The organism is Acidicapsa ligni (assembly GCF_025685655.1).
GTDB classification, from domain to species: Bacteria; Acidobacteriota; Terriglobia; order Terriglobales; family Acidobacteriaceae; genus Acidicapsa; species Acidicapsa ligni.
In genome coordinates this window covers 230,687-288,357 of record NZ_JAGSYG010000007.1, presented here as the reverse complement: position 1 = coordinate 288,357, position 57,671 = coordinate 230,687, and the positions used below count along the sequence as shown (strand labels likewise).

Here is a 57,671-nt window from a genome sequence, read left to right as displayed (position 1 = left end):
GCACAAACCGTCACAATAGAAGATGCGACTGCTGGGGCCGCGATCTACTACACCACCAACGGATCCACGCCAACCACAGCATCGACTAAATACTCTGCCGCGATCAAGGTAGCAACCACTGAAACAATTCATGCGATTGCTATCTTGGGAGGCTTTGCCAACAGTGTAGTAGCGACGTCGAGTTACACCTTAGAGGCTGCTACACCGGCCTTCAGCATAAAAGCAGGAACCTATACCGGCGCGCAGAGCGTGACATTGAGTGATGCAACTGCTGGCGCAACCATCTACTACACCACCAATGGCAGTACACCGACCACGTCCTCTACGAAGTACACTGCTGCGATCAAGGTCTCTGCAACCGGGACAATACACGCTGTTGCTGTTTTGACGAACTATAAAAATAGCGTCGTTGCAACAGCGGCCTATATCATCAGCTCGGTAACGACTACACCGGTCTTCAGCCTTGCAAGCGGCACCTATTATGGAGCCCAGACTGTGGCCATTGCGGATGCTGCAGCCGGTTCGACAATTTACTACACCACCAACGGCGCCACACCAACCACGGCATCGACTAAATATACCGGTGCATTCAAAATAAGCGCCTCTGAAACAATTCACGCAATTGCTGTCGCGGCAGGGGACAAAAGCAGCGCAGTCGCCATAGCCAGCTACAGCCTTGTAATGGTAGTAGCTGCTCCCACACTCAGCCATGCAACCGGAACATTCTCCGGCGCGATTGCCGTTACAATCTCGGACTCAACTCCCGACGCGATAATTTACTACACCACCAACGGCACAACACCGACCACTTCATCCGCCCGATACACGGCACCAATTACCGTGAATGCAAGCGAGACAGTGCAGGCAATTGCCACCCGCAGCGGAATGACAAACAGTGCGCTTGCTCCCGCTACTTACACGATCACCACGGTAACACCGGCATTCGCCACAGGTGTAGCTGGAACAGAAATCATTCTAAGAGGGAATGCGGCTTTTGCAGGGAACGCGCTTCGTCTCACCGATGGTGCATCAGGACAAATCTCAGCTGCCTGGTTTTCGAAGAAGGTATCCGTTAGCAACTTCACCACGGACTTTACCTTCCAGCTTCCTACCTCTTCCGGAGACGGCTTTACCTTTGTGATCCAGAACGCACCGGCGGGCAACTGGGCCTCTGGCGGCAATGGCGCATCTCTTGGCTACGGTGGCATCACCAAGAGCGTGGCCATTAAATTCGACCTCTACAACAACGCAGGCGAGGGTTCCAACTCAACCGGAATTTACACCAATGGAGCTGTACCGACGCTTCCTTCGGTATCCATGCCGACAAGCCAGATCAACCTGCATGGTGGACACACGATCCAGGTTCATCTCGTATATAACGGAACAACTCTCACACAGACCATGACCGACCTCACGACAAAAGAAGTATTCACTCACGCATACACGGTGAACATTCCTTCCGTTGTCGGCGCCACCACGGCGTTTGTTGGATTCACTGGCAGCACCGGAGCCTACACATCCACGCAGGACATCCTGACTTGGACTTACACAGAATAATGACCTATACCGAATAATTTTGATCAAATGCAAAGGGCCGGCTTCTACATAAAGAAGTCGGCCCTTTGTCTTGCATTCATCTTCGCGTCTTGAATGTCTGCATCACTACGCGGTCCCTTTCGGCGTAGACTTCAATTCGTGATAAAGCCAGCTTCTTGAAAATTTCAGATCGCGTTCCGCAGTAGCCAATGAAATCGAGAGCACCTCGGCAGTCTCCTCCATCGTCAGTGCGAGAAAGAAACGTAGCTCAACCAGGTGAGCCTTTCGCTGATCAAGCTGTTCCAGGCGATCAAGCGCGCGATTCAAATCCAGAATGTCCGCAGACGACGTGCCTACCCACGCCAACTCATCCGAGAGTGGCAGTCGAATAGCTCCCGGTCCGCCGCGCCGTTCCGCCAGATGGGCTCGCGCATGGTCTTTCAATATGTTGCGCATCATCCGCGCTGCGAAAGTATAAAAATGTACGCGGTCATACCAGGTGATCTTGTGCTGATTCAGCAGCCGCAGATACACCTCATTCACCAGCGCTGTTGGCTGTAGCGTGTGATCGTCGCGCTCCTGACGCATGTAGCCTTTGGCGATCCGATGCAATTGCTCATACACCAGCGGGATAAGGTTTTCCAAAACTTCAGGATCACCTTTCCGCCAGCGTTCCAGCAATCGCGTCACTTCACCATTTGCGTCGGACATACTCCACCATCGTCAAAATCATAGGATTCTGAAGATCAGGAATATCACAATCACGATCCATTACGCAGTCCACAAAAGCATCACTATCGGGTTTTACTTACGAGGTATGGACACATCCACGACAGATGCTAATGAAGTCAGACTGTCGCTATGCGTCTAGTGGATGCGCGCAACTACATTTCGGTCAGGATGAGCTGGGTCCTTGATAATCTTTCCACCCTTCATCACAAACTTCACGTCATACATCACCTTGATGTCTGCCAGAGGATCGCCGGAAACAGCAATGATGTCTGCGTAATGTCCAGGTTCAATGGATCCAAATTCCTTATCCTTGCCCAGCAGAGTCGCCGCATTGATCGTCGCTGCCTGCAGTGCTCCCAGGGTTGTCATGCCACCTGCCACCAGCGCGCCAAACTCCCGCGAAACAGACTCATCCACATCGCTGTCATCCACGCCATAAGCAATCTTGAGGTGGTGCGCCAATGCTAGTTTGAATGCCGGTCCCTGCGCCGCCAGAATCTCCTGCCCCTTGGCAAATGACTCCGGCTCGCGTCCCTTTGACAATCCCGTTTCCATATCGTGCTGGAAGCAATAAAGCGTCGGTACCAGCCATGTTCCGTGCTCTTCCATCAGCTTCGCGCCTTCTTCATCCAGCATCGTTCCATGCTCAATGGAGTCCACACCGGCCCGCACCGCAGCCTTGATGCCTGTCGTACCCTCAGCGTGCGCCATCACCTTCTTGCCTGCGCGATGCGCCACCTCGACAGCCATCGCCATCTGCGCCTCACTCAGCTCCTCCACGTGATAATCCGAGATAGGATCCATCACGCCACCGGTAGCCATCAACTTGATCCAGTCCGCGCCATACTTGATGTCCCGTCGAACCACGCGCGCAATTTCATCCGGCGTATCCGCGATATTTGCGCCCCTTGGCAACCCAAGATCAGGCGAGAATGGGAATCCATCGCCATGGCCGCCCGTCAGTGAAATGCAGCTTCCTGCAGCGGAGATACGTGGCCCCTGGATCATCCCTCGTGTCACCGAATCCCGTAGCGCAAATTGCGGATAATCAGTCGGCCCTTCGCAGGCATCGCGAACAGCGGTGAACCCATGGTCCAGCCAGAGCCTCAGGTTGTAGACACCCCACAACGTCGCCTGCGCGTAAGTCTCCCGCAATTCAGTGGCAGCAGATTGGCTTGTAGGGTCAGAGAGAATATGCCCATGAGCATCGATCAGTCCTGGCAATACCGTATAGGCAGAGAGATCCGTTACCGGCACGCCGCCAGGAGCCTTATCTGAAATGGAAAGTACTCTGTCACCGGTAAGCAGGATGTAGGCATGGCTTTTCACATCGCCAGTGCGCACATCAATCAATTTTCCAGCGAGGATTGCAGCGGTAGGTTTAGAGTTCTGAGCTTGAACGTACGAAGCACACACAAGGTAACAGCATAGGAGCAAAACAGCGCGTTGAAGATTCATGGTTGATCGGAAGTTAACATGCCGAGCAACCATGAGCAAGCATTCTGTGAATGTTTCATCCCACATTCAACCTGTAAAGCAATGCCAATCAGCGGTGCCAATCGGCATCTCAATCGCATTACCAATCATAGCCACTGCTCAGCCCAGATGCGTAACCGCTGCCTTCTTCGGCAGGATTGAATCAAGCAGTAGCAAACATGCCCCCACCACAATTGCAGAGTCAGCCACATTGAAATCGGGCCAGTGGTAGTGAATGATATGCACCTCGAGAAAATCCACGACCGAAGCAAAACGGATGCGGTCATAAACATTGCCCGCCGCTCCGCCCAGCACCAGCGCCAACGCCAACGTGGTCGTGCTGAAACGCGTGCCTATCCGAATCAGCGCAATCAAAACAGCAAACGACGCCACGACCGAAAATGCGATCAACCCCCACCGCACATGCTCCGGCGAAGCCGAATCTGCGAACAACGAAAAAGCCGCGCCGTCATTGAGCACATGCGTGATTCGAAACACCCGTGGAATCACCGTGATCGCCTGGCCAATCTCCAGATGACGCACAATCCACTCCTTGCTCCAGCGATCCAACGCAACGACAATCACCGAGATCAGCAGCAGCCAGGGAAGTCGCGATCCTCTCGTTTGACTCACGCGTTCACCTCAGCCGCAGGCGGCTCAACACCCATCGCAGTCAGAGCTTCGGAGCAGCGCGTGCAGACGCTCTCCCACACTCCATAGTTATCCACGACCGGCATGAAATTCCAGCACCGGCTGCACTTCGTGCCAGAAGCAGGCAGAGCAGCAACCGATAGCGCCGGGCCCTCAAGCACTCTTACCCCCGAGACATTCAAAATCTCTTTTAATCCCCCGGCATGTCGTTGCAGCAGGCCCAGCAAATCGCCCGTAGCCTGAATCTCGACATCCGCCTCCAGGCCCTTGCCAATGCGCTTCTCCTGCCGTGCCTCTTCAAGCACCAGCATGGCCGCGTCGCGCACCGCAAAAATATGTTTCCACTCCGCCAGCAAAGCAGCAGAGTCTTCCGGATAAATCGAGTCAAGGGCAGGGAAGAGTGCCAAATGCACACTCGCCTCACGGCCATCGACCTTAGGCAGATAACCCCAGACCTCATCCGCCGTAAAGCTCAGGATCGGAGCCAGCAACCGCACCAATGCCTCTGTAATCTTCCACAACACGGTCTGCGCCGATCTACGCGCCTGCGAAGAAGGAGCAAACGTGTACATCCGGTCCTTCAAAACATCCAGATAAAACGCGCTCAAATCCGCAATCGCAAACTCATTCACCGCGTGATAAATCCGGTGAAATTCAAACCGCTCGTACCAGTCCAGAACTTTCGCCGCGAGGTCACGAGTCTTGGCCAGCATGTATCGATCCAGGGGCTCCAGATCATCGAACGCAACCCCATGCTCCAGGGGCTCAAACCCATTCAAATTCCCCAGCAAAAAGCGAAACGTATTGCGGAGTTTGCGATAAATCTCCGCGCACCGCTTCATCAGGTTGTCGCTCGCCGCCATGTCTTCGCGAAAATCGATCGAAGCCACCCACAGCCGCACGATCTCGCCGCCCATCTGCCCTGCCACGGCCACCGGATCGACTCCGTTGCCCAGCGACTTCGACATCGCCCGGCCCAACTCATCCAGCGTCCATCCAGCAGTCGCCACATTCGTATAAGGAGCGCGCCCTCGCAGCGCCACCGAAGTCAGCAGCGAAGAGTGGAACCATCCACGATGCTGATCCCCGCCTTCGAGATACAACACCGTTCTATCTGGACGATCATAAGCAGCCTTCAACTCGCGATCCGACTCGGCCACAGCAAACCAGCTCGTTCCCGAGTCGAACCACACGTCCAAAATGTCCATTTCCTTCTGAAATTCAGTGCATCCGCACTTCGCGCAAGCTCGCCCAGCCCCCAGCAGATCCTCGACCGAAGTCGTATGCCAGGCCTCCGCGCCGTGATCCTCAAACAGGGTCACAATTCGCTTGTTCAGCGCCGCATCCCGAATCGGCTCATGGCACTTCGTACACAGAAAGACCGCAATCGGCACGCCCCAGATTCTCTGCCGCGAAATGCACCAGTCCGGCCGAGTGGCGATCATGTTGGTGATCCGCTCCTGACCCCACGCCGGATCCCACTTCACCTCGCCGATCTTCTCAATCGTCAACTGCCGAAACGTCGTGTCCGAACCATCCTCGCGCAGCACCGGCGTTTCCAGCCCGATAAACCACTGCTCCGTAGCCCTGAAAATCACCGGATTATGGCAACGCCAGCAATGCGGATAGGAGTGATGAATATCCTCACGCCCCATCAAGGCTCCGCGCTCCTTCAGCAATTCGATGATCAGAGGATTCGCCGCAAAGACTTTCTTCCCGTCAAAGGCAGGCAATTCCGCCCCGGACCAAACCGAGGTATCCAGATGGATAACCCCCGCCGCATCCACTCGTGTCGTCGCATCCAGCCCATATCGCACGCCGGTATAAAAGTCATCCACACCATGCGAAGGAGCCGTATGCACCGCGCCTGTACCCTGGTCCGCCGTCACATAATCGGCATTGACACCCAGGATTGTGCGCTCAAGAAACGGATGCTGAAATGTAGCCCGATCCAACCGCGCACCCGGAAAACGGGCCAGTACCGTCGGCTCCGCCAGCTTGCAGGCCGTAGCCACACTCGCAGCCAACTCCGCTGCAACAATGTAAACCGGAGCATCCGCATCCTGCCCGGCTGCTAAGGCCACGTATTCAAAATTTGGATGAAAAGCCACTGCCAGCGACGCCGGCAGCGTCCACGGAGTCGTCGTCCAGATGATCGTGTAGACCTCGCGGCCTTTCAGGGCGGCCTCAGCCTCGTGCCCAAACGCCGCAACATCTGAGGTCAGCCGATACCGCACATACACCGAGGGACTCGTATGCTGCTCGTACTCGATCTCCGCATCCGCCAACGCCGTCCGGTCATGGATGCACCAGTAAACCGGCTTTAAACCCCTGTAAACAAAGTCTTTCTCTAAAAAGCCATAGAACGCCTCAAGCGTCCGCGCCTCGTAACTGCGGGACATCGTCTTGTAGGGATCGTTCCACCGTCCAAACACGCCTAGCCGCTCAAACTGCGAAGTTTGCAGATCGACATACTTCTGCGCATACGCACGGCAGGCCTCCAACACGGCGGGAGCAGGCATCTCCAGCTTTTTGCGGCCAAGCTGCTCATCCACCTTGATTTCAATCGGCAACCCGTGGCAATCGTAACCCGGCACATACGGCGAATCGAAGCCCGCCATCGTCTTCGACTTCACCACAAAATCCTTCAAGCCCTTGTTCAGAGCATGTCCCAGGTGCAGTGGTCCGTTCGCATAAGGAGGCCCGTCATGCAGCAGATAGCTGGGCCGCCCCGCCGCAGCCTTGCGCAATTGTCCGTAAATATCCATCTCTGCCCAGCGCGCCAGTCGCAGCGGCTCGTTCTGGGGCAGATTCGCCTTCATGGGAAAATCCGTTTTCGGCAATGTCAGTGTTGACTTTAGCTCTGGTACTGCAGACATTCGTGCTCCCGTTGTTGATTCTGTAATGACCACTATCCAGTGTAAACGGCCTATTGAAGAAAAATCCGGTAACTACCTCACGTGCGTACCGTCTATTGTGAAAGAGAAGTCATTGTCGAAGTCTCGCTTCGGGCCAGGAATCATGAAATGACGCTAAAATCACAGGAACCATACCAGATACCTCGAAATACAAAACAGCTTCGCGATGCGGGAGAGACAGTAACGCCACCGCTCACGCATAATATCTGGATGGGTTCTTTTCGGTGGGTGGAAACATCCTATTGCCCACAAACGTCATCGGAAATGAGAACCGTTTAGAACAAACCGGGGAGATGGGAACCGGGAGCATCTATGGCAAATGATCTACTCAACCCGCCCGAAGCAGAAACCGGAGCCAATCCGGGCGCGAACGCTGCCTTCAGGAGCGGCTCGCAAACCAGTGCAGCTTCATCCGAAACAGGCCACGAGCTGGACTCATTTCTCGGCAAAGCCTTTGAAGAAAAATCCATCTGGGCCGATCTGTTTGAAAATGTCCACGATGTCTTTTTTCCGACCAAACTGCCGCCTCTTGAACTAACCAGCAAGCCGATTCCTGTCGCAGACCCAATGGCGGTCAAGCGCAGCCCGCTGTCCATCGCCATCTCCGCTGGCATCAATATCGGAGTTTTGCTCCTCGTGCTCTTTGCCTTCCGCCACCAGATCGCGAAAGTCATCCCTCCCAGCCTGAAAATGTCGAATGTCGACATCGCGCCCTGGAAACCCCTGACCCCCAAGGCCGGTAACATCGGCGGCGGTGGTGGCGGCGGTAGCCATGACATCCTGAGCGCCTCCAAGGGGCACCTGCCTAAAATTGAGCCCAAACCGCTTCTTCAGCCTCAGGTTCTACAAGTTGAGAAGCCCAAAATTGCACTTGACGCCGCAATTGACGTTCAAAAGAACATCAAGCTTCCCGACAACCCCAACCTGCCCAACATCGGTGTACTCAACTCAAGCAACAACGTAGTCCTCTCCAACGGTCAGGGCTCCGGTGGCGGCATCGGCAATGGGAAAAACGGCGGCCTCGGAAATGGAAACGGTAATGGCTACGGCCCCGGCACAGGCGGCAATGTTGGCGGAGGCATTCGTCAGGTCGGCAACGGAGTAACCGCTCCCAAGGTTATCTACTCAGTCGAAGCCGAGTTCTCTGACGAAGCCCGTCGCGCCAAATACGAGGGTGAAGTAACGATTTCGCTGATTGTCGATGCCCAGGGCAATCCCCAGAATGTCCGCGTAGCTCACGCACTGGGTATGGGACTGGATGAAAAGGCAATTGAAGCCGTCAAGCAGTACCGCTTCAAGCCATCCATTGACCAGAAAACCGGCAAGCCAGTTCCGGTTCAGATCAACTTTCTAGTCAACTTCCGGCTGTATTAACAACCAGTAGCTTAATAGATTAGCGCCTCGGGTCAGGGTGAAGACACCCTGACCCGAGGCGCCCTTAACCCATCACCACAATCGGTTGAAACAGTGTCCCGGCAACCCTTTTTCCAATTGCCACCAGCTCCCGCTGTCCCTCAAACACCTTTACCATCCCGGCATCTGAAAACTCTGCAAGATTCACCTGCGCCCCGTTCCTCAGCCGCCCCAGCGCAATCCCATCCACCGACACGCAAGGCATCTCCGCCAGCAGATTCCGCGGATGCAGCAAAGCCGTCTCGACGCCCGTCCCAAGCCCGCCAAGCGCATCCAGCGTCCACGCCTGGTCTAGCCCAAACACGCCTGCTCTCGTGCGCCGCAGACTGGTCAGATGGGCTCCACAACCCAAAACCTGCCCCAGTTCATGAGCCACCGAACGCACATATCCTCCAGCGCTTACCGTCATCTGAAAGCTGGCGCTGTTGCCCTCCAGCGTATCGATGCTGAACTGATGAATGCAGATCTTCACTGCCTTAAGCTCGACCGGTTTTCCCTCGCGAGCCAGCTTGTAGGCAGGCACACCGCCAACCTTCTTGGCAGAGAACGCAGGCGGCATCTGCTCTATTTCGCCATGAAACCGCGATGCAGCAGACCGCACCTGCTCCAGCTCTAACGAGGGCAGAGAATCCTCTCCCGCCGGGATACCCTCGGCATCGTAAGTATCCGTAGCAAAGCCAAATCGTATCGTGCCGGTATATGTCTTTTCAGCAGTAGAAAAGAACTGTGCCAGCCGCGTATATTTCCCGAGCAGCAACGGCAAAACCCCAGTTGCCATGGGGTCAAGCGTTCCCAGATGTCCAACAGATTTTTCCCCGGTAAGCCGGCGAACCCGGCTCACCACATCATGCGAAGTCATTCCACCCGACTTATCAACAACCAATAATCCGTTCACATATCTACTCTATCTGCTTGGAAGAAAAGCAGGTGCCGTATGCTATATGCCGCTGCCGCCCGGATGCCGTACAAGCGATAAAAACTCTCCACGTGTCTGCGGCTCGTGGAAGCATCCCACCATCGCCGATGTGACCGTGGTCGATTGTTGCTTTTCCACTCCGCGCATCATCATGCACATGTGCCGCGCTTCGATCACCACGCCCACGCCACGAGGCTCAATCGCCTCCTGTATCGAATCGGCAATCTGCCGCGTAAGCCGCTCCTGCACCTGCAGCCTGCGCGCAAACACATCGATCAATCGCGGAATCTTGCTCAGTCCAATTACCTTGCCATTCGGAATATAGCCCACATGCACCCGGCCCCAAAAGGGCAGCATGTGATGTTCGCAAAGGGAGTACATCTCGATGTCCTTCACCATGACCATCTCGTCATAGTCCACATCAAACAAAGCCCCGCGCAAAATCTGCGTGGGATTTTGCTCATAGCCCTTCGTCAGAAAAGCCATCGACTTTTCCACGCGGCCAGGGGTGGCCAATAGCCCATCGCGATTCGGGTCTTCGTGAAAGCGAGAGAGTAGTTCGCGATATAACTCCTGCGTAGAAAAATCTCCAAGCCCAGCCTCGGCCACCGTGCTAACTTCCTGCGATGCCTTCGCTGACTTCGAAGATTTCGTTACCACCATGGGGTGCGCCATTGACTTATCCTTCTCTGACCTGTCTTTTGTCTGACTTATCCTTCGCCCGACTTATTCTTCCCGTCTGACTTATCTTCCGTCCGCCGCCTTCATGCGGACGCTTACTTTGAGTAATGATGCTCAAACCCTCGCCAAAGGCACACTTTTATTTGCCCGAATATTCGAAGAAGTTATTCTCTGTCTCCTCAATCCGAACATTCTTCAGTATCGCCGGTAGCAGTTGCTTCTGCAGCAGTTCATACACCGCAATGCAAAAGTTCTCTGTCGTCGAAACCTGTTCTGCAAACAGCGGATCATCATTGAGATTCTTATGGTCGAACCGATCGAGTACCTGCTCCTTCATCACCGAATCAAGCGTCACCATGTTGATCACCATGCCGGTATTGGCATCGACTTCGCCGCCCACCGTCGCCTCGATCTTGTAGTTATGCCCGTGGCCATGCGGATTGTTGCACTTCCCAAAAACCGCCCGATTCTCTTCCGGCGAAAGTGCCTCCGAGTGCAGTCGATGACTGGCGCTAATCCTGTACCTGCGTGAAAAATAAGCCTTCATCTGTCTGCCGCCTTATTCACCAAGATACTCAGCAAAAATATCGTCTGTCTCATACACCCGAACCCTGCTCAATCGTGCGCCACCTGCTGCTTTTACAGGCGCTTCAAGCCGCTTCCATACCGCAATGGCGATATTTTCCGTAGTTGGAATCGCCACCGCAAACTCCGGTACTTCCTTGTTCAAATGCCGATGGTCGTACACATCCAGCACCTCACGCTCGATCACATCTTTGAGCCATTTCAGATCCACAACAAACCCGCTCAGCGGATCGACTTCACCAGTCACCGTTACTTCCAGCGTGTAGTTATGTCCATGCCCATTCCGGTTCGCGCAACGCCCAAACACCGCTATGTTCTTCTCCTCAGACCACTCCGGATTCCAATAGTAGTGAGAAGCCGAAAAGGTCGCCCGCCGCGTCAACAAAATCATAGAAACACAACCTCAGGGAGTTAGATGCACAAAGGAATTAAATACATAAGCTTCGCCAGGAACAGGAAAAATCGGCCCGCTCAATTCCCAATTATCGTCCAGGCAATGAATGAAACAGAGCGTTCAAGCGGAATAAGTTCGTCCCTTCCAGTTAACCCGCCGCAATATCTTGTTCTGAAACCAGCTCCGATACAGCAGGAAGGCAAACAGCGGCAGCGCCAGCGGAGAAATCGCTACATCGAGAGCAGGGAAGTTAGATTTGGCCACCCGTGCATAAAAACGCCATAGATTCCGCAGCCATACCAGCGCCAGCAGCCATCCTGCCGTAAACCAGGGAAGCTGCTGCACCCCGGCGCCCCAGTAAGCCCATGCCAGCAACGGTAGACCAACCAGCAGCGCCACATCCAGAATCCGCCATGCCGCCAACATCAATGAGTTCCCAAACAGCAGCGCCAGATTCTTCGTCCATCCCTCAAGCATCGCGCCCGTCGTTCGGTACATTCGCGTAGAGAGCGCATCCGCCGCATATCGAAACCTCAGTCCAACCTTCCGCTTCTTGGCCAGAAAAGCCAGCTCGACATCCTCCAGAATCTCGCTCTTCACCGAAGCGTGGCCGCCAATCGCCTTATATCCCTCCGCCGAAACCAGCAAAAACTGCCCATTCGCCGCCGCAATTCGCAGCTCGGGATTTGAAACCTTCTCCGGCGGATACGAAAGCGCCAGCTCGCAAAACACCAGCGGCATCAGCGCCCGTTGCCAGATCCCCGAAACCAGTTGCCGAGGCGAATATGACAGCATTCCCACCTTGTGCTTCTCCGCCTCGTGAATAGCCCGCCGCAGATTTCCCGCCTCATGCACCGTATCGGCGTCAGTAAACAGCAGCCAACTCCCCCGTGCCTGCTGCGCCGCCGTCCAGCAGGCATTCGCCTTGCCCGTCCAACCCTTCTCAAGTCTCGCAGGTTCCATCACGGTCACACCGGCGAACCCCTTGGCAATTTCCCCGGTCCGGTCCGTCGATCCGTCATCGACCACCAGCAACTCCCAGTCCCGTCCCAGTAGAAAAAACTCATCCGACTGCCCCACCAGGGACGCGAGACACGCCCCAACACAGTCCTCTTCATCGCGCGCAGGAACAATTACCGTCAGCTCCATCCGTGCCGCGTCTTCCATCTTCGTCTCCAGCAAAGGCTCCGGCATGGCATACCAACCCTCAGCTCCGTATTATAAGTACGTGCGAACCTTCCGACTTTCATCGCTGCTCTGCGGACTTCTGCTAGTCGCCATCACCGGCTGCGACCGCGGCAACCATCCCTCGCAGACAGGTAGACCCGCGCCTGACTTCAACATCTCCGATGGCGCCACCCACATTCATCTCGCCGACTACAAAGGCAAAGTCGTTCTCGTGAACTTCTGGGCCAGTTGGTGCGTCCCCTGCATCCTTGAGCTGCCTTCTTTGCTCGAACTCCAGCGCCAGCACCCCGAGATCGCCGTACTGGCCATCAGCATCGACGAAGACGAGGACGCCTACAAGCGCTTCCTCGTCAACCATCACGTCGATCTCCTCACCGTCCGCGACCCCCAGGAAACAGTCGCCACCAAATATCACACCGAGATGTGGCCGGAAACCTTCGTCATCGACCGCCAGGGCAAAATCCGTCGCAGGTTCATCGGCGCAGAAGACTGGAGCACGCCCGAAATTCGCAGCTATCTCAGTTCACTCTGAAATCATTCCACTCAGCAACCCATGCTTGGTATCATGCAGCTATGACGCAGCTAGAAATACTCTTCCGCTACACCGGCCAGCCCAACGAAACGGAAGCCTTCGCCCTCGCCAACACGCGTGAAGTCTACGGAATCCGCCGCCTCACCTTCGATCGAGCTGCCAGCACCTTGCGCGTTGAATACGATGCCACCCGCCTCAATGCCGCAACCGTGACACAACTCGTCCGGCGCTCCGGTCTCCAGCTCATCGAAGAACTTCCGCCTGTCGAAGCACCGGCTCCGCTTCCCGAACTGCCGCCCGCTGTCCCTGTAATCTCGCCATCGGTTACACTCAGCGCCGTTCCCGCAAAGGCATAAACGCAAGCATTATGCAGATCAGGCACATGGCCTTCGCCAGCCATTGCCTCAGCGTCAATTTCTTGGTAATCTGATGAAGGTTCGGAAACGAACCCATGTGCGCCTATAGCTCAGCTGGATAGAGCGGTTGACTACGAATCAACAGGTCGGGAGTTCGAATCTCTCTGGGCGCACCATAAATTTTCAAAAGCATCACGCCATTTCATTTCAAGTTTGTGCAGCTTAACCGCCGCACGAAGCGCAGAGCTTAGCCCGTACTCCCCCTACGGTCTAAGCTCTGCTGTTTTATACCCCCCCTTTTTACTCCCCATTCCCCCAAGCTTTTGCCGTTGCCTTTGTTTTTGCCCTTGCCCGTGCTTTTGTTTTTGCCCTTGCCGTTCTGTCTGTCATTCCCGCAGGGAATCTGCTTCTCCCAAAACACCAACCCAATCCCCTTTTCCATTTACAACCCCAAATCCAGATGTTATTTCAAAGAGAACCCTCGCTGACACAACCACCCACTGTCAGCGAATGAAGACTCACCAGGAACTTCCAAATCAGACCCAGGAAGAAAACATGGAAAAATCAGACGCAAGCCAAGCCCAGCCAGCATCGGAACTCATCTCAAAGAAAATTGCCGAACTAGGAGACTGGCGCGGAGAAACCCTCAGCAGAATGCGCAAGCTCATCCAGGAAGCAGACCCGCAGGTCATCGAGGAGTGGAAGTGGATGGGTACGCCCGTCTGGTCGCATGACGGCATCCTCTGCACAGGCGAATCCTATAAAAGTGTCGTGAAGCTGACCTTCGCCAAGGGTGCGTCTCTGCCGGATCCCGACCACCTCTTCAATTCCAGCCTCGAAGGAAACACCCGCCGCGCGATCGACATCCACCAGGGAGAAACAATGGACGAGTCCGCCTTCAAGGCGCTCATTCTCCAGGCAATTGCCCTCAACAGTTCTGGCAAGTCAAAGCCGTCGAAAAAAGCGAAGTCCTAAGCTACCGGCGCAGGAGCGGCATCACAAATGGCAAAAGGTGCTCCGCAATCAACTGCGAACCCTTCGCCGTCGGATGTATCCCATCCTCCTGGACCGTCCCCGGCATCGCGTAGATTCCTTCGTAAAGCATCGGCATCAGCGCTACATGATGCTTCGCCGAAGCGTCCCTGTATACCGCATCGAAGCTCTTGATGTACTCGGCGCCATAATTAGGCGGCAGCGTAATACCCACCAGCAACACGCGAATATGCGCCGCCTGTAACGCCGTCAGCACGCCATCGAGATTCTTCCGCGTGATCTCCATCGGCAGACCGCGCAGGCCGTCGTTCCCGCCAAACTCCACCAGCACCACATCCGGATGCAGCGCCACAATCGAGTTCACTCGCGCCAGGGCGTCCTTGGTCGTGTCCCCGCTCACGCCGCGGTTCACAACGCGATACGAATATCCCTTCGCCGTCAGCAACCGCTCCAGTACCGCCGGATAGGCCTGCTTCACCGCATCGTTCAATCCATATCCGGCAGTGATGCTATCGCCAAAACAAACCAGCGTCTTCTGAGGACCAGCCGCACGCGCCTGAACCATCATCAGGCAGAATGCGCAGAGAATCGCTGCCCTGAAAATTGTTACCCTGAAAACTCTCTTCACCCGTGCAGTGTACCAATCCCGCATCGCCCCGCAACGCATCGGATTGGTCACAAAAGGAACGCTGCCGCCAAAAACTGCGTAACATCAAGGCAGGCCCGAAGCAGAACCGATGCCCGGCCCGGCAAAAATTATTGGAGATATGGATGATTGAAGTTCGCGGTGTCAAGAAGTGGATCCAGAACGGCTCACGCAAAGTAGAAATCCTCAAAGGCATAGACCTCTCCATCCCCGCCGGCCAGTTCGTCGCCATCGTCGGAGCCAGCGGTAGCGGAAAAAGTACGCTCCTCGGCCTCCTCGCCGGCCTCGATACGCCCAGCGAAGGCGAAATCATCCTCGATGGAACACCCATTCACAATCTCGAAGAAGAAGCTCTCGCCACCGTTCGCGGCCACAAGCTCGGCTTCGTCTTCCAGTCCTATCAGCTCATCCCAACCCTGACAGCTCTTGAGAACGTCCTCCTGCCCTTCGAACTCAACCTCCCCGGCAGCGGTATCAAGCAAGCCCGCGCACTTCTGGATCAGGTCGGCCTCGCCGAACGCATGGATCATTACCCGGTCCAACTCTCCGGCGGCGAACAGCAGCGCGTCGCGCTCGCCCGCGCCTTCATCGTCGAACCGCCCATCGTCATGGCCGACGAACCCACCGGCAACCTCGACTCCATCAACGGCCAAAAAGTTCTCGAACTGCTCCTGAACCGCAATAGCAAAGCAGGCACAACGCTGGTTCTCGTAACCCACGATCCCCAGGTTGCTGCTCTCGCCCATCGCAAAATCGTCCTCCGCGACGGCATGGTCGTCGAAGACACCCTTTCCGCAGCAAGAGCGGGGCTGAATTAAATGGCACAACGCTCTCTTACCTGGCGCCGTGCCGCCACCATCGCCGGACGTGACCTGCGCTCCGCTCCGGGAAAATTCGTCTTCGTCGTCCTGTCCGTAGCCGTGGGAGTAGCCGCCCTCGTCGGCGTTCGTGGCTTCAGCGAAAGCTTCCGAACCACCCTCACCCGCGAAGCCCGCTCCCTCATGGCCGGTGATCTCGCCGCACGCACCTACCAGCAGCCTTCCGACACAGTAAAGCAAAAGCTTGAGGCGCTGAAAGCGCAGGGAATTCACCTGACATGGGCCACTGAAACCATCTCCATGGCCTCCGTCCCGCCCGATCCGGTTCCGATTCTCGTCTCCCTTAAAGCCATCGATCCCACGCAATACCCGTACTACGGCCACGCCGTGCTGGACCCGCAAATGCCGCTCCAGTCCGCTCTCACGGACAACTCCGTCGTCGTCGCCGAAGAATTTCTCATCCGTCTGCACGCCCGCGTCGGCGATAACCTGCGCCTCGGTGGCCATACCTTTCGCATCGCCGCCCAACTCATTCAGGAACCCGACCGCCTCACCGCTGGAGCAGGCCTTGGGCCTCGCGTTCTGATCTCTCGTAGCGCACTGGAAGCCACCGGCCTCTTGGCCGCAGGCAGCCGCGCCACCGAGCGCCTGCTCGTCCAGATTCCGCCTACCGCCGATCTCGCCGCGGTCCGCAAGCAGCTTGAAACCATCCTGCCCGAAGCCCAGGTCATCGACTACCGCGAAGGCAACCCCGCACTCACCGAAGGCCTCGACCGTGCCACCTCCATCCTCAGCCTCATCTGCCTCGTAGCTATGGTTCTCGGAGCCATCGGCGTAGCCATGTCCATGCACGCCCATCTTGAGCAGCGCATGGACGTCCTCGCCATCCTCAAAGCCATCGGCGCCGGCTCCGGCGACCTGCTGCGCATCTTTCTCCTGCAAACGATGGGCCTCGGCCTCGCTGGAGCCATCCTCGGCGTAGTCGCAGGCGTCGGAGTCATGATGGCGCTCCCCGCCGTCTTTGGCAATCTGCTGCCCGTCCACGCAGTCCTCGCCTTCCCCTGGCGCTCAGCCCTGGCAGGACTAGCCACCGGCCTCCTGACCACCCTCCTGTTTTGCCTTCCGCCATTGCTCGACGTCCGCAAAGTCCGCCCCATTCTCGTCCTGCGCCGACTCGTAGAAGACTCAGAAGAGAAGGGAATTAGCGCCTTCCTGCGTCGCTGGGGCCAACGCAAACTCCAGATCGTCACCGCCGTCATCATCCTCGCCGCTCTCGCCGGAATCGCTGCCGCCCTGAGCGACTCACTAAAAGTCGGAGCGTGGTTCGGAGGAGCGCTCGTCGCAATCCTCACCGTCCTGCTGGCGCTCTCGGCTGTCTTTCTGCGCCTGCTTCGCTGGCTTCTCAAACTCGTGCGCCTGCGCCTCCCGCAATTCCTTCGTCAGGGCCTAGCCAACCTCTACCGGCCCGGCAACCAGTCCTCCGCCGTATTGGCCGCACTCGGTACCGGAGTGATGCTCATTCTCACCGTCTACCTCATGCAGTCCCAGGTGCTGCGTGAGATCCAGCAAACCGCATCCCCCAAGCTTCCCAACATCTTCCTCGTCGACATCACCTCCGATGAAGTTCCGGGCATGAAGCAGTTCTTTCAAAATCAGCCCGGCGTCCTCCAGCAACTTGAACTTCTCCCCGTAGTCAGCGGACGCTTCATCTCCGTCAACGGTACGCCCCTCGATCAGTTCAAGATCGAGCACTTTCCCCGGCGCATGTTGGAAAGCGTCCAGCTAAGCTGGGCCGACGATCTTCCCGCTGGTGACCGCCTGGTACAAGGCAAATGGTGGAGTCCGCAGGATGCAGCCAATGCTCATCAGATCGCCATCGAAATTGGCGTAGCCAGCCGCATTCACGTCACCGTCGGCTCCTCTGTTGAGGTAGAAATATCCGGCCAGACTGTCCCGCTCAAAGTCGCCGCAATCTTCCACTCGGACGCTCAGCACATCGCCGGCCGCAGCAACTTCATGCTTCCCTCCGGCATACTCAAGGACGCAACCGCCGTTTGGTACGGAGCAGTCCGCGTCAACTCCACTCAGGTTTCGCAGATAGAGCGAGCGCTCTTCACGTCGTTCCCAACCGTGACCGTGATCAATCTCGCCGATGTTCTCGACCGCATCGAAAGCGTAGTCAATCAGATCACCTTCGTCATACGATTCCTCGCAGGATTCTCCATCTTCGCGGGCCTCATGATCCTCGCCTCCAGCATCGCCAGCACGCGTTTCCGACGCACCCGTGAAGCCGTAGTGCTCAAGACCCTCGGAGCCACAAGAGGCCGCATCATACGCATCTTTTCGGTAGAATTCAGCGTCCTCGGCTTGCTCGCAGGCACAGTAGGCGCAGTCTTCGCCAACCTGCTCACAGCCGCCCTGTTGCATCAGATGGAAACGCAATGGCGTCTCGACTGGTCAGCCACCTGCATCGCCCTCGGAGGCACCGCAGTCCTCGCCGCCGCCACCGGATGGCTCGCCAGCTATCGAATCCTCGGCCTGCGTCCCCTCGAAGTCCTGCGCGAAGAGTAGCCAAAAGCAAATCGGGCAAAACAAAATCGGAGATGTTGTCCGGATCACTCCGCATCAACATCCCCGAATCTTCATTGCTTATGTTGCGTTGCCAGCCTAAGGCGCGGCTAGAGCAAAATCCGAGTATCGGATTCCACTCTAAAACTCCTCATCACCCTCAACCTTGGGCAACTTGTCGTTATCCCCTGCAAACATCACATAAAGCGTCGGCAGCAGGAACACGCCAATCACCAGGTTAGCCAGCAGTCCGCCCACAATCACAATCGCAAACGGCCTCTGCGAATCCGAACCGATTCCATGCGAAAGCGCCGCAGGCATCAGTCCCAGTGTCGCCACCAGCATCGTCATCATGATCGGCCTCAGTCGCAGAACTGCACCCTCTACTGCAGCCTCGATGATGTCGCCCTTCTTGTCTTCCTGCATCCCTCTGCGCCGAGCGCGGAGCTGGTTGATGTACTCCAGCATGATCACGCCCGTTTGCACCGAGACTCCAAACAGTGCCAGGAATCCAACCCCCGACGACACGCTGAAATTCGTATGCGTGATAAACAACGCCAGCGGTCCGCCAATACTCGACATGAAGACACTCGCCACAATCAGCAGCGCCCACTTCAGCGAGCCAAACATCATGTAGAGAATCAGGAAGATCCCCAGCAGCGTGATCGGAACGACGATTGCCATACGCTTGTTTGCACGCTTCTGGCTCTCATATTCGCCCGCCCATTCCGTGTGGTAACCAGGAGGCAATTTCACCAGCTTGTTAACCTTGTCGATCGCCTCTTCCACCGTAGATCCCAGGTCGCGTCCGCGCACCGAGTACTTGATCGCGATATAGCGCTGTCCTCCCTCGCGATAAATCTCCTCTGCTCCATCATCCTTTGAGATCTTCGTTACCTGGGCCAATGAAACTCGTTCCCCACTCGGTGAAAGCAGTCGAATATTTTCAATAGCATCCTGTGTATCGCGGTACTGCTTCTCATAGCGAATCGTCACATCGTAACGTGCTTCACCCTGTTGTACCTGCGTCACAGCATTGCCACCCACTGCCGTCTGGATAGCATCCTGAATATCGGCCACGTTGATTCCAAAACGCGCAGCCGATTGTCGATCGACAGTGAGATTCAGATTAGGCTGCCCAATGATGCGAAAAATCCCAAGATCCCGCACACCTTGGATGGACGACATCTCGTTCACAATCTCCTGCGCCTTCGCTTCCAGCGTCTTCAGATCGTCGCCGTAAAGCTTCACCGCAAGTTCGCCTTTCACGCCCGAGACAGCTTCTTCCATGTTGTCTGAAATCGGCTGCGAAAAGTTCCAGATCACTCCCGGAAACTTGCCCTCCAACTGCTTATCCATCGCAGCGATCAGCGCGTCCTTGTTCTGATGAAACACCGGACGCCAATCTTCCTTCTGCTTCAGATCGACGAAGTATTCCGTATTGAAAAATCCAGTAACGTCCGTTCCATCATCCGGTCTTCCCGTCTGGCTTACCACTTGAATCACTTCAGGAAAAGCAGCCAGAATAACGCGAGCTCGATTGGTAAAGTCAATGCTCGACGTCGGTCCCTGGCTCGGTGCCAGCGAACCGCGCACCCAGATCGCGCCTTCATCCAGATGAGGCAGGAACTCCGATCCAATCACGCCTCCGAAGTTGAGAAACATCGCAGTCGCAAAGATCACCAGCGCCACGCCGACCGTGACCTTACTATGTTCAATCGCCCATCGAACGCTCGTGCGGTAATGACGCACCAGCCAGCCCATAAGCGGGTTTTCCCACTCCTTCGCACCCTTGCTGAACAACAGACTCGCCAGCACCGGGGCCACCACAATCGAAAAGGTCAACGCGCCCAGCAGCGCAAACGCCACCGTCCACGCCATCGGTTTGAACAAACGCCCCTCGACGGCCTGCAGCGTAAAGATCGGCAGATATGCAGTGATGATGATGGCGATTGCAAAGAAGACCGGCCGCTGCACTTCCTGCGCCGCATCGCGAATCTTCTGTTGCGGAGTATGCGGATCGTTCTTATGTGCAAGATGGCGAATGATGTTTTCAATCATCACCACCGCACCATCCACCACCATGCCAAAGTCCAACGCACCCAACGACAGCAAGTTCGCCGGAATATGGTTCAGGTCCAGCAGAATCGAAGCGAACAGCAACGAGAAGGGAATCGTCAGCGCCACAATAATCGCGCCACGTACATTGCCTAGAAAGACAAACAGAATCAGCGAAACAAGAATCACACCCTCGGCCAGGTTGTGCTCCACCGTATGCACAGTAAAGTGCACCAGCACCGAGCGATCCAGGAATGGAACGACCTTTACTCCCGGCGGAAGAATGTGGTTGTTTAGCTCCTCAACCTTCGCATGAATGCCTTCCAGTACCGGGTCTGAGTCCTGTCCTTTCTGCAACAGTACAACGCCTTCGACCGTGTCCTCATTGTCCACAATCGAACCATCGTTATGATGCCAGGCGCGACCAATCTGCCCCAGTCGAATCTTCGGCCCCTGCGTCACTGTGCCGATATCTTTTATCTTCAACGCAGTGCCTGCCTGCGTCTTGATCACCGTATTTTCAATGTCCTGAACATTCGTATACAGGCCCAGCGACTGCACATTGATCTGCTGTGCGCCCTGCTCGATAAAGCTGCCGCCCGCATTGGTGTTGTTGTTCGTGACCTGCTGTTCGACCTGGCCGATATTCAGGCCATAAGAGATCAGCTTGTCCGGGTCGAGCTTGATCTGGTACTCACGCGTAGGCCCGCCAAAGCTGGCTACATCCACTACACCTGTAACCTGCTTGAACTGCTTCTCAAGAGTCCAGTCTTCGAGCGACTTCTTCTCCATTGCATCGTAAGCCGGGTTCGTGCTCTCCAGCGTGTACCAGTAGATCTGGCCAACCGGGCTCCAGTCCGTACCCATCTGCGGCACCAGCCCCGCAGGCAGAGTCACCTGGTTCAGCCGCTCCAGTACATGCTCGCGGTTCACATCGTTCTTCGACTCATCGTCGAACGTCATCGTCAGGCTTGAGATACCCGCCAGCGAAAACGATCGCAGATGCGTCATGTGCGGAATACCCGCCATCTGGATCTCAACAGGCACCGTAACCTGGCGCTCGATCTCTTCAGCCGAGCGTCCGGGCCACTGCGTGATCACCTGAACGTAATTGTTGGCGACATCCGGATAGGCTTCAATCGGCAAGTTGCGAAACGACAGGACACCCCACGCCGTCAGCAGGATCACCCCTGCCAGCACAAGCCAGCGGTTCTTCAGCGCAAAATCAACAAGGGCGCGAATCATTGCTGGCTCACCGTGCTTTCCAGCGCGAGCGCATTCGCAACCACCTGCTGATCGGCATTCAGGCCGCTCAGAATCTCCTGCTTACCGCCCGTCAGGAACTTTCCTCCACGAACCTCAAGCCTCTTGAACTGGCTATTACCCGCAGGCACAAACACCCAGTCGCGATCATGCAGATGCAGCACCGCATCGGCCGGAACCACCATGCGCGTCTCCTGCGTCTTGCTGGTAAACGTCGCGGTAACAAACATTCCCAGCTTCAAAATCCCAGTGTTTGCAACCTCGATACGCACCTTGGCCGTTCTCAGGTTCGGATCGAGTACCGGACCAATGTCGCTGATTCGTCCCGTCAACACCTTGTCCGGATAGGCATTGATATGAATCTGCGCGCTCTGTCCAAGTTGAATCTTTGAAATATCGTTTTCAAACACATCGCAAAGTATCCATACATGCGAAAGATCCGCAATCGTAAACGCCGTGGATGAACCCGAGAGGCCCACGCCCGCGGCACCTGCCTGGGTCACATTCTGCGAAATAATTACACCCGAAACCGGCGCATATACATTCACCACCGGGCTCGGATGATCCTTGTCCACACCCAGCGTTTTCAACTGCTCGTCAGCCGAATTCAGATCTGCCTTGGCATCGTTTTCCGAGTCCTCAGCCTGTTCGAACATGGCCTGTGAAATCGCCCCATGCTGCAACAAATCCTTGGCGCGGGTAAAAGCCTTGTTCGCCAGTTGCTCATCATTGACTGCCTTCAAGTAGGCATTGAACGCGGCAGAAACATCCGGGCTCTGCACCTTGATCAGCAACTGCCCCTTCTTCACATTGTCATCAAGCCGCACGCGAATATCGACCACGCGGCCATTCGCCAACGAGATCACCGGCACTGTCCGCGAGACATCCGGATTCACCGATCCTGTAGCAGACAACTGCGAAGCCATCGCAACGGACTCCGGAGCAACAAGCGAAAACTGCTTCACCTTGTCCTGGTCCACCGTCACGAGATTCATATCTGAAACATGGGTTACCTGGGCCGGAGGCGGAGCACCACTGCCTTCATCCTTCTTTTCGCAACCGGTCGCAAGGAAACTCGCTGCAAGCAGCACCGCACCAGAACCCAGTGCAAACGAATAAGAATTGCTGGAAGAAAAACTACGAAGCCGGATCATTGAATCACCTCGCGCCCAACTGCAAGATTTAGTTGGCTGGCCGCCGTTAAGTAAGTGCCGATCAGTTGCAGATAAGCTAATTGCACCGTTCGATAATCGCTCTGCGCATTCAGAAAGTCGACCAGTGTCGCACCTCCATGTTGATACGCATAGGTCACCGTGTCGCGAACACGCGTCGACTGCGCCACATATTTGTCCTTATATGGCTTCAACAATGTAATGTCGCTATCTACCTGCGCATATGCCGAGTCCACATCGCTAAAGACCTGCGCGCGTGTTGAATCCGTTGTCTGCTGCGATCGATCGATATCGATCTGTGTCCTCTTCTTCTCGCCCTGGTTGCGATCAAAAAAGCGCAGCGGCACATTGACGCTCAATCCAAACGCATTCACTGCATTGGGATTGTTATACGAACCGTCATACGTCCACCATCCCGCAAACGTCGGGTCCGTCGATCCATTCGCAATCGCCAGCTTATGCGCAACTTTGGATTGTTCAATCTGCTCGACCGCCGCCCGCAGATCCGGCCGTGCATCGAGAGCCATCTGTCGAAACTGCTCCAGATCTTTTAGCTCGCGCGAAAAATCAAACGGCCCATCCACATCGAACTGATCCACCGGTTGGCGGCTGTTCAACATCTGCAACAACTGAATCTTCGAAGTCCGCAGATTCACCAGCGCAGACTGTAACTCCGCCTCATACTGCACCCGCTGCAACTCGATTCGATCAAGATCGACCTGGGCAATGTCACCTGCGTGAAAGCGATTCCGGCTGATGTCGATGATCTTGTCGTAATACTCCAGATCATCCTTCGCCAGCGTCACCGTGGCTTTCGCCTGCAGCGTCTGCACAAACGCCGATCGTAGGTTGAACTCAAGATTCCTCTTCAGGTCCTCATGATTATCCGCCGTCACCAGCGTTGTATCTTTAGCCGCTTCCGTCCGCAGTTCGCGCTTATGATCGCGCTCATGCAGATAGCTGAGATTCGCCTGCGTCTGCACACCACTTAGCGGCGTCCACACTCCATGATTCGGAGTAAGCTGCACGCCGTCGGCAGAGCCCGTAAACTGCGGATTTGGCCGCAGGTGCGCAGTGATTTCCTGGGCATGTGCTTCATCTACGCCGAGCGCATCCGCCTTCAACGCCGGATTTGCCGCTTCAAACTGTGTCTTCACCTGATCCCACGTTAAGCTCGCAGAACCAGCCTGCTGCCCATTCGCAGGCCATGCAGTCAGCACGACTAACAGTGCTGGAGCTGCACACAACAAGGGTATAAACCGTCTCATGACTACCTCGTACACAACGGCGTGGACCGCAGTTCCACAGGCCGCCCGATTAGAATGCAATGATTTTTGGAAGGAAGATAAAAGTGCTCAGGCGCAAGGCGGCGGGCGATTGTCTAACGCAGGAGCAAGCAACAATGCGAGAGCTGGAATACCGTAATTCTGCAGTGCTTCCTGCGACCATGCGCTCACCAGCAGAGAGGCCACAATCTGTTCTGGCATGGCCAGTGCCGCAGGAACCACAGAAGGGTGCATTTCGTCTGAATGCATCGCCCTGCGAAGGCTGCTTGTCGTTTCCGCAGGCCCCTGCATCGCCATCAAATCATCGCTCAAAGAAATCACCGGCAGCAACAGCAACACCACCATCACCAGCGCGACAATCTGTACTCCTCGTCGTTCCGGATGCGAGCGCATATCCCGAACCCAGAACCATACCAGTCCCGTCGAGAATACAGCCCACGCAATGTTGAGGATGATTTCCATCGATTAACCAGATTCTAACCCACTCCGACCTTTCGGACTCAGGGTTTCATTAAGAATGAGTAAGGAGCGCTGTCTATAAAGTAGACGATAGAAAATCCATAAAGTCTTGATAAACCACAAGTTTTATGCGCCCGGTCAAGTTTTTATTCTGCGATCAGTGCCTGATCCGCATCTATTGCTCTCTCATGAATGCCTCATTACAATCACCCTTCATGGAATAGGCAAAACATGAAACGCATGTAGCAATACATCGCAACTCTTTCTCGTATTTGCTCTCGCACTCGAATCGTACTCGAATTGACCAGCAGCCCCTATTCCCCGTATGATGTGTAAGTTGACCTGCTCGGCATGGCCTCCAGCCAAAGCCCCGGTCACCATTAATCGGTCCGCGGGCTAACCCAAATACCCGTTCATAAATTGCCTCGTCGTTCAATGGTAGGACAGCTGACTCTGACTCAGCATATTGGGGTTCGAATCCCTGCGAGGCAACCAATTTATAGTCAACAATTTACCCTCTATTTCCAGCACCCCAATCCAAATCAATGTGTCACTTTTTGTGTCATAGGCGATTGAATCTAAATTCAAACACCAATAAAAAGGCGCCCTCCAGAGCTAACGGAGAACGCCTCATTTCCAAATGCACTGAATCTACTGAGTTAATTGATCGAGATCCAGATTCAACTGCAACACATTCACCCGAGGCTCACCCAGCAATCCCAGAGTTCGTGGCGTTACATGCGCGGCCACCAGTTTGCTGACGACATCCTCGCCAAGCTTCCTGGCAGTCGCCACACGCGATACCTGGTAGTACGCCGCATCTGGAGTGATATCCGGATCCAGCCCAGATCCAGAAGTGGTCACCAGATCAATCGGCACAGGCTTCCCGGCATTCTTGGCCGCCAGCGCGTCGATATCTCCCTGCAACCTCTGCACCAGCTTCGTATTCGACTGCGCCAGATTGGATCCGCCCGAGTTCGTTGCATCATAGCCATTGCCCGCAGCCGAAGGGCGCGGATGAAAATACTTGTCGCTCGTAAAGCTCTGCGACAACAGGGAAGAGCCAATTACCTTGCCGTCCTTGAGAATCAAACTTCCAGCAGCCTGGTGCGGAAACAGCGTTCCCGCAATCCCAGTAATCGCCAGTGGATAAGCCAGCCCCAACGCCACGGTAGTCAACAAAGTAAATCGAATTGAAGTAGACCAGACCGAATGCATAAAACCCTTTCCAATACTTCCAGTTTTTGCGCTTCACAAAATCTCAAAACCTAAGCTAGATGCAGTGCCACCAGCACCAGATCAATCATTTTGATTCCAATGAACGGTACAATCACCCCGCCCAGACCATAGATCAGCAGGTTCTGCCGCAACAACACGGCCGCTGCCTTTGGCTTGTAAGCAACGCCCTTGAGCGCCAGAGGAATCAGGGCAATGATGATCAACGCATTGAAAATCACCGCCGACAGGATCGCCGACTGCGGCGTTGCCAGATGCATGACATTCAGCGCATTCAACACCGGGAACACGCCTGCGAACATCGCCGGGATAATCGCGAAATATTTCGCCACATCATTTGAAATCGAGAACGTGGTCAGCGCTCCACGCGTCATCAGCAACTGCTTGCCGATCTCCACAATCTCAATCAGCTTCGTTGGATTTGAATCGAGATCCACCATGTTCCCGGCCTCTTTCGCTGCCTGGGTTCCCGAATTCATCGCCACACCCACATCGGCCTGCGCCAACGCCGGAGCATCGTTTGTGCCATCGCCGGTCATCGCCACCAGCTTGCCCTTGGCCTGCTCAGCCTTGATCAAGTCCATCTTGTCTTTCGGCTTGGCTTCCGCAAGAAAGTCGTCGACACCCGCCTCACGCGCAATCACTGCGGCGGTCAACGGATTATCGCCCGTAATCATGATGGTGCGAATGCCCATCGCGCGCAGCCTCGCCAGCCGCTCCTTCAAGCCACCCTTGACGATGTCCTTGAGATAGATAACGCCCAGCGCTGTAGAGTTCTCAGCAACCACCAGCGGAGTACCGCCGGCGCGTGCAATTTCCTCTACCTGCTCACGTACCTTGCGCGGCAAACTGCTTCCTTGCTCTTCGAGAAAGCGAGCAATCGCATCCACGGAACCTTTGCGAATAATGGATCCAGGAAGATCGACTCCCGACATCCGCGTCTGCGCTGTGAATGGCACAAACTCTGCTTGAATGCTGGATAAATCGCGTCCTCGCAGGTTGTATTTTTCCTTCGCGAGCACCACGATAGACCGTCCCTCTGGCGTCTCATCCGAAAGGGAAGATAACTGCGCCGCATCCGCAAGCCGCGCATGGCTGATATCCGGCGCGGGATAAAACTCGGTTGCCTGCCTGTTGCCCAAAGTGATCGTGCCCGTCTTATCAAGCAGCAACGTGCTGACATCGCCCGCAGCCTCAACAGCGCGTCCGCTCATCGCCAATACGTTGTACTGCACAAGCCGATCCATACCCGCGATACCGATCGCCGAAAGCAATCCGCCGATCGTCGTAGGGATAAGGCAAACGAGCAGTGAAACCAGCACGAATACTGTCTGCGGCGCGTGAGAATACATCGCAAACGGTTGCAGCGTAACCACCGCCAGCAGGAAGACAATCGTCAACCCTGATAAGAGAATGCTCAACGCAATCTCATTCGGAGTCTTCTGACGTGTCGCGCCCTCTACCAGCGCAATCATCCGATCCAGAAATGTCTCGCCGGGGTTCGAGGTAATCCTCACCTTGAGGTAATCCGAAAGCACACGCGTACCGCCCGTAACCGCTGAGCGATCTCCACCGGCTTCGCGAATCACGGGTGCGGATTCGCCTGTAATTGCCGACTCATCCACCGAAGCAACGCCTTCAATTACCTCGCCGTCTCCGGCAATAAACTGTCCTGCCTCTGCAAAAATCACATCGCCTGAACGCAGCAGGCTGCTCGTGATTTCTTCCAGGGTCTTGCCATCCGCCGCATAGCGCCGTGCGATTGTTTCGCCCTTTGCCTTGCGCAGAGTATCGGCCTGGGCCTTGCCGCGCCCTTCGGCCATTGCCTCGGCAAAATTCGCAAATAACACCGTGAACCAAAGCCACAGCGTGATTTGCAAATTGAATCCCAAGCCGGTCCGATGGTTCGCGATGTCGGCGATCAGAAGCACTGTTGTCAGTACGCTGCCCACCTCGACCACAAACATCACCGGGTTCTTTACCATCAGTCGCGGATCCAGTTTGCGTACAGCTCCTACCGCAGCCTGCCGCAAAATATCTCCACTCCAAAGACTCTTTTTATCCGCCATAACTCCCCACGTATCCAATCCACTTCGTCGACTAAGTCATCGGGTTACCCCTCTTTGCCCCATACATCACGACAAAGAGGGGATAACAAAAGCAGCGTTCTCAACAACTCAGAAAAGAGTTCCGGATCGCAGCATCAAGTGCTCCAATATCGGCCCAAGACTCAACACTGGGAAGAACGTGAGTGCTCCCAGGATCAGAATCACGCCCGTCAGCAACACCGTGAACAAGCTGGTATTGACAGGGAATGTTCCAGGCGATGGTGGCACGCTCTTCTTGAGAGCAAGATTTCCAGCAAGCGCCAGTACCGGCACGATCATCAGGAATCGCCCCGCCATCATTGCGCCACCCAGTGCCACATTCAGCCACCAGGTATTTGCATTCAATCCCGCGAAAGCAGAGCCGTTGTTTCCCGTAGCCGACGTAAATGCATACAGCATCTCCGTAAGCCCATGCGGTCCCGAGTTATTCAGGCTGCTGAGTCCAACCTTGGGCAACACCACAAACACTGCTGTCAGTACAAGGATGATCAACGGAAAGATCAGTACATAAAGCATCGACATCTTCACGTCGAACGCCTCGATCTTTTTGCCCAGATACTCCGGAGTGCGTCCCACCATCAGCCCCGCGATAAATACCGCCAGGATCACGAAGATCAGCATTCCATAAAGCCCAGCGCCCACGCCTCCAAAGATCACTTCACCGAGCATGATGTTGGTCAATATCACCATTCCGCCCAGCGCAGTGTAGGAGTCATGCGTCGAGTTCACCGCACCGCAACTCGCATCCGTAGTAACCGTGGCAAAGAGGGAACTCTGCGATATTCCAAACCGCACCTCCTTGCCTTCCATATTGCCGCCCGGAGCTGTCGAACTAGCCGTCTGCACCGCGTTATGAATCATCGGATGCGTCTGCGACTCAGCCCAGTAGACCGTCGTGAACCCCACAGCAAACAACACGAACATCGTCGCCAGCACAGCCCATCCATGCCCCGACGAACCAGTCATTCTGCCCAGCATCACCGTCATCGCGCCGGGAATCAAAAAGATTGCCAGCATCTCCAACAGGTTTGTGAACGGGGTAGGATTTTCAAATGGATGCGCACTGTTGGCATTGAAAAAACCGCCGCCGTTCGTGCCCAGCATCTTGATAGCTTCCTGCGAAGCCACAGGCCCCTGTGCGATTGTCTGCGTAGCGCCTTCGATCGTCGTAGCCTGCGTATAAGCATGCAGATTCTGCGGTACGCCCTGCCATACCAGCACCAGCGCAAAGATCGCGCAAGCCGGCAGCAGCACATACAAAATGCTCCGCGTCGCATCCACCCAGAAGTTTCCAATCGTAGGCGAAGCCGTACGCTTGATCCCACGCACCAACGCCACAGCGATAGCGATACCAACCGCCGCGCTCGTGAAGTTGTGATAAGCCAATGTGCCCATCTGCGTCAGATAGCTCATCGTCACTTCCGGCACATAAGACTGCCAGTTCGTATTCGTCGTGAACGATGCAGCCGTATTCCATGCGAGTGCCTGCTCAACTCCAGGCAGCTTCTGCGGATTCATCCACGTAGCTGCCAGCGGAGCCCAGCCCTGCAACCGCTCCAACGCATACGTCAGCAGTAAACTAACCGCAGAAAAGCCCAGCACTGCAAACGCATATTCGCGCCAATTCATCTCGTGCTCGGCATCCACACCAGCCAATTTATATAGAACACGTTCTATAGGGCGTAAGAGAGGATCAAGCCACGTCTTCTCGCCCTCCAGCACTCGTGCCAGATAGATTCCTACCGGCTTGACCAACGCCAGTAAGATCCCCGCGAATAACAAAAATTGCAACCATCCATTGCCTGTCATTAAAATTTCTCCGGGAATAACAGCGTCGCAGTGAGATACACCATGAGCAACACCGCCAGCACCAATGCCACGATTGTCACCAAGCCCATAACGCTACCTCACCCTCTGGCATACACGTACGTAAGCGAAGGCCAGTACAAAGAAAGCCGCCGTAAAGAACAACATGCAAAAATCCTGCATTGCAACTCTCACATTCTCTGGAGCAATCCGAACGGAATTAGTCCAGTAACTCAAGACTGAGCCTGTACGCATTTAACTGGGACAAAGGTTATCTAAGGAAAGCATAAGGAATTTTTTAGCAGAGGATATCTGACCCGGCACCAGATACAACAAAACAAAATACATAAGGCCCCGCCTATGCGGGGCTCTATCCAGCAAACAGCATAAAGAGAACATCAAACATTAGGCGTCCTCGCCCGTCCATCCTTCCGCCACAAACCGATACCCAACCCACGGCTCCGTCTGGATATATTGCTTTCCAGTCTCCGCCTCCAGCTTCTTCCGCAACTGCCCCACAAACACCCGCAGATACTCCGGCTGATGCGCCGACTGCGCACCCCATACCGAGGTCAGCAGCGCCCGATGCGTCATTACCTTGCCCGCATTCCGCGCCAGGTGCAACAGCAAATCAAACTCCTTCGGCGTCAGGTGAATTGCGCGTCCCTGCACTGTAATCGAATGCGCAGGCCCATCCAGCACAAAGTCCCCAGCCTCGATCGTGTGCTCTACTCGTTCCGGAGCACGCCGTAGATGCGCCCGTACCCGCGCCAGCAGTTCCTGAATGTTGAACGGCTTCGTAACATAGTCATCCGCACCCGCATCCAAAGCCTCCACCTTGGACCGCTCATGATCCCGCACCGATAACACCAGCACCGGTGTCGATCCTCGTGCGCGAATAGCCCGGCAAACTTCCACCCCTGTCATCCCCGGCATCATCAGATCGGTAATCACCAGGTCCGGAGCCCATTCCCGATACACCTGCAATCCCTCTTCAGGATCATTCGCCGTCCGTACGTTATATCCCTGCGCCATAAGCGCTGTTCTCAGTACCCTCGTAATCTGCGACTCGTCGTCGATTACTAAAATTCGTCCCGACATGGACCCCAACCTTTCTACAAACACGGCCATATCTATTACAGCATTCCACGCACCACATGACGTTTACGGTTTCCTTATCAGTTACCCTATCCGGCTCTGAAGGACTATCATCACTATCGAGCACTGAAGATATATAACCAATATGCAATCCATACGCATCACACCAAAAATTCGTCTAATTCTGATATGGCTGGGCTACGCTGCCGTACCGCTGTTGCTGACGCTCCTCCTGAACTTTTTCCGGGCGAATAGCACCACCTGCGGCATCCTCTATCTCACGCTGGTTGTCTGGATCGCCACCCAGGTCGGCCCCAGGCTTTCTCTTTTTGTCGCGCTTATCTCTGCTATCCTCTTCGATTACTACTTCCTCTTTCCCTATAAATCTTTTACGATCTCAGGCCTTCAGGACTGGCTGGCAATGATTGCATACTTCGCCTCCTGCATCGTCGTCAGCCGTGTTGCCGAGCGCGCCCGCCGTCAAACCCAGCAGGCCGAGCAACGCCGCGCGGATGTCGAGCAACTCTACACTCTCAGTCAGGAGATGATGCTCCACGACGACGCTCAGGGCCTCGTCCGCGACATTCCACTTCTCATCGAACGCATCTTCTCTCTCGACGCCGTTCTCCTCTACGTCCGCGCTCCCGGCCTGTCCGAGCCGGCAGGCCATGCAGAGCAGGATCAGCTCTACTCATCTCTTCCCAATACTCCTGCGGATATGCGCCTTGTCCTCCGCCGGCTTCCAGGCTCCTGGGAAGTTCCTCCCGAGCTACCCAACGACTACGTGCCCATCAACCTGGTCTTCGGTATGAAAAGCGTCGGAGCTCTAGCCTTGAAACCCTCCACGCTCTCTCATGAAGTCTCTACCTCCGTCGCCGCTCAGGTGGCCATCGCGCTCACCCGCGCAACCGCAGTCGAGGCTTCGACTCGCCTCGAAGCAGTCCGCTCCTCCGAGCGTCTCCGCAACGCACTCATCGACTCTCTCACCCACGAACTGCGTACCCCGCTCACCGCCATCCGTGCCGCCGCCACTACTCTGCTGGACGAAGATGGAGTAGCTGCCGAAAACCTCACCCCCGAGGTTCGTACCGAACTCGCCACCATCATTGATGAAGAGAGCTTCCGTCTCGACACGCTCATCGGGGACGCCATCGAGATGGCAGAGATTGACTCCAACAGCATCCGCGTTGAACTCGTGCCCCTCCACACCCGCACCACGCTTGAACAAGCCGCAGAGGCATCCCGTACCCAACTCGCTGCTCACTATGTTGCCATCGCAGTGGAAGGGCCGGACAAGCCCGTCTGGTTCGATCCTCGACTCATCGGCCGCGTCCTGCGCCATCTTTTAGAAAACGCCGCTCGCTATACTCCAGCCGGTACACGCATCACCCTGCGAAGCCGCCGTGTAGCGGACAAAGTCGAGTTCCTCGTCGAAGACGAAGGTCCCGGCATCGACGCTTACGACCTGCCACTAATCTTCGAAAAGTTCTATCGCGGACAACGCGGAATAAGCGCTGCCAAAGGCTCCGGCATGGGACTAGCCATCACCCGCGCCATCCTCGCAGCCCACGGCGGCTCAATCGATGTACAAAGCACCCCAGGCAAAGGCACCACATTCCGCCTCCAAATCCCCGCCATAGAAAAAGCCCCACTAGCCCGCCCTTTCTAAACCACCAAAAGCAGTTGCAGCAGCAGTTGCCTTTGCCTTTGCATTTGTAGTTGTAGTTGCTCTTGTCTTTCTGGCTGTCATTCCCGAAGGGAATCTGCTTCTGCACTTGCCCTTGCAGCGGCCCTTGCAGTTGCACTTGACTTTCTCCAACCAACAGAAAACACAACATCCTTAAACACCGCAACTAAGCATGCCGCTCAACATCCTCATCCAGCGGCAATTCGTCCTCGTCATCGGTCTCGTCGACATCATCCAGAATGTCCTCTTCATCCGAAGTATCCGACTCATCATCTGTATCCTGATAGCCCACAGGCTCGTTGTAATCCGGTTCTTCAATCAGTGGCTCGTTGGAAGTCATCATGGTATTCCTCCTCCCAACTCCGATGCAGAGTTCACCAACAAGGGTGTACCGTTGCACTTGCCCTTGCAGTTGTTCTTGCCGTTGCAGTTGTAACGGCAGTTGCCCTTGTTTTTCTGTCTGTCATTCCCGAGGGGAATCTGCTTCTACCGGCCCAAGCCTCAGCCCCTCAACCCAGAGAACAGGGCTGCCCCGCAGACAAAAGCGAATCGATCCATTAACCAACACGAGCAGCCTTGGATTTTTGCGAACGCCCAACATTCGAAAAATCCCCGGAGTACATGCGCAGCAGTTGCTTCGCCACCTCAGCCGTGGACTGCCGCCTCAACTCTGGATCTTCTTCGAGCGACTTCAAAATCTGCACACTCATGCCGACAGCATTGATGCGCTCCAGAATCGTGACATAGTTGCTGGCCTGCTCCATCGTCGCCTTATACAGAACAAGAAACGTCCCGCCGATGAAACTGACGACAACTCCGGAAACAGCACTCAACACCGATGCAGAAAAATGGGCCTGATCGTGAAATGCCTGGTAAGCGCCAATCGCAATCAGAGCAAATCCCACCAGCATCACAAACACCGTAAGCAGGAATATCGATCTGACCTGGGAGAGATTCCGATTGAGATAGCGCTCCAGCTTCTCGCGGGCTACATCCCAGGCCAGTTGCGGCTCCTCTGGATTCGCACGAAGTCTTTCCTCCGCGACCTCGATCTTCAAGTTGCCTTTTGCCTCTTCGACCGACCGATGAAGGCCGAAAATAGCGGCGAGGATAGCAGCCCCAATCCCGATAGCCGAGAAGGCAAGCACCTGCGATAGAAACGGGCTCAAAAACAGGAAAGTATGGTGGGAGCTTTTGTCCGCCATCTGCGTAATGACCGCCCCGGCAATCACGCACAATACTCCAAACAACATCGCGACCCGGAGTAGAAACCGGCCCTTAAGCCACGCGTTCACCAGCCCACTGAGAATCTCGTCGGTAGTCGACATCGCTTTCCTCGCTCGATTGGAAAGAGAATCATACCGCTACAAAACCAACTGGCAAGCGCAAAGATTAGCGACTTTTCCCATGCAGCCTGTCGACATCAATGAAATGGGAGTCAGGAAGAAATAAGAGGCGGATCTGGGAGGAGCCGTACAGGAAGTCATGCGCAATCTAAATTGCAGCCAAAGATGACTTCCGTACCGTGAAGAGGAAAAATAATTTGCATAAAATTACGCCCCTCAAAATGCTCCACGTGGAACAATCCAGAGCACTTAACCGCTTCTAGGAATGTTCCACGTGGAACATTCCTAAGGCAAAGGCAAAAAGGCATCCAAACCGGCAGAAATCAAATCCTCCCGCAACCGATCCAACGTAGAAAATTGGATTCCAAGCATTCCCAGCCGATGAGCTGCCTCGATATTTTCCAGCTTGTCATCCAGAAAAAGCGTCTCTTCCGGCAAAGTCCCCAGCTTTTGAAGCAGATACTCATAAATCTCCGGCTGAGGCTTGGCCATCCGAATCTGATAACTCCAAACCAGGACATCAAAATCATTGATCCACGCGAACTTCTGTTCAATGCTTTCCAGCACGGAATCGCCCATATTCGATAGAACTGCCGTCTTTAAGCCGCTTTGAATCAGCTCGTTACGCCACTCAAGCATCTCGGGGTTGATCGTCGTCCACATCGTGGCGTCATGCCGATTGAGATCATCGATCTGCTCCGCAGTGAGCGTCAATTCGGCCGCTGTGACCAGGTTTTGCCAGAATTGGAGGCCGGTCAAATCGCCGCGATCGTAGGCGTGGCGGTCGGTCCAGTAGTGTTGTTCGAGTTGATCTTCGGTGAGGCCGCTTATCAGTTTAAGTTGTTCTCTTGCAGGTAGATAAGGTGGATTGCTGAGGACCATTCCATAATCAAAAACAACTGCTCGCAGAGCCAACGTGCTCTCCTCTCGCGCTTCCGTGTATTGTGAAACGGATGCCACCTCTATTTTGCACTCTGGATTTGCGGCAAGACGGGGCAATGAACAATAACTATTTTGGAATGAGAAAGATATGAAGTTTTCAAAGCGAACGGATTGGAATACCCAGGAGAGCGAACTTGCCGAGGCTCACCGCGAGAGACTAGCTGCGGGCCAACCGATTTCTGACCTAACTGCTTCCAATCCAACCAGATGCGGCTTTGTCTACCCTGCAGATCTGTTAACGCCTCTGGCCGACGCAGCAGCACTCGACTATGACCCCAACCCAAAGGGGAGCGTGCGAGCCAGGGAGGCTGTTTGTCAGTATTATGCGGAGCATGGCGTTACCGGACTAGATTCGCGACGGGTTTTGCTGACTACCAGTACCAGTGAGGCTTACGGTTACTTATTTAAATTGCTTTGCGATCCTGAAGATCAGATTCTGGTCCCGAACCCAAGTTACCCTTTGTTTGATTACCTTGCCGATGCTGAGGTTGTTACTTTGGCTGCGGCTCCGCTGGTATATGACCATGGCTGGCAGTTGGATATAGAGGGATTGCGACGGGCGGTTACGGCTCGAACGCGAGCGGTTGTGCTTGTTCATCCGAACAATCCGACGGGGCATTTTACGAAGGTGGATGAGGCTATTCGGCTGGCGGAGGTCTGCAGGGAGTTCGGGCTGGCGTTGATTGTCGATGAGGTGTTCCTGGATTACGGTTTTGGCGACCCGGTTTCCAATGGGGAGTCGAGGACAAGTTTTCTGGGAAGGGAACTTGGAATTCTGGTTTTTGTAGTGAGCGGGATAAGCAAGATTGTCGGTTTGCCGCAGATGAAGGCTGCATGGCTGGTGGCGACTGGTCCGGGTGCCGATGAGGCGATGGAGAGGCTGGAGGTGCTGGCGGATACCTATCTCTCAATGAATGCGCCGGTACAGAGGGCTTTGCCAGATTGGCTGCTTGGCCGGGCCGCGATGCAGGACCAGATTCGAGAGCGGGTGTCAGGCAATCTTGCCGAGTTGGATCGGCAACTTGCGCGGCAGGCAGAAGGGCAGATTCTCGTGAACAGATTGGAGGTTGAGGGCGGCTGGTATGCCATTTTGCGGATTCCCGCAGTTCAGCCGGACGAGAAGACGGTGGGAGAACTGCTTAGCCTAGGTGTGTGGGCGCATCCTGGTTATTTTTTTGGTATGGGGCAGGCTGGATGGCTTGTCGTAAGTTTGCTTGGTTTACCAGAGAATTTCGCCAGCGGAATATTAATTTTTTTACAGTACTTTAGGGACTCCATAAGGTAACTGATTTTGGATGGAAAGTGAATGTAAAGGATCCATAAAATAAGCTATTTGATGGATTAATAAAGGCTTAAATGTATTTTTTGAGACAGTTTTTGTTGCGAAGATTCACTGTTACTTATCGGACTTATGTTTTTTCTTAACTAGATGGGATGATTTGCGCGGGACGGTGGCTATGTTTTTCGGGTAGTGGGTCGGTTTGGGTAGAGAAGCAGATTCCCTTCGGGAATGACAGCCAGAACGGCAGCGGCAAAGACAAGGGATAACAGCAAAGGCACGGCTAACAGCAGATTCCCTTCGGGAATGACAAGACAGAACGGCAGCGACAACTACAACTGCAAAAGCCACTACAACTACAACGGCAACGGCAAGGGGTGTAGTCCCAGAGTGTGGCAGTGCTAGGTTTGTTCGAGAGTGCGTCGTGGTTGCTTGGGGATGTGGCAGAGAGTTGTTATCCCATCCTTGTTGCAAAGGGTGCGTCAAGGATGGGATTGCTGGGGAGTTGTTGAGGTTGAGGTCTGAAGTTGATGTCTTAGGATTTGGCGGATTGGAATTCGGCCATTTGTTGCTTTTGCAGGGATTGGAGATGGCTGAGTTTTTGGTTGGCTGAGGCCCAGTCGATTTTGTCGCGTTGATCGAATGCGGTGCGAATTTTTTCGAGGGTCAAATCTTTGGGAGCTAGTCCTGAAGATGAGAGGCCTACGCTCAGCAACATGTCTTCATGCTTTTTTGCGTAGTTGATGGAGAGGAATGGACAGCCGGAGAGAACGGACATCACCACGAAGTGCAGGCGCTCTCCGACTGCGAAGGTGGCGCGCTGGAAGTGGGCCTTGGCCTCTTCGAAGTTTTTAGGAACCTTGAGCATGGTAATGGAGGGATAGCGCTGCTTGAGCTGAAGCCCCAGTTCGATGTCGATGTCGTGGCAGGGAAAGAATTCTACGTTTGCGCCGAGCTGAATCATTTGTGCGACGAATGCTTCAAAGGCTTTTCTGGCCTCGCCGATTTTTTCAAAGTCGTCATGTGCGCCGAGATTGATTAGAACGGTTTTGCTCTCGGGATCTTTGATTCCGGTGGAAGCGGGGTTGAAGAGAGCGAAGGCTGCGTCACCTACGATTTTTATATCGTCCTTAAAGCCCGACATATTTTGTACGGACATGGGACCGCGAACGCCACCGAAGATTTTTCGCTTGAGGAACAGCTTCCAGCCTTGATTCCAGACCGGCATTTTCTGGATGCCGGTACCGTGCATGAAGATGGGATTTCCGAGATCGATCAGTTCCTGAAAAAAGTCTTTGTTGTAGAGGCTGGGGCCAACGAGAGTGCCACCGCCAACGATGATGCCGGCGAATCGTTTTTTGTTGAGACGGGTAAAGAGTGCGACGTGCAGCGGCATTCTGCGACGTACGGGAACGACAAGATCGGGACTAAAGAGATGACGGGCTGCATCGAAGACCAACTCATCGCCGAAGTTGCGATCTCCGAGAAACCCGTAATAGAAGTAGACGCGCTTTGCCGCAAATAACTCACGGCTTGAGGGGAAGTGATTTAAACAGTAGGCTTCATCGTAATATTGCTTGAACTTCGCAAAAATGCCCATATTACTTCATGTTAAATGCGAAGTAACCGAGTCGCAACGCGTAAATAGCCATTGAGCTGCAGAGTCCGTAGAGCAGGGCTCCGGAGACCTGCTGCAGGGGCATGAGGAAGGCTAGTCCGACCTGAACTGCAACGGCATAGGGAATGAATACATACGGCGGAACGACGATGCCACGGGCTGAGAGTAGCTGGCTGGTTGTGGCGCTGATAAGGGTGGCGCATGCGGCGGCGAAGGCGATGGTGAGCTCTTTTGTGAGGCCGCCGAAGGATTTGCCGAGAAGCCAGAGAATCTGGGGTCCGAAGAACATCGCGCCCAGGATGACTACTCCGCTCAGAGCGAACAGGCCGATCTGGGCGATGATGAAGCGTTTGACGAGAACGGATCTAATTTCGGGAAGGCGCGCGAATCGAGGGACGAGAAGTGTGGTGCAAAGGACGGTGAGGACAGTCATGGCCTGGGAGAGGCCGGTGAGTCCACCGAGTTGCCCGACGGCCGCGGTGGTGCCGAAGATGGAGATTGCCCAGATGGTGACTTGCCCGGAGATGCAGTAGTAGAGCGATGCCGGGAGGATGCGGTAGACGACGGTGAGGATATTTTTTTGCACCTCCGGGTCAGGCTTCTGGGTCATGTCCGCATAGTTACGCGAAATGGTGCGAAGGCGAATGTTGGCGTAGGTGCGGGAGATGCCGGTAGCGAGCACGGCGGTGGCTGCGAGAGGCACTGTGAATATTGCGAGAACAGTGAGGACGGCTCGTCCGGCAGCGGCAACAATCTGGTTTTTTTGAAGCGGTGGAATGTCCTGGCGGAGCTTGGGTGCGATTTCGAGAAGACTGTCGGACAGGGACGCGAGGAAGGTGGGAACCAGACAGGCGAGTACGAACAAGGCTGCTGCCCAACTGGCACCGTGAATCCGAAGGAAGTAGACGAGTACCGGTGCAGCAAGGGTACTCATGATGGCGAACTTCCGGCGGAGCGACAGTCCGGTGACGATGACTTTGCCGAGCTGTACTTTATCCTGCCAGACTTTACCGCCCTGGGAGATAACGCCCGCGCCAATGCCGCCATCTGCGAGCGCGGTCATGGTACTGAGCATGGCTGTGGCGATGGTGTAGTAGGCGTATTCAGCAGTGGTCAGGCGGCGAATGATGAGGATGCCACTGATAAATCCAATTGCTTGGACAATGAGCTGGGCGCCGCCGGTAATACCGATTAATTTGCTCCACTCTCGTGTTCTGGCTTTATGGCGTCCTAGCAGGCTTTTGCTCCCTCTGAATACTTGTTGTATACCATGCTGACCAGTGATGAACCAATTGCAGACGAGGTACTGCGGTGCTGTGTTTCGCGCATTGCGGGATGGACGCGGTTGAACTGCCGGGCTAGTGAGGGTGGTGGTCGATTTGGGGTTGGAGAAGCAGATTCCCTTCGGGAATGACAGCCAGAAGGGCAAGAGCAGAAGCAAAGGCAAGGGGCAAGGGCCAACAGCAGATTCCCTTCGGGAATGACAGCCAGAAAAGCGAGGGCAGAATGTTGTTCTTGACGTTCGATACTGGATGCAAACTGGCCCACTGCCCGGTTGAGGCTATACTTGCGGATAGCTGAAAAGCCCACTCTATTTTCTGCTGCAAGCAACTCTTCTCACTTTGGAGTTTTGATGACCCGTATTCGGATTTTTGCCGCTGCGTTTTTGTTGCCTACATTGATTGTTCCTCCGCCCACAGCATTTGCCCAGAAAGAGTTCAAGGGGAAGGTTGCTGCGCAGCTTGATGGGTATTCGAAGACTGCTTCGGATAGCGAGAAGCAGTGGGAGGAGAAGTTTCGTGCGCTGCCGGTTCCGGATGCGATCAGGGAGAATATGCGGCAGTTGTCGGCGCGTCCTCATCATGTTGGTTCTGCGTATGACAAGGCGAATGCGGAGTGGATGCTGGCGAGGTTCAAGGAGTGGGGATGGGATGCGCAGATCGAGAATTTTTATGTGCTGTTTCCTACTCCGAAGGAGCGATTGCTGGAGTTGGTTGCGCCTACGAAATTCACTGCGAGCTTGAAGGAGCCAGCGGTGAAGGAGGATCCGACATCGGGGCAGACGGATGAGCAGTTGCCGACGTACAACGCGTATTCAGGCGACGGAGATGTGACGGGGCCGCTGGTGTATGTGAACTACGGGGCGCGCGAGGATTATGAAGAGCTGGACCGGCTGGGGATTTCGGTCAAGGGCGCGGTGGTTATTGCACGCTATGGCGGTGCGTGGCGAGGCATCAAGCCGAAGGTCGCGGCGGAGCATGGAGCGGTAGGGTGCATCATTTATTCGGACCCGGCAAACGATGGATATGGGGTTGCGGATTCGTATCCTGCGGGCGCGGGGCGGCCCAAGGATGGTGTGCAGCGAGGCGGTGTGAACGATACGGCTTTTCCGGGTGATCCGCTGACGCCGGGTGTGGGTGCGACGAAGGATGCGAAGCGGCTTGATCGGAAGGATACGCCGATCATTACGAAGATTCCGGTGCTGCCGATCTCATATGCGGATGCTACTCCGCTGCTGCAGGCGATTACGGGCAAAGTGGCTCCGGCTGCGTGGCGTGGCGGTTTGCCGCTGACGTATCACCTGGGGCAAGGGCTGGATGCGGCGTCGGCGCCGAGTGTGGCGCGGGTGCATCTGAAGATGTTTTCGAACTGGGATATCAAGCCGCTGTATGACGTGATTGCGAAGATTCCGGGAAGCGTGGAACCGGATGAATGGGTGATTCGCGGGAACCATCACGATGCATGGGTGAATGGCGCGGACGATCCGATTTCTGGCATGTCGGCGGAGTTGGAGGAGGCGCGGTCACTCGGTGAATTGGTGAAGCAGGGGTGGAGGCCACGGCGGACGATTGTGTATTGCGCGTGGGATGGTGAAGAGCCGGGGCTGTTGGGGTCGACCGAATGGGTGGAGACGCACATTGACGAGCTGAAGCAGAAAGCAGTGATGTATTTGAATAGCGACTCGACGGGCAGGGGCTATTTCTTCATGGAGGGTTCGCATGGGCTGGAGCACTTTATCAATGGAGTGGCGGCTGATGTGATCGATCCGGAGAAGAAGATTTCGATTGTGGAGCGGACGCGGAAGCTGGAGATTTCGCGCGCTAAGGGAAGCGATCGCGCTGAGGCTCGGAGCAGGCCGGATTTGCGGATTGGGGCGCTCGGGGATGGTTCGGACTACACATCCTTTTTGGATTTTGCAGGGGTTCCGGCGCTGGATTTAGGATTTGGTGGCGAAGATCGCGGGAGCCAGTATCACTCGATTTATGACGATTTTTACTGGTATACGCATTTCGCCGATACAGATTTTGTATATGGGCGAGCGCTGGCTCAGACGGCGGGAAGTGCCGTGATGCGAATGGCAGATGCGCAATTGATTCCGTATAACTTTAACAATACTGCGGAAACCATTGGTACGTATGTGGATGAAGTGAAGAGCCTGCTGAAGAGCGAGCAGGATGAGATTGCGGAAAAGAACAGGGAGATCGCCGAGGGAGTCTTTGAGGCGACGAACGATCCGAAAAATCCGCTTGCTGCTCCCAAGAAAGAAGAGATGCCGCCATTTCTGAATTTTGCGCCGCTGGAGAATGGCGCGACGGTCTTGACGTCCACGGCGCGGGAGTACGAAGAGGCCGTGAAGGCTGCTGAGGCGAATGGAGGGGCAGCGCTGGATGGAGCTGGGATCGATGCCGTGAACCAGTTGTTGATACAGACGGAGCGGGCGTTCTTCGATCCGGCTGGGCTGCCGGGGCGCTCCTGGTTCAAGCACCAGATTTATGCTCCCGGGGCCTATACGGGGTATGGCGTGAAGACGCTGCCGGCGGTTCGTGAGGCGATTGAGCAGCGCAAGTGGGCTGTTGCCGAGGGGGCTACTGTTTCGGTGGGTAAGGTGTTGGGGAATGAGAGTGCGGTGATCAAGGCGGCTACGGAGAAGTTGGAGTCGCTGGTGCCGGCTGGGGCATCCAGACCTGAGAACTCGGGCGGGAATCTGGGTGGGAACCTGGGCAGGAAGTAGATATTGCGAGATTCAGATTGAGGATGTTCAGGCTGATTTTTGAGGGTACTGCTTCAGAGGCAATTCGATGTTTCTGAAGCAGCGTCTCTGAAGCAGAGATGTTCCATGGTCGCCGGTTGGCCTGTTTTCTGTTTATATGAGGAATGGGTTGCGGTTCTTTTCCTGGCCTATGGTGGTGGCAGGGCCGTGGCCTGGGAGGACTTTGGTCTCTTCTGGCAAAACCAGCAGGCGAGTTTTGATAGAGTCGATGATCTGACGACCGTTGCCGCCGGGCAGGTCGGTGCGGCCTATGCTGCGGGCGAACAGGGTATCGCCTGCGACGAGCAAATTGAGTGGAGCGAAGTGCAGGCAGACGCTGCCCTGGGTGTGGCCGGGGGTGTGAATGACCTGGGCTGGATAGGCGTCCAAGCCGACTTTGAGGCCGTCCTTGAGGCTGGCGTCGGGGGACTCGGTTTCCGGGGTGTCGATGCCTATCCAACCGGCCTGAACTTCCATCATCTGCAAGAGAGGGATGTCGTTTTCATTGAGGAGGATGGGTGCTCCGGTGAGGCGTTTGAGCTTGAGTGCTCCGCCGATGTGGTCGATGTGGGCGTGGGTGATCAAGATTTGTTTGAGCTTGAGGTTCTGGCCGGTCAGGCGGCGATGGATGCGGGTGATGTCGTCGCCGGGATCGATGACGATGGCTTCGCCGGTTGCAGGGTCGCCCAGGATGGTGCAGTTGCATTGGAGTGGGCCTACGGGGAAGGTTTCGATGATTGGGGCGACGGTCATAGGTTTAGTTTAGTCGAGGGGATTTTGTGGGGGAAAAAGATTGAGGCGGACCTAATAGGTCCGCCTCGTTTGCTGCTGAAATCTGATCCGAATTATTTGCCGGGCTTGGCTGGGGCAGAGACTGGGGCTGTGCCCTTCATTCCGGAAAACACTGAGGAGCTGGAACCGTTAGAGCGGAGATAAAGGATGGTCAACGAAATCGAGGTGATCATGAAGAGCGCGGCGGCCCAGCTGGTCATCTTGGTGAGCAAGTTAGCTGCTGCACGAGGACCGAAGGCGGTTTGTGAACCTTGTCCGCCGAAGGTGCCGGCGAGGTCTGCGCTCTTACCTTGCTGAAGCAGAACGACGCCGATGAGGAAGAGGCATACGATCACGTGAAGAACGATAGTTGCATACAGCAAAAATTGCATGTGTTGACTGCTTTCCTGAATCTCGTCGACTGACTTGCCTTGCGGCCGCGCTCAGGACGGGAGAATTTTGGTGCGGAAGGGGGGACTTGAACCCCCACACCTTGCGGCGCAAGCACCTCAAGCTTGTGCGTCTGCCAATTTCGCCACTTCCGCTTTAGGACAACTATCGAAGTATATCAAAGGTGGAAGGGTCATGGGAACACGACAGCCATCCGAGTTGTGTTGAATCAGAGATTGTTGTGGATTATTACGGATTATTACGTTCAAGTTTGATTTGCTGCTATTTTGCCGGGACGATTCCTGCCTGTTTGTGGAGGACATCGATCACGGTTTGATAGAGGAGGTTGCGACGGTCGAAGCGATCCGCAGCCCGGGTTACGTAGCGGACAAGCACGTTGATTCCGGGAGACGCTGGGCGGAGATTGACCTGGGCGCTGCCTCCGAACTGGGTTAGGCCGTTCAAGCGTGAAGAGCGTTTCCATTCCTGCTCGGCTTTGTGGGCGTCCTGATCCGTTTCTTTGAGAATGGCTTTGTGAATCTGCTCAATTATGGTGTAGCTGTTTTCGGATTCGGGGACGTTGACGGAAATTTCATCCCACATCCACTGGCTGGCGGTGGAGAAGTTGAAGTACTGACCATTGACGGCGAACTTATTCAGGATGGCGACGCGGCGGCCGGTGGGGTGACCTTCTTCGGTGGAGTTGCCGGTTTCGAGGATTGCGGTGCGGAAGAGGCCGAGTTCGATGACTTCGCCGGTGACTCCGTTGATCTCTACTGAGTCGCCGAGGCGGATGCCGTTTTTGCCCATGAGAACGAACCAGCCGAGGAAGGCGATGATGAAGTCCTGCAGGGCAACGGTGAGGCCGGCGGTGGCCAGGCCGATGACGGTGGAAACCTGTTTGGGCACGCCGAAGACAACGAACATGATCATCACGATGCCGAGGATCTGCACGCTGAGCTGGAAGATGGTGCGGAGGGTCTGCGTGCGGCGCGGATCGAGGCCGGGACGCTCCATCCAGCGGTGGATGATGCTGGTGAAGAGCGTGACGCAGATGAGGATGAAGGCAATCATTGCGATGGATTGCAGGATGAGATGGAGGACGATGCGGTGCTGTAGCTGGACCTGAATAGCCCACTTGTCGTAGAGGTTCGCGAGTTGTTTTTGCGTGTGGATGCGGTCGTTGCAGATGCCGATGAGCTGTTGTAGCTGGCCTTGCTGCTTGAGGGCGGCGAGGCGTGTGGCGTGGTCCTGCGCGGCATTGGCTTGCGCATTGTCCCGCGAGGATTTGCCAGCCTGGGCTTCGAGGCGGTTGTAATCGGCTTCGAGGGATGCGGTATCGGCCCACGCCTCATCTTTGGCCTGCTGGATGAGCTGATAGCGGGAGTTTTGAGCGAGCCACGCCTCGATGCGGCCGGCGAGTGTGGAGTAGCGTTGCAGGGAGATGACGGCGACTTCGCCTCTTTTGGCCTTGGCATCGAGCTTGGCCATTGCGGCTTCGTGCGCGGTCAGCTCCTGTTGGATTTGCGGGCGCTGGTCGCCGGTGGCGCGGGCAAGCTGATCCTGAGCGTCGTTGAGGACGTCGCCATCGAGGCTTAGCTGCGCTTTCAGGATGTCGAGATTGTCGGCCTCGGTGCTGTTGGGGGCGGGCTGAACTCCGTTGGGCGTGAGGAGCTTGATTTGCGCCTGATCGTCTTTGATCTGCTGGTTGAGCTGGGCGACCTTTTGGGCGAGATCCTGGGCTTCGCTGCTCGGTTTGCCCTGGGCCGAGGGTTGGGGCGATGACTGGGTCGAGGACTGGATTGAAGGCGGCTGGCGAAGAGCGAAGGTGAAGGCCTGATCTACTTCATGATCGGCGAGGCGTTGCGCTTCGTTGGCGTAGGTGCTTTCTTCAGAGGTAACAGCGAGGGGCGCGAGGGCTTCGGCGGTTTCCCAGGGACCGATATCGACTACGGATTTGCGAACGTTGGAGGTTGAGATGCGCTGCCCTTGCACGGACAGGAAAGGGAGATGAACCATGGCGTCGCGGGTGGTCCAGATGAAGACCATGCAGAGTGCGAAGATGGCTACGAGAACACCGAGGAAGATGAGACGCGCTCGCTGGAAATGAAATCTGCGCAGGAGCGAAACGGGCTGCGGCGCGGGGAGCGGTGGGGTGGACATGTCCTCATTTGTACAGCAAGCGGCTGCTCGGTTGTGTGCAGTTCAGGATGATTGTGGCTCTACTGGATTCTTTCGATGTGGAATCCGGCTTCGCGCAGGGCGTGGCTGATGGCGGTGATGTGGGTGGCGCCACGGGTTTCGAGGGTGACGTCGATGACAGTTTCAGAGAGACTTACGCCGTAGTAGGCGCGGTTGTGGATGGTTTCGACGATGTTGGCGCGCTCGTTGGCTAGGATCTGGGTGAGATTGAGCAATGCGCCGGGGCGGTCGAGGAGGTAGACGCGAATTCGCAACAGGCGACCGTCTTTGACGAGGCCGCGCTCGATGATTTTGGAGAGCAGAGTGACGTCAATGTTGCCGCCGCAGACGAGGACAGCGGTTTTGCGATTTTTCAGATTGGTTTTGGCCTGGAGGAGGCTGGCGAGCGCGGCTGCTCCTGCGCCTTCGGCTAATGTTTTTTCCTGTTCGAGGAGCATGAGGATGGCGCTGGCGATTTCTTCATCGTCTACAGTGACGATTTCATCGACGTAGCGGCTGACGAGGGGGAGGGTGACGTCTCCGGCGCGACGGACGGCGATGCCGTCGGCGATGGTGGCTTCGGGGGAGAGCGTGATGGGGTGGCCTGCTTCGCGGGCGCGCAGCATGGAGGGGAGTTTTTCGGGCTCGACGCCGATGACACGGATTCTTGGGTTGCTCTCTTTGAGGGCGCAGGCGATGCCGCTGATGAGGCCTCCGCCGCCGATGGGGACGACGACGGCTTCGAGGTCGGGGACTTGATCGAGGAGTTCGAGACCGATGGTGCCCTGACCGCTGATGACGACTGGATCGTCGAAGGGATGAATGAAGGTCAGGCCTTGTTCGGCGCAGCGACGGAGGGCTTCTTCGCAGGCCTCATCGTAGTTGGCACCGTGGAGGATGACTTCAGCGCCGAAGCCGCGGGTGGAGACGACTTTCACGAGCGGGGTGGCCTGGGGCATGACGATCTGGGCGCGTAGGCCGAGTCTTGCGGAGTGGTAGGCGACTCCCTGGGCGTGATTACCGGCGGAGGCGGCGATGACTCCGCGCCGGCGCTCTTCTTCGGTGAGGGTGAGGAGCTTGTTGAGTGCTCCGCGCTCTTTGAAGGAGCCGGTGCGCTGGAGGTTTTCCAGCTTGAGATAGAGGGGGATGCCGATGCGTTCGGAGAGATGGTGCGAGAGCTGGCAGGGAGAGAAATGGATGGCGTCGCCGATGCGGGTGCGCGCGTCCTGAATGCTGGATAGGGTTACGGGTTCCAAGATACTTCTCCTGTATGACTGCGCCTATGTTTCAGTCCTGAACGTGAAAAACCACCTGCCGCTTTGCGGGAGGTGGCGTTTGTTACTTGCCGGAGTTGCTTGAATCTTAGGTCAGGCGTCGAGTCCCGCGCGCGCCCTGAATTGGGTTGGGGCCGCTAATTCGAATGAGGATCGCGATGATGTTTGTCGATGGCATGACTTCAGTGAAGTAGAGCAGAGGTTGTGGGATGGAGTCAAGCGGATTTGGGGGAGCGGATTTTTTTGGGAATGATGGATGGAAGGGCAAGGGCTAAAGGCTAAAAGACAGAAGCAGATTCCCTTCGGGAATGACAGACAGAACGGCAAGGGCAAGGGCTAAGGCAAAGGCTAAGGCGACGGCGATGGCTAAGGACAAGAATAAAGTTCATAACTGTAATGTTGTGTGCGGGCTGACTGCTTATCCGAAGGAAAGACAGGCGAGGGAGATTTTGGTGTGTATGTAAGTTCCAGGTGGATTAGAGAACGCAACTTATCAATTTATTCAATCTATCAACCTATCGAGATACATTCTCGCAGGACATTTTTTCAGGATTGGGATATCGATTTTTTGGCCGAATTTACATCGGTGGTTTATTGGTTTGTATCTTGCGATTGGTTTGGGTAGTAAGAGTTGGTAAAGAAAGCTTATTGCAGGGAAGTTTTTGGTTAATCCGTTTGTAACGGAAGAGGGTTCTGTGCACTATCTTCCGTACTCTCGTGCGTTCTTTCTTGACTTGGCAAATGCCGTAGTGTAATTTCTGGATGTCCTATAGGTAGGGACTCCCCCAATAACTCAGGAATGGAAGTGGACCATGACTCAGATGCAGAGGTTAGGTGCATTGGGGTTCGCCATGGTGTCGGCGATTCTCATCTGTGGAGCACAGGCTCAAGTAGGCGATCCGGCGACGTTGGATCAGGAGAAGTTAGTCTCGGAGATCAAGCTGACTAAGACCGCAGCGGATCATACGGATATCGTGACAGCCGGCGATGTGGTGGTCCTGCACAAAGACGGTTTGATCATGTGCAGCTCTGCATCTTCTTTTCCGGCGATGAATATCTACAGTGGCGGAGTTCTGGTTTTGAATCAACAGAACCGCATCAAGGATTCGGCAAGCAAATGGCTGCATGGGCTGGGGCAGACCAGTCTCACGGATGCTGCAAAAAATGGTTGCACGCAGCGTAAGTTTGTAGCCGGAGAGAAGTTCTGGGTGACGGGTGTCTCGATCCAGAAGGATGGCATCCTTGTCGATGTATTCAGCGATCCGTACAACGACACGCGCTACTACGGAGATATCAAGTTTCCGTTTCAAAAGGGATCGGTGCCTCCGGTGGACGCCTTTTTGAAGACGGTCGATGAAGTGATGACTGTTCAGCCCGCGGACGATAAGGACAAAGGCGCTCAGAATAATCAAGCCGCTGCTCCGGCTGCTGCGGCTCCAGCCGCGCCAGCCGCTCCTCTGGCGGTGATTGCGCCGCCGCCACCACCGGCTGATGCGCCGCCTCCTACGATTGCCATTGGTCAGACGAAAGATCAAGTGACGACTGGGTTTGGGCAGCCGGTCAGGACGGCGAAACTGGCAGGGACCAAGGAGATTTATTTCTACAAGGATATGAAGGTCACCTTTACAAACGGAAAAGTAACCAACGTTGAGTAGGGAATGGGACAGTAAGAATGCCGTCTTTCGGCGTTCCTGCATTCTCCGGAATAGAGACTAAGAGCCGTGATGCGAACCGAGAAAGAGGATTCCATGAAAGTGGAGACGATTTTCAAGAAGAGCAGGAAGAGTTCTGCTGCTTTTGTACTGGCCCTTTTGGTCGGTGTGAGTTGTGTGGCGAGTGCGGCTGCAGATAATAAAAAAGCTGCACCTGCTCCCAAAGCTGCTCCGAAGGCTGCTCCTGCAAGACCAGCGGCAGGAGCTAAGCCTGCGACGGCGGGAGCGGCGCATGGAGCGGCAGGTGGTGCTGCTTCGCATGGTGCAACCGCGGGTGGAACTGCTCATGGTCCCACGGCGAATGGAGCCAGCCACGGACCAACTGCAAACGGAGGCGGCGCAAGCAGGGCTGGAGCTACAACGGCCGGTCATGCGGAGGGAGCGGGAGCACGGGCCGGAGGCGGCTCGACGAGCACTCCTCGGGGCACAACTGCGAGTAAATCGGCGATTCATTCTCCTGTTCCGAGAGGGACTTCCGAACACACTACAAGATCGGGCAATGCGGTGCGTACGCGCGCGGATGGCAGAGTCAGCGATGTTCATGACGCCAGGCGCGGTATGGATATTCATCACGGTCTGGATGGCGGACGGCGTGTTTCGATGGATCGCCCCGGACATGGACGCCTGTATGCAGAGCGTGGCCGCCGAGGTTATGTTCAGCGAGGTTATGGCTATCACGGGCACGACTTCGGGAGACGCTCGTACTACTATCACGGTCGCGAATATGACCGCTATTACCGAGGTTATGGATACCGTGGCGTGTATCTCAATGTGTATGCGCCGGGTTATTACTATGGACCGGGTTTTTATGGATGGGCTTATAACCCGTGGGCGGCTCCGATTGCATTCGGCTGGGGATGGGCGGGTAGTCCGTGGTTAGGTTTTTATGGCGGCTATTTCTCGCCATATGCTGTGTATCCGAGCGCTGCATTCTGGCTGACGGATTACATTATTTCGCAGGATCTGCAGGCTGCTTATGCTGCACGGCAGGATGCTGCGGTTGCTGCTGGAGAGGCTGAGGCGGCAGGTGGGCCTCCGGCGCTGTCACCTGATGTGAAGCAGATGATTGCCGACGAGGTGAAGGGGCAGTTAGCCCTTGAAAACTCCGAAGCGCAACAGGCTGGTCAGAAGCAGGATGTGGATCCGGCTTCGAGCGGGATCGCGCGTTTGCTGGCCGATGGTCACTCGCATGTATTCGTTGTGGGCGGCGGGCTTGACCTGACTGATTCGACTGGCCAGGAATGTGCGGTCAGTGAGGGAGACGCATTGCAGTTGGCGGCTCCGCCACCCGCAGATGCGACGTCGGCGGATTTGGTGGTGCTTGCGAGCAAGGGCGGCAAGGAGTGCGCGCGGACGAGCACTGTTTCGGTTGCTCTGACCGATCTGCAGGAAATGCAGAATCATATGCGCGAGACGATCGACCAGGGACTGCAGGATTTGCAGGCTAAGCAGGGCAAGGGCGGATTGCCACAAGCGCCGCCGTCAGCCCAGGCCAAGCCGACGCAGACGGAGTATGCAGCGATTGCACCTCCTCCGGATCCGAAGGATGCTGCCGATATCCAGGCAGAGACCAAGGAAGCAGATCAGGCCGAAACGGATGTTGCCAAGGAAGCTGGACAGGAAAATGGATCGCCAATTGGGTCGGTTGCCAGTCCTGCCCCTACGGCAAGTGTTGCCCTCGGTCAGACTCCGGATCAGGTCAAGGCGATTCTGGGAAATCCGACGAAGACTGCCGATCTGGGCGCGAAACAGATTTACTACTATGACGGCATGAAGGTGATCTTCAAGAGTGGTAAGGTTAGCGACGTCGAGTAAGTAGAGTCAATCGGATGACGGGCCAGCGTATTCCTGTGGAGGAGTGCGCTGGCTTTTCTTTTTGGATTTATTGGTTGCCAGCCGAATTAGAAAATCTCTGCTAATCGAATGAATGAGTCTACTTCGATGAGTTGCTGACCTTGGGGAGCGGCGGCGATCTCGGCGTGTTCGAGGATCCATGTGTCTTTGTGAAAGATGAAGACGGTGTGGAGGCCTGCGGCGAGCGCGGGATTGATATCCGATTTGGGACTGTTGCCGATCATCCACGTCGTATTGGGAATGCACTGATTGCGACGAGTTACTTCTCTGTACGTTACAGGGTTCTTTTCGGCGACTATCTCTACAGCGGAGAAATATGGAGCGAGGCCGGAGCGGCTGAGTTTGTCGGCTTGTTCGGCCTGACTGCCTTTGGTCATGAGGATGAGGCGATGGCGCTCGGCGAGGTTGGGGAGCAGTTCCGCGACGCCGGGTAAGAGTTCGATTTCCTGGTCAGCGATGCTTTGAGCGAAGCTGCGGATTTGGACGTGCTGATGGTCGGTGATGGGTGTTTCGGTGAGGCGATCGAAGCAGGTGATGAGGGATTGAGTGAAGCTGGTGAGGCCGTAACCGTGCGACAGGATGGTTTCGCGCTCGGCCTGGTTCAGGGCGTGGCGAACTTCGGCGGGGGTGTGGCTCTGGTGATCGAGATAGGTGATGAAGGCGGCAATGGCGCGTTCGAAGTAGATGTTGTTTTCCCAGAGGGTGTCGTCGGCGTCGATTAAGAGAGTCTGGCCTTCAAGAATGGGCATGCTGGAATGATAAATAACGGATTCAGGCAGCGGCTAATTCAGGCAGCAGTTAAGTTGTGGGGTTGGATTTTTGGGCGAGGCGGTTTGCCCACTTGTGGATGAGTTGTGGCGAGGGCGGTTGGCCGGGAATATGGGTGGGATCCTTGGCTGCCAACTGGACGGCGAAGTTGCCGATGGTTGAGCCTTCGATTTCGCCGGTGATGACGGGCAAGCCGGTGCTGACAGATGTGAGTTGGCTGAGCAGGGCGTTGCGGCTGCCTCCACCGAGGATGGTGATCTGGTGGAAGGTGCGACCGGTCAGGTTCTGGAGATTGTTGAGGACAACGGCGTAGCGGGCGGCGAGGCTGGCGAAGATGAGTCGGGCAAAGATGGGCTCGTTGCCGGGGATATCGGGCACGGTAGCGGGGATGGCGGCGAGGCTGCTGGAAGTGAGTTCGTGGTTGATTCTGGCGGGCATTTCGCCTGCGAGCAGGAGTTCAGGCGCGTCTACGTTGAGAATGCCGGGGATTGAGTTTATTTGTGCGGCTTCGGCGATGAGGGTTGGTAGATCGAGAATGCGGCCTTCCTGGGCCCAGTGGTCGAGGCATTGCTTCAGTATCCACATGCCGTTGACGTTGGAGTGGAAGCAATAGCCTCCGGTTGCAGAGCCCTGATTGGTGAATCCGGCGTGTCGTGCTGCGGGGCTGGTGATGGGGGAATCAAGGATGGTGCCGACGAGGGACCAGGTGCCGGAGACGATGTAGGCGGTGTGTTCCATGCCGGTGTGAGAGCCGGAATTGATTGCTGCGATGGCTGAGGCTGTGTCGTGGCAGGCTGGGGCGATGAGTTCGGTGTCGGCGAAGGCGGGAAGTTTGGCGAGTGGGCCGGTGAGTTTGCCTACGGAGCTGCCGGAGCAGACGATGGGCGGTGCCGCTTCGATGGATAGACCAAGGCGCGCGAAGATTGGGCGGGACCAGTCTTTGGTTTGAATATCGACCAGACCGGTGTGGGTGGCGTTGGTGTATTCGGCGATGCGGCGGCCCCCGAGCCAATGCAGGATGTATTCGGGGAGCAGGAGCCAGGGTGTCTGGGCATCGATGCCGGCGTGGTTGCCAATCCGGTTATCGGCGAAGAGTTGGTAGGCGGTGTTAATGCGTAGCGGTTGCGCGCCGGTCTGGGCGAAGAGTTCTTCAGGGGAGATGCGTGTGTCGGCGGCAGCCTTGGCAGCGTTGGTGCGTTCGTCGCGATAGCAATAGGGGGTGTGGAGCGGGTTTCCATCGGGGCTGAGGCGGACGTAATCTACGGCCCAGCCGTCGACGGCTATGGAGCGGATGCCTTCGGGTGCGGATGCGGCGGCTTTGCGCAGGCCTTCTTCGACTCCGATGAGGATGCGATCGAGCGGCCAGTGCAGGGATGGACCGGCCTGCACTGGACCGTTGGCGATGCGGTGGAGGAGCTGGATTTCTGGCCGATCTTCGTGCCAGCGGAGCAGGGAGATGCGGCAGCTCTCGGCGCCTAAGTCTATGGCAACCAAGGCTCGTGCGACTGGGGCTCGCGGGTCGGGCGCGGGACGATCCTGAGGGTGAGACGTACCGCTCACCTCAGGAATGCCTCGGGTAGTCCACCGTCGACGGGGATGAGATGGCCGGAGGTACAACGGCTGCGATCTCCGGCGAGGAAGAGGATGGCTTCGGCGCAGTCGATGGGGTCGATGGGGGTATGGGTCAAGGTGCGTCGGGCGTAGAAATTGGCGAGGAGGGTGCGGAGTTCTTCGTCGGAAAGGGAGTCTTCAAAGGCTATGTTGTACTTCGTAAGTGAGGCGCGGACGCGGTCGCGGGGAAACATTGTTGAGCCTTTGACGACGGTTGCGGGGCTGATTCCGTTCACGCGAACTTTGGGTGCGAGGCCGACGGCGAGTTCGCGGACGAGATGGCTTAGGGCAGCTTTGCTGATGTCGTAAACTTCGCTGCCGCGTTTGGGAACTACGGCGTTGGCCGAACTGGTGAGGATGATGGAGACGTCGAGGTCTTGTTCCCTGAAGAGCTTTGCGGCTTCATCGGCAAGCAGATAGTTGGCGGTGACGTTGATGTCGAGCGTGGTGGCCCACATGGCGTCGGAAACAGTGCCGTCGGGCGATGAGGGGAAGAGCGCGGCGGTGTTGATGAGGATGTCGACTCCACCGAAGGTGTCGGTGGCGACTTTGAGTGCGGATTGGATGGTTTCGCGATTGCGAATGTCGACTGAGGTCCAGGCGCTGAATTCGGCAGGAGCGAATTGTTTCAGTTCGCCTGTAACGCGCTCGGCTCCTGCTGTGTCGCGATCGGCGACGATAACGTGAGCGCCGCGCTCGGAGGCAAGACGGGCTACTTCGCGGCCAATGCCGCTGCCTCCGCCGAGGACAAGGACGATCTTGCGGCTAAGTTCTTTTTCTGGCGGCTGGCGTCGGATTTTTGCTTCTTCGAGCGCCCAGTACTCGATGCGGAAGGCTTCGGAGGGTGGCAGGGCTACATAGTTTGTGCAGACGGAAAATTCGGCTGCTGCTGCTGCGACCCCTGATTGCGGGACAAAGTCGCCGGAGTTGATCGCAGGCAGGCCGTGGCCGAGGGCGCTGGCACCTTCCATGACGTGGATGGCGTTGGTGTAGAACTCGCCGGTGATGCGGGATTCCGTCTTGTTTTTGCCGAAGCTGAACATGCCTACGCCGGGGATGAGGACGACGGTGGGACTGGCATCGCGCAGGGCGGGGCTGTCGGGCAGGGCGTGGGCATGGTAGTAGCTGGCGTAATCTGCGCGATAGGTTTTAAGTGAGGCTTCGACTTGAGATTTGAGTTCGGCGATGGTTCCAGTTTCGGACCAGGGAACGAACATTGGCCGAATTTTGGTGCGAACGAAGTGGTCGGGGCAACTGGTGCCGAGGAATGCGAGGCGCTGGGCGTCGGCGGAGTTGACGAATCCGAGAACATCTTCGTCATCGGAAAAGGTGGCGATGGAGCGGCGATTTGCGCCGAGACGGCCGCGAAGGAAAGGCAGGAGGGCGGTGGCGATGGCTTTGCGATCTTCGCGAACGGGTTGGATTTGTCCGCCGAAGAGATTGGAGCCAAGCTTTTCGCCATGACGGCTGAGGAACTGGCCTAATTGATCGATGATGGTGATGGTGTTTCGGTAGGATTCGCGCTGGGTGTTGCCCCAGGTGAAGAGGCCGTGGCCGCCGAGGACGATGCCATCGCAGCCGGGGTTATCCGCAACTGCACGCTTGAGCATCATGGCTAGTTCGAAGCCGGGACGTTGCCAGGGAAGCCAGACGAGCTTGTGGTTGAACTCGGCGTTGAATTCAGCCATTTTGGTGTGGCCGTTGGCGGCGGCGGCGAGGGCGATGCCCCAGTCGGGATGGAGATGATCCACGTGCGGAAAGGGCAGGAAGCCGTGGAGTGGTGTGTCGATGGATGCCGCGACAGGATTGGCGCGGAAGGCAGCCATTGGATACATGCTGACGATGGCGTCTTCGTGAGTTACTCCGCGATAACTCTTTTCAAGGGACAGGACTTTATCCAGATACAAAGTGGCGAAGCCGGAGCGCTTGATGCTGCCGAGGTCGCCGCCGCTGCCTTTGACCCAGAGTATGGTGGAGGGCTCGCCGGTGAGGGGATCGGTTTCGATGATTTTGGAGCTGGTGTTGCCTCCGCCGAAGTTGGTAATGCGCAGATCGGAGCCAAGGAGGTTGGAGCGATAGCGGAGCAGCTCCGGCTCATCTAAAGTGCTGGCGAGCTGTTCATCCCATAAATCTTTGAGGTATTTGAGTGGCGGTGCGGAGGGAATAGGGGACTGCATCGTTTTGATCCTCAATCGTTTTGATTCACGAACTTTTAGGGCTGGAAATTTCAAACCCTACAACGATAGCATGCGTAAAACAATAGGGGAAGTGTTTCGTATGTAAAACTAAAGCGTTTCAAAGGCTGTTACAAATTAATTCAAATTAAGGCAGCAGCCGAAACTCTGGTTGACGCGATGCAATAGATAATCTATATCTTTACAGAATCTTTGAGACGTTCGTGTTTGGTTGGCTCTTGAACATAATTAACGATCGACAGGGGAAGAGTATGGGCTTTAGTTCGAAGGTCTCAGAGAGGGCAGTTCAAGCACTGGACGCGTTTGCAGTGGAGATACCGTCGTGGGGATTTGCGAATACGGGAACGCGCTTTGGAAAGTATGTACAGGCCGCGGCTGCGACGACGATCGAAGAGAAGTTCAGCGATGCGGCTGAGGTGAATCATTTGACGGGCGCTACGCCGACGATGGCTCTGCATGTGTTGTGGGATTTTCCGAACGGTGTGGCAGATGTCGATAGGGTTAGAGCGCTTGAGAGGCAGTTCGGGATTCGGGCTGGATCGATCAATCCCAATCTATTTCAAAGTCAGCAGTACAAGTTTGGCTCGCTGTGCAATCCTTCGGCGGTTATTCGTGACGAGGCCGTTGAGCATGTGCTGACGTCGATTCAGATAGGTGTGGAACTGGGCTCACGCGATATCTCGATGTGGGTTGCTGATGGGTCGAACTATCCGGGTACGCAAAGTATTCGGAAGCGGATTGTGTGGCTGGAAGAGGCGCTCCAAAAAGCTCACGCGGCGATGCAGCCGGGACAGCGGTTGCTGGTGGAGTACAAGCCATTTGAGCCAGCCTTTTATCACACGGATATTGCGGACTGGGGCATGGCGTTGCATCTGGCAAAGGCTGCCGGGCCGCAGGCGAAGGTGCTGGTGGATCTTGGGCATCACTATGCAGGACAGAACATCGAGCAGATTGTGGCGTGGCTGTTGCATACGGGGATGCTAGGTGGGTTTCACTTTAATGACCGGCGATATGCGGATGACGATCTGACGCTTGGATCGATTGATCCTTACCAGGTATTTCGCATCTTTCATGAAATACATTTGCATGAAGTACGTGCTGCGAAGGGCGATGGCATGGAGTTGGATGTAGCCTTCATGATCGATCAGAGTCATAACCTGAAGGACAAGATGGAAGCTATGGTGCAGACCGTTGTTGCCGCTCAGGAGTTGTGGCTGAAGGCTGCGTTGGTGGATCGCGAGCATCTGTCCAACTTGCAGGATGAATGCAGACTTGTTGAGGCGGAGGAGTTGTTTCGTGGAGCGTTCTGGACGGACGTGCGGCCGCTGGTGGCGGAGTGGCGTGCGGCGCGGGAGTTGCCTATCGATCCTCTGGCTGCATTGCGCGAATGCGGCTACGTTGAGCGGATCACGAAGGAGCGTGGAGGCAAGCAGTCTGTCGGCGGGAGCTACGCATAACTCCTCTGAAGGTGCGCTTCGGTTGATATTGGAAATAGGGTTACATACTATCCGCTGTACACGTTGATTGTTTGGAATTGAGGTAAGTGGAATGTCGTCGTCATCCCGTTGGATTGATTCTGTTGTGACCGCTGTTGCGTTGAGTGCCGTTTTATTGGGTGTTTCGTCGACTGCTTCGGCTGCTTCAAATGAGAAAGAATCTCCAACGAAACTGCGCGTGGATGATCTGGTCACGCCATTGGGACTGGACGATCACGCGCCGCATTTTTCGTGGGTGTTGCGAGATGTCACGCGTGGAGCAATGCAGACCTCGTATTCGATTCAAGTGGCGACGCGTGGAGAGTTGCTCGTTTCGAACAAGGCCGATGTTTGGGATAGTGGAAGAATTCATTCAGGACAGTCTGTGAACGTGACGTTTGCGGGCCCTGCTTTGATGCCGAGTACGCGGTACTTCTGGCGGGTGATGGCATGGGATAAGGATGGCGATGCGTATCCGGTGAGCGAGACGAGCTGGTGGGAAACGGGGTTGCTCGATCAGCAGAATTGGCATGCGCAATGGATCGGTTACGAAACATGGGAAGAGGCTGCGGTACGCGAAGCGAAGGCTGCGTGGGTGACGAGTCCGGATGGAGCTGCGCTGGATGGCAAGGCGCCTGAACAGAAGATTGGATACCGATTGCCGTTTACGCTGAATGCGTCTGTGCGCCGCGCGGTGTTGTTCGTGACGGGGCAGGATGTGGCATCCGCGTGGGTGAATGGAGCGCAGGTGGCAAAGGGTGCTTCGTTGCCGCCGTATAAGCAGTTTCCGTGGAAGAAGTATGTGCAGATTGAGGTGACATCGCAGGTGAAGAGCGGTGCGAATCTTCTCGCGATCGAGACTACGCATTATGGTGAGAATTCGAATGGATTTGCGGGTCGCGATACGCCGATGATGAACGCTACGCTGGTGGCGGAGCTTACAGATGGTTCGACGGCGAGCTTTGCGACTGGAATGGACTCGGCATGGAAGACATCGGTTCATCCGGCGGAGGGATGGACTCGCGGTGGCGATGAAGATGCATCGTGGAAGCCGCTGGTGATTCGATATACAGCGAACGGTGTTGATTCAGGATCTCCTGGAAATCCGTGGCCTGCGCAGACAGTGAAGAGTTTGCGGCATGAGTTTGTTGTGCGTAAGCAGATCGCTTCGGCGCGGTTGTATGCGACTGCATTGGGAGCGTATGAGGTTTTTTTGAATGGCAAGCGGACTGCGGATGATGTGCTTGCGCCGGGATGGACTGATTACAGATTGCGGTTGAAGTATCAGACTTATGATGTGACGAAAGAGGTGGCGCAGGGCCGGAATGCGCTTGCGGCGCTTGTGGCTCCGGGGTGGTATTCGACGCCATTGGAGTGGTTTCAACAGCCGAATGTTTATGGGGTGGATCCGCCTTCGCTGATGGTGCAGTTGCGCATTCAATACGCAGACGGAAGTGTGGATTGGATTGTGAGCGATGCGAATTGGAAGGCCGATGCTTCGTCAATTTTGAAGGCGGAGATTTATGACGGCGAGACGCAGGATGCGCGGCTGATTCAGACGGGATGGAATGCTGCGCATTTTGATGCGTCGAAGTGGAAGCCGGTAGAGGTGCATGCAGGACCACGGATTGCGATTGATGGACAGGACT

45 protein-coding genes and 3 tRNA genes (2 of these 48 running past the window's edge) are annotated in these 57,671 nt (G+C 55.7%); 16 read left to right on the top strand and 32 right to left on the bottom strand.

Going from position 1 to position 57,671, the window contains the following annotated elements; all coding sequences use genetic code 11:
* Positions 1 to 1,557: part of a chitobiase/beta-hexosaminidase C-terminal domain-containing protein coding region (locus OHL19_RS20870; RefSeq protein WP_263359771.1), annotated on the top strand (this coding region is incomplete at its 5' end). 760 nt of the annotated region lie to the left of the window's left edge; the window shows 1,557 of its 2,317 annotated nt.
* 105 nt (positions 1,558 to 1,662) lie between these two features.
* On the opposite strand, the gene OHL19_RS20865 is transcribed toward OHL19_RS20870, so the two are convergent.
* From OHL19_RS20865 to ileS, 4 genes are all read right to left on the bottom strand, one after another.
* A complete protein-coding gene (locus tag OHL19_RS20865) occupies positions 1,663 to 2,247 on the bottom strand; it encodes a sigma-70 family RNA polymerase sigma factor (protein ID WP_263359770.1) in 585 nt (194 codons plus the stop codon).
* Positions 2,248 to 2,403: 156 nt separating this feature from the next.
* Entirely contained in the window at positions 2,404 to 3,612 is a 1,209-nt protein-coding gene (locus OHL19_RS20860; RefSeq protein WP_263359769.1) for a metal-dependent hydrolase family protein, read from the bottom strand.
* A gap of 252 nt (positions 3,613 to 3,864) precedes the next feature.
* Positions 3,865 to 4,377 (bottom strand): signal peptidase II, encoded by a 513-nt coding sequence (gene lspA, locus OHL19_RS20855; protein WP_263359768.1) that lies wholly within the window; start codon positions 4,375 to 4,377, stop codon positions 3,865 to 3,867.
* Positions 4,374 to 7,274, bottom strand: coding sequence for an isoleucine--tRNA ligase (ileS, locus tag OHL19_RS20850; RefSeq protein WP_263359767.1), 2,901 nt, complete (start codon positions 7,272 to 7,274; stop codon positions 4,374 to 4,376). The genes lspA and ileS overlap by 4 nt, the downstream gene beginning before the upstream one ends.
* A 351-nt stretch (positions 7,275 to 7,625) precedes the next feature.
* Between ileS and OHL19_RS20845 the strand changes: the two genes are divergently transcribed.
* On the top strand, positions 7,626 to 8,687 hold the full coding sequence (locus OHL19_RS20845; protein ID WP_263359766.1) for an energy transducer TonB: 1,062 nt from the start codon (positions 7,626 to 7,628) through the stop codon (positions 8,685 to 8,687).
* Between the two features lie 64 nt (positions 8,688 to 8,751).
* Here the strand turns inward: OHL19_RS20845 and truB are convergent, their stop codons facing one another.
* From truB to OHL19_RS20820, 5 genes are all read right to left on the bottom strand, one after another.
* Positions 8,752 to 9,621, bottom strand: coding sequence for a tRNA pseudouridine(55) synthase TruB (truB, locus tag OHL19_RS20840; protein WP_263359765.1), 870 nt, complete (start codon positions 9,619 to 9,621; stop codon positions 8,752 to 8,754).
* A 42-nt stretch (positions 9,622 to 9,663) separates the two neighbouring features.
* On the bottom strand, positions 9,664 to 10,317 hold the full coding sequence (gene folE, locus OHL19_RS20835; protein ID WP_263359764.1) for a GTP cyclohydrolase I FolE: 654 nt from the start codon (positions 10,315 to 10,317) through the stop codon (positions 9,664 to 9,666).
* Positions 10,318 to 10,462: 145 nt separating this feature from the next.
* On the bottom strand, positions 10,463 to 10,870 hold the full coding sequence (locus tag OHL19_RS20830; RefSeq protein WP_263359763.1) for a 6-carboxytetrahydropterin synthase: 408 nt from the start codon (positions 10,868 to 10,870) through the stop codon (positions 10,463 to 10,465).
* Positions 10,871 to 10,882: 12 nt separating this feature from the next.
* Positions 10,883 to 11,299 (bottom strand): 6-pyruvoyl trahydropterin synthase family protein, encoded by a 417-nt coding sequence (locus OHL19_RS20825; RefSeq protein ID WP_263359762.1) that lies wholly within the window; start codon positions 11,297 to 11,299, stop codon positions 10,883 to 10,885.
* 123 nt (positions 11,300 to 11,422) lie between these two features.
* Positions 11,423 to 12,496, bottom strand: coding sequence for a glycosyltransferase (locus OHL19_RS20820; RefSeq protein WP_263359761.1), 1,074 nt, complete (start codon positions 12,494 to 12,496; stop codon positions 11,423 to 11,425).
* Here OHL19_RS20820 and OHL19_RS20815 point away from each other — a divergent pair.
* The 4 genes from OHL19_RS20815 (at position 12,495) to OHL19_RS20800 (ending at position 14,353) form a co-directional block, all read left to right on the top strand.
* Positions 12,495 to 13,022, top strand: a complete 528-nt coding sequence (locus OHL19_RS20815; protein WP_263359760.1) for a TlpA family protein disulfide reductase — start codon at positions 12,495 to 12,497, stop codon at positions 13,020 to 13,022. The two genes, OHL19_RS20820 and OHL19_RS20815, sit on opposite strands and share 2 nt — an antisense overlap.
* A gap of 41 nt (positions 13,023 to 13,063) precedes the next feature.
* Positions 13,064 to 13,378, top strand: coding sequence for a hypothetical protein (locus OHL19_RS20810; protein ID WP_263359759.1), 315 nt, complete (start codon positions 13,064 to 13,066; stop codon positions 13,376 to 13,378).
* Positions 13,379 to 13,477: 99 nt separating this feature from the next.
* Positions 13,478 to 13,554: transfer RNA gene (locus OHL19_RS20805), tRNA-Arg, on the top strand.
* Positions 13,555 to 13,933: 379 nt separating this feature from the next.
* Positions 13,934 to 14,353: a DUF1801 domain-containing protein gene (locus OHL19_RS20800; protein WP_263359758.1), complete on the top strand. Its 420-nt coding sequence runs from the start codon at positions 13,934 to 13,936 to the stop codon at positions 14,351 to 14,353.
* A gap of 1 nt (position 14,354) precedes the next feature.
* Here the strand turns inward: OHL19_RS20800 and OHL19_RS20795 are convergent, their stop codons facing one another.
* A complete protein-coding gene (locus OHL19_RS20795) occupies positions 14,355 to 14,939 on the bottom strand; it encodes an arylesterase (protein ID WP_263359757.1) in 585 nt (194 codons plus the stop codon).
* Between the two features lie 203 nt (positions 14,940 to 15,142).
* Between OHL19_RS20795 and OHL19_RS20790 the strand changes: the two genes are divergently transcribed.
* Both OHL19_RS20790 and OHL19_RS20785 read left to right on the top strand, forming a co-directional pair.
* On the top strand, positions 15,143 to 15,835 hold the full coding sequence (locus tag OHL19_RS20790) for an ABC transporter ATP-binding protein (RefSeq protein WP_263359756.1): 693 nt from the start codon (positions 15,143 to 15,145) through the stop codon (positions 15,833 to 15,835).
* A complete protein-coding gene (locus OHL19_RS20785; RefSeq protein WP_263359755.1) occupies positions 15,836 to 18,406 on the top strand; it encodes an ABC transporter permease in 2,571 nt (856 codons plus the stop codon).
* Between the two features lie 138 nt (positions 18,407 to 18,544).
* Here OHL19_RS20785 and OHL19_RS20780 read toward each other — a convergent pair whose 3' ends face one another.
* The 4 genes from OHL19_RS20780 to OHL19_RS20765 all read right to left on the bottom strand — a co-directional run bounded on the left by OHL19_RS20780 (position 18,545) and on the right by OHL19_RS20765 (position 24,644).
* A complete protein-coding gene (locus tag OHL19_RS20780) occupies positions 18,545 to 21,706 on the bottom strand; it encodes an efflux RND transporter permease subunit (RefSeq protein WP_263359754.1) in 3,162 nt (1,053 codons plus the stop codon).
* Positions 21,703 to 22,878, bottom strand: coding sequence for an efflux RND transporter periplasmic adaptor subunit (locus tag OHL19_RS20775; protein ID WP_263359753.1), 1,176 nt, complete (start codon positions 22,876 to 22,878; stop codon positions 21,703 to 21,705). Before OHL19_RS20775 ends, OHL19_RS20780 begins: the two co-directional genes overlap by 4 nt.
* Positions 22,875 to 24,164, bottom strand: coding sequence for a TolC family protein (locus OHL19_RS20770; protein WP_263359752.1), 1,290 nt, complete (start codon positions 24,162 to 24,164; stop codon positions 22,875 to 22,877). Before OHL19_RS20770 ends, OHL19_RS20775 begins: the two co-directional genes overlap by 4 nt.
* An 87-nt stretch (positions 24,165 to 24,251) precedes the next feature.
* The gene (locus OHL19_RS20765) at positions 24,252 to 24,644 is read right to left on the bottom strand and encodes a hypothetical protein (RefSeq protein ID WP_263359751.1); all 393 of its coding nucleotides are present in this window, start codon (positions 24,642 to 24,644) and stop codon (positions 24,252 to 24,254) included.
* A 418-nt stretch (positions 24,645 to 25,062) separates the two neighbouring features.
* On the opposite strand from OHL19_RS20765, the gene OHL19_RS20760 reads away from it, so the two are divergent.
* Positions 25,063 to 25,136 (top strand) — tRNA-Gln (locus OHL19_RS20760).
* A gap of 156 nt (positions 25,137 to 25,292) precedes the next feature.
* On the opposite strand, the gene kdpC is transcribed toward OHL19_RS20760, so the two are convergent.
* The 5 genes from kdpC to OHL19_RS20735 all read right to left on the bottom strand — a co-directional run bounded on the left by kdpC (position 25,293) and on the right by OHL19_RS20735 (position 30,892).
* Complete coding sequence (kdpC, locus tag OHL19_RS20755; protein ID WP_263359750.1) at positions 25,293 to 25,859, bottom strand: potassium-transporting ATPase subunit KdpC; 567 nt, start codon at positions 25,857 to 25,859, stop codon at positions 25,293 to 25,295.
* Positions 25,860 to 25,909: 50 nt separating this feature from the next.
* A complete protein-coding gene (gene kdpB, locus OHL19_RS20750) occupies positions 25,910 to 27,946 on the bottom strand; it encodes a potassium-transporting ATPase subunit KdpB (protein WP_263359749.1) in 2,037 nt (678 codons plus the stop codon).
* 108 nt (positions 27,947 to 28,054) lie between these two features.
* Positions 28,055 to 29,794 carry a potassium-transporting ATPase subunit KdpA gene (kdpA, locus tag OHL19_RS20745; protein ID WP_263359748.1) on the bottom strand — a complete coding sequence of 580 codons (1,740 nt, stop codon included), beginning with the start codon at positions 29,792 to 29,794 and terminating at the stop codon, positions 28,055 to 28,057.
* Positions 29,794 to 29,883: a K(+)-transporting ATPase subunit F gene (kdpF, locus tag OHL19_RS20740; RefSeq protein ID WP_263359747.1), complete on the bottom strand. Its 90-nt coding sequence runs from the start codon at positions 29,881 to 29,883 to the stop codon at positions 29,794 to 29,796. Before kdpF ends, kdpA begins: the two co-directional genes overlap by 1 nt.
* A 313-nt stretch (positions 29,884 to 30,196) precedes the next feature.
* Positions 30,197 to 30,892 carry a response regulator transcription factor gene (locus tag OHL19_RS20735; protein WP_263359746.1) on the bottom strand — a complete coding sequence of 232 codons (696 nt, stop codon included), beginning with the start codon at positions 30,890 to 30,892 and terminating at the stop codon, positions 30,197 to 30,199.
* A 142-nt stretch (positions 30,893 to 31,034) separates the two neighbouring features.
* Here OHL19_RS20735 and OHL19_RS20730 point away from each other — a divergent pair, with 142 nt between their 5' ends.
* Positions 31,035 to 32,558 (top strand): sensor histidine kinase, encoded by a 1,524-nt coding sequence (locus OHL19_RS20730; protein ID WP_263359745.1) that lies wholly within the window; start codon positions 31,035 to 31,037, stop codon positions 32,556 to 32,558.
* 184 nt (positions 32,559 to 32,742) lie between these two features.
* Here the strand turns inward: OHL19_RS20730 and OHL19_RS20725 are convergent, their stop codons facing one another.
* From OHL19_RS20725 to OHL19_RS20715, 3 genes are all read right to left on the bottom strand, one after another.
* Complete coding sequence (locus OHL19_RS20725; protein ID WP_263359744.1) at positions 32,743 to 32,919, bottom strand: hypothetical protein; 177 nt, start codon at positions 32,917 to 32,919, stop codon at positions 32,743 to 32,745.
* A gap of 214 nt (positions 32,920 to 33,133) precedes the next feature.
* Positions 33,134 to 33,904, bottom strand: a complete 771-nt coding sequence (locus OHL19_RS20720) for a TRADD-N-associated membrane domain-containing protein (RefSeq protein WP_263359743.1) — start codon at positions 33,902 to 33,904, stop codon at positions 33,134 to 33,136.
* A 303-nt stretch (positions 33,905 to 34,207) separates the two neighbouring features.
* Complete coding sequence (locus OHL19_RS20715; protein WP_263359742.1) at positions 34,208 to 34,837, bottom strand: HAD family hydrolase; 630 nt, start codon at positions 34,835 to 34,837, stop codon at positions 34,208 to 34,210.
* A 115-nt stretch (positions 34,838 to 34,952) separates the two neighbouring features.
* On the opposite strand from OHL19_RS20715, the gene OHL19_RS20710 reads away from it, so the two are divergent.
* Entirely contained in the window at positions 34,953 to 36,149 is a 1,197-nt protein-coding gene (locus tag OHL19_RS20710; protein WP_263359741.1) for a pyridoxal phosphate-dependent aminotransferase, read from the top strand.
* A 529-nt stretch (positions 36,150 to 36,678) separates the two neighbouring features.
* Here the strand turns inward: OHL19_RS20710 and OHL19_RS20705 are convergent.
* On the bottom strand, positions 36,679 to 37,743 hold the full coding sequence (locus tag OHL19_RS20705; RefSeq protein ID WP_263359740.1) for a polysaccharide pyruvyl transferase family protein: 1,065 nt from the start codon (positions 37,741 to 37,743) through the stop codon (positions 36,679 to 36,681).
* A gap of 1 nt (position 37,744) precedes the next feature.
* On the bottom strand, positions 37,745 to 39,208 hold the full coding sequence (locus tag OHL19_RS20700; protein WP_263359739.1) for a lipopolysaccharide biosynthesis protein: 1,464 nt from the start codon (positions 39,206 to 39,208) through the stop codon (positions 37,745 to 37,747).
* Between the two features lie 186 nt (positions 39,209 to 39,394).
* Between OHL19_RS20700 and OHL19_RS20695 the strand changes: the two genes are divergently transcribed.
* On the top strand, positions 39,395 to 41,773 hold the full coding sequence (locus tag OHL19_RS20695) for a M28 family metallopeptidase (protein ID WP_263359738.1): 2,379 nt from the start codon (positions 39,395 to 39,397) through the stop codon (positions 41,771 to 41,773).
* Between the two features lie 132 nt (positions 41,774 to 41,905).
* Here OHL19_RS20695 and OHL19_RS20690 read toward each other — a convergent pair whose 3' ends face one another.
* The 5 genes from OHL19_RS20690 to OHL19_RS20670 form a co-directional block, all read right to left on the bottom strand.
* Positions 41,906 to 42,544, bottom strand: a complete 639-nt coding sequence (locus OHL19_RS20690) for an MBL fold metallo-hydrolase (RefSeq protein WP_263359737.1) — start codon at positions 42,542 to 42,544, stop codon at positions 41,906 to 41,908.
* 92 nt (positions 42,545 to 42,636) lie between these two features.
* Positions 42,637 to 42,954 (bottom strand): preprotein translocase subunit SecG, encoded by a 318-nt coding sequence (secG, locus tag OHL19_RS20685; RefSeq protein ID WP_263359736.1) that lies wholly within the window; start codon positions 42,952 to 42,954, stop codon positions 42,637 to 42,639.
* Positions 42,955 to 43,022: 68 nt separating this feature from the next.
* Positions 43,023 to 43,107 (bottom strand) — tRNA-Leu (locus OHL19_RS20680).
* A gap of 127 nt (positions 43,108 to 43,234) precedes the next feature.
* Positions 43,235 to 45,115, bottom strand: a complete 1,881-nt coding sequence (locus tag OHL19_RS20675; protein ID WP_263359735.1) for a mechanosensitive ion channel family protein — start codon at positions 45,113 to 45,115, stop codon at positions 43,235 to 43,237.
* A 59-nt stretch (positions 45,116 to 45,174) separates the two neighbouring features.
* Positions 45,175 to 46,389 carry a threonine ammonia-lyase gene (locus OHL19_RS20670; protein ID WP_263359734.1) on the bottom strand — a complete coding sequence of 405 codons (1,215 nt, stop codon included), beginning with the start codon at positions 46,387 to 46,389 and terminating at the stop codon, positions 45,175 to 45,177.
* An 830-nt stretch (positions 46,390 to 47,219) separates the two neighbouring features.
* Between OHL19_RS20670 and OHL19_RS20665 the strand changes: the two genes are divergently transcribed.
* Both OHL19_RS20665 and OHL19_RS20660 read left to right on the top strand, forming a co-directional pair.
* The gene (locus OHL19_RS20665) at positions 47,220 to 48,062 is read left to right on the top strand and encodes a hypothetical protein (protein WP_263359733.1); all 843 of its coding nucleotides are present in this window, start codon (positions 47,220 to 47,222) and stop codon (positions 48,060 to 48,062) included.
* A 69-nt stretch (positions 48,063 to 48,131) separates the two neighbouring features.
* Positions 48,132 to 49,934 carry a hypothetical protein gene (locus OHL19_RS20660; protein WP_263359732.1) on the top strand — a complete coding sequence of 601 codons (1,803 nt, stop codon included), beginning with the start codon at positions 48,132 to 48,134 and terminating at the stop codon, positions 49,932 to 49,934.
* A gap of 86 nt (positions 49,935 to 50,020) precedes the next feature.
* Here the strand turns inward: OHL19_RS20660 and OHL19_RS20655 are convergent, their stop codons facing one another.
* Genes OHL19_RS20655 through OHL19_RS20645 form a run of 3 tightly spaced genes read right to left on the bottom strand, consistent with a single transcriptional unit; the run spans position 50,021 to position 54,529 of the window.
* Positions 50,021 to 50,722 carry an HAD family hydrolase gene (locus OHL19_RS20655; RefSeq protein ID WP_263359731.1) on the bottom strand — a complete coding sequence of 234 codons (702 nt, stop codon included), beginning with the start codon at positions 50,720 to 50,722 and terminating at the stop codon, positions 50,021 to 50,023.
* Positions 50,723 to 50,771: 49 nt separating this feature from the next.
* Positions 50,772 to 52,301, bottom strand: a complete 1,530-nt coding sequence (locus tag OHL19_RS20650; protein WP_263359730.1) for a rhamnulokinase — start codon at positions 52,299 to 52,301, stop codon at positions 50,772 to 50,774.
* Positions 52,298 to 54,529 (bottom strand): bifunctional rhamnulose-1-phosphate aldolase/short-chain dehydrogenase, encoded by a 2,232-nt coding sequence (locus OHL19_RS20645; protein ID WP_263359729.1) that lies wholly within the window; start codon positions 54,527 to 54,529, stop codon positions 52,298 to 52,300. The genes OHL19_RS20650 and OHL19_RS20645 overlap by 4 nt, the downstream gene beginning before the upstream one ends.
* Positions 54,530 to 54,798: 269 nt before the next feature.
* On the opposite strand from OHL19_RS20645, the gene OHL19_RS20640 reads away from it, so the two are divergent.
* Both OHL19_RS20640 and OHL19_RS20635 read left to right on the top strand, forming a co-directional pair.
* A complete protein-coding gene (locus OHL19_RS20640; RefSeq protein WP_263359728.1) occupies positions 54,799 to 56,004 on the top strand; it encodes a TIM barrel protein in 1,206 nt (401 codons plus the stop codon).
* Positions 56,005 to 56,095: 91 nt separating this feature from the next.
* A protein-coding gene (locus tag OHL19_RS20635) for an alpha-L-rhamnosidase (RefSeq protein ID WP_263359727.1) crosses the window boundary here: on the top strand, positions 56,096 to 57,671 show its 5' portion. 1,796 nt of this gene lie beyond the right edge of the window; only the first 1,576 of its 3,372 coding nucleotides appear in the window; its start codon is at positions 56,096 to 56,098; the stop codon falls past the right edge of the window.

Coding starts and splice junctions, on each gene's coding strand:
- OHL19_RS20735 (WP_263359746.1), bottom strand. CDS start 30,892: ATGTCGGGACGAATTTTAGTAATCGACGACGAGTCGCAGATTACGAGG.
- OHL19_RS20710 (WP_263359741.1), top strand. CDS start 34,953: ATGAAGTTTTCAAAGCGAACGGATTGGAATACCCAGGAGAGCGAACTT.
- OHL19_RS20865 (WP_263359770.1), bottom strand. CDS start 2,247: ATGTCCGACGCAAATGGTGAAGTGACGCGATTGCTGGAACGCTGGCGG.
- OHL19_RS20780 (WP_263359754.1), bottom strand. CDS start 21,706: ATGATTCGCGCCCTTGTTGATTTTGCGCTGAAGAACCGCTGGCTTGTG.
- OHL19_RS20810 (WP_263359759.1), top strand. CDS start 13,064: ATGACGCAGCTAGAAATACTCTTCCGCTACACCGGCCAGCCCAACGAA.
- kdpC (WP_263359750.1), bottom strand. CDS start 25,859: ATGCATTCGGTCTGGTCTACTTCAATTCGATTTACTTTGTTGACTACC.
- OHL19_RS20775 (WP_263359753.1), bottom strand. CDS start 22,878: ATGATCCGGCTTCGTAGTTTTTCTTCCAGCAATTCTTATTCGTTTGCA.
- OHL19_RS20785 (WP_263359755.1), top strand. CDS start 15,836: ATGGCACAACGCTCTCTTACCTGGCGCCGTGCCGCCACCATCGCCGGA.
- OHL19_RS20815 (WP_263359760.1), top strand. CDS start 12,495: ATGGCATACCAACCCTCAGCTCCGTATTATAAGTACGTGCGAACCTTC.
- OHL19_RS20790 (WP_263359756.1), top strand. CDS start 15,143: ATGATTGAAGTTCGCGGTGTCAAGAAGTGGATCCAGAACGGCTCACGC.
- OHL19_RS20675 (WP_263359735.1), bottom strand. CDS start 45,115: ATGTCCACCCCACCGCTCCCCGCGCCGCAGCCCGTTTCGCTCCTGCGC.
- OHL19_RS20800 (WP_263359758.1), top strand. CDS start 13,934: ATGGAAAAATCAGACGCAAGCCAAGCCCAGCCAGCATCGGAACTCATC.
- OHL19_RS20655 (WP_263359731.1), bottom strand. CDS start 50,722: ATGCCCATTCTTGAAGGCCAGACTCTCTTAATCGACGCCGACGACACC.
- kdpA (WP_263359748.1), bottom strand. CDS start 29,794: ATGACAGGCAATGGATGGTTGCAATTTTTGTTATTCGCGGGGATCTTA.
- secG (WP_263359736.1), bottom strand. CDS start 42,954: ATGCAATTTTTGCTGTATGCAACTATCGTTCTTCACGTGATCGTATGC.
- OHL19_RS20690 (WP_263359737.1), bottom strand. CDS start 42,544: ATGACCGTCGCCCCAATCATCGAAACCTTCCCCGTAGGCCCACTCCAA.
- OHL19_RS20695 (WP_263359738.1), top strand. CDS start 39,395: ATGACCCGTATTCGGATTTTTGCCGCTGCGTTTTTGTTGCCTACATTG.
- OHL19_RS20665 (WP_263359733.1), top strand. CDS start 47,220: ATGACTCAGATGCAGAGGTTAGGTGCATTGGGGTTCGCCATGGTGTCG.
- folE (WP_263359764.1), bottom strand. CDS start 10,317: ATGGCGCACCCCATGGTGGTAACGAAATCTTCGAAGTCAGCGAAGGCA.
- OHL19_RS20645 (WP_263359729.1), bottom strand. CDS start 54,529: ATGCAGTCCCCTATTCCCTCCGCACCGCCACTCAAATACCTCAAAGAT.
- OHL19_RS20830 (WP_263359763.1), bottom strand. CDS start 10,870: ATGAAGGCTTATTTTTCACGCAGGTACAGGATTAGCGCCAGTCATCGA.
- OHL19_RS20765 (WP_263359751.1), bottom strand. CDS start 24,644: ATGGAAATCATCCTCAACATTGCGTGGGCTGTATTCTCGACGGGACTG.
- OHL19_RS20770 (WP_263359752.1), bottom strand. CDS start 24,164: ATGAGACGGTTTATACCCTTGTTGTGTGCAGCTCCAGCACTGTTAGTC.
- OHL19_RS20795 (WP_263359757.1), bottom strand. CDS start 14,939: ATGATGGTTCAGGCGCGTGCGGCTGGTCCTCAGAAGACGCTGGTTTGT.
- OHL19_RS20825 (WP_263359762.1), bottom strand. CDS start 11,299: ATGATTTTGTTGACGCGGCGGGCGACCTTTTCGGCTTCTCACTACTAT.
- OHL19_RS20720 (WP_263359743.1), bottom strand. CDS start 33,904: ATGTCGACTACCGACGAGATTCTCAGTGGGCTGGTGAACGCGTGGCTT.
- OHL19_RS20820 (WP_263359761.1), bottom strand. CDS start 12,496: ATGCCGGAGCCTTTGCTGGAGACGAAGATGGAAGACGCGGCACGGATG.
- OHL19_RS20640 (WP_263359728.1), top strand. CDS start 54,799: ATGGGCTTTAGTTCGAAGGTCTCAGAGAGGGCAGTTCAAGCACTGGAC.
- OHL19_RS20725 (WP_263359744.1), bottom strand. CDS start 32,919: ATGATGACTTCCAACGAGCCACTGATTGAAGAACCGGATTACAACGAG.
- OHL19_RS20730 (WP_263359745.1), top strand. CDS start 31,035: ATGCAATCCATACGCATCACACCAAAAATTCGTCTAATTCTGATATGG.
- kdpB (WP_263359749.1), bottom strand. CDS start 27,946: ATGGCGGATAAAAAGAGTCTTTGGAGTGGAGATATTTTGCGGCAGGCT.
- kdpF (WP_263359747.1), bottom strand. CDS start 29,883: ATGGGCTTGGTGACAATCGTGGCATTGGTGCTGGCGGTGTTGCTCATG.
- OHL19_RS20660 (WP_263359732.1), top strand. CDS start 48,132: ATGCGAACCGAGAAAGAGGATTCCATGAAAGTGGAGACGATTTTCAAG.
- OHL19_RS20845 (WP_263359766.1), top strand. CDS start 7,626: ATGGCAAATGATCTACTCAACCCGCCCGAAGCAGAAACCGGAGCCAAT.
- ileS (WP_263359767.1), bottom strand. CDS start 7,274: ATGTCTGCAGTACCAGAGCTAAAGTCAACACTGACATTGCCGAAAACG.
- OHL19_RS20705 (WP_263359740.1), bottom strand. CDS start 37,743: ATGGGCATTTTTGCGAAGTTCAAGCAATATTACGATGAAGCCTACTGT.